Annotated in this window: 50 protein-coding genes, 1 tRNA gene and 4 pseudogenes; 29 read left to right on the forward strand and 26 right to left on the reverse strand. The window is 70.0% G+C overall.

Translation table 11 applies throughout. The features are described from left to right. Window positions 1-166: 166 nt before the first annotated feature. Together RMT89_RS31485 and RMT89_RS31490 are read right to left on the reverse strand one after the other, a co-directional pair. Window positions 167-616, reverse strand: coding sequence for a hypothetical protein (locus RMT89_RS31485; RefSeq protein ID WP_315887138.1), 450 nt, complete (start codon window positions 614-616; stop codon window positions 167-169). 160 nt (window positions 617-776) lie between these two features. Further along, window positions 777-1,559, reverse strand: a complete 783-nt coding sequence (locus RMT89_RS31490; protein WP_315887139.1) for an NAD(P)H-binding protein — start codon at window positions 1,557-1,559, stop codon at window positions 777-779. Between the two features lie 80 nt (window positions 1,560-1,639). On the opposite strand from RMT89_RS31490, the gene RMT89_RS31495 reads away from it, so the two are divergent. The 8 genes from RMT89_RS31495 to RMT89_RS31530 all read left to right on the forward strand — a co-directional run bounded on the left by RMT89_RS31495 (window position 1,640) and on the right by RMT89_RS31530 (window position 11,416). Beyond that, window positions 1,640-1,834: a hypothetical protein gene (locus RMT89_RS31495; RefSeq protein ID WP_315887140.1), complete on the forward strand. Its 195-nt coding sequence runs from the start codon at window positions 1,640-1,642 to the stop codon at window positions 1,832-1,834. A gap of 135 nt (window positions 1,835-1,969) precedes the next feature. Then, window positions 1,970-2,842, forward strand: coding sequence for a DUF2797 domain-containing protein (locus RMT89_RS31500; protein ID WP_315887141.1), 873 nt, complete (start codon window positions 1,970-1,972; stop codon window positions 2,840-2,842). A gap of 113 nt (window positions 2,843-2,955) precedes the next feature. Beyond that, window positions 2,956-3,696, forward strand: coding sequence for a response regulator transcription factor (locus tag RMT89_RS31505; protein ID WP_315887142.1), 741 nt, complete (start codon window positions 2,956-2,958; stop codon window positions 3,694-3,696). Then, window positions 3,693-5,300, forward strand: coding sequence for a HAMP domain-containing sensor histidine kinase (locus tag RMT89_RS31510; protein WP_315887143.1), 1,608 nt, complete (start codon window positions 3,693-3,695; stop codon window positions 5,298-5,300). Before RMT89_RS31505 ends, RMT89_RS31510 begins: the two co-directional genes overlap by 4 nt. Window positions 5,301-5,314: 14 nt before the next feature. Beyond that, a complete protein-coding gene (locus tag RMT89_RS31515; protein ID WP_315887144.1) occupies window positions 5,315-6,730 on the forward strand; it encodes a bifunctional glycosyltransferase family 2/GtrA family protein in 1,416 nt (471 codons plus the stop codon). Beyond that, window positions 6,727-8,835 carry a glycosyltransferase family 39 protein gene (locus RMT89_RS31520; RefSeq protein ID WP_315887145.1) on the forward strand — a complete coding sequence of 703 codons (2,109 nt, stop codon included), beginning with the start codon at window positions 6,727-6,729 and terminating at the stop codon, window positions 8,833-8,835. The genes RMT89_RS31515 and RMT89_RS31520 overlap by 4 nt, the downstream gene beginning before the upstream one ends. Window positions 8,836-9,062: 227 nt before the next feature. Further along, window positions 9,063-10,544, forward strand: a complete 1,482-nt coding sequence (locus RMT89_RS31525) for an MFS transporter (RefSeq protein ID WP_315887146.1) — start codon at window positions 9,063-9,065, stop codon at window positions 10,542-10,544. A gap of 122 nt (window positions 10,545-10,666) precedes the next feature. Beyond that, window positions 10,667-11,416 (forward strand): TetR/AcrR family transcriptional regulator, encoded by a 750-nt coding sequence (locus RMT89_RS31530; protein ID WP_315887147.1) that lies wholly within the window; start codon window positions 10,667-10,669, stop codon window positions 11,414-11,416. Here the strand turns inward: RMT89_RS31530 and RMT89_RS31535 are convergent. The 4 genes from RMT89_RS31535 to RMT89_RS31550 all read right to left on the reverse strand — a co-directional run bounded on the left by RMT89_RS31535 (window position 11,413) and on the right by RMT89_RS31550 (window position 15,735). Beyond that, entirely contained in the window at window positions 11,413-11,883 is a 471-nt protein-coding gene (locus RMT89_RS31535) for a PPOX class F420-dependent oxidoreductase (protein WP_315887148.1), read from the reverse strand. The genes RMT89_RS31530 and RMT89_RS31535 overlap by 4 nt on opposite strands. Before the next feature lie 9 nt (window positions 11,884-11,892). After that, the gene (locus tag RMT89_RS31540; protein ID WP_315887149.1) at window positions 11,893-12,717 is read right to left on the reverse strand and encodes a YceI family protein; all 825 of its coding nucleotides are present in this window, start codon (window positions 12,715-12,717) and stop codon (window positions 11,893-11,895) included. Between the two features lie 80 nt (window positions 12,718-12,797). Next, window positions 12,798-15,269 carry an MFS transporter gene (locus RMT89_RS31545; RefSeq protein ID WP_315887150.1) on the reverse strand — a complete coding sequence of 824 codons (2,472 nt, stop codon included), beginning with the start codon at window positions 15,267-15,269 and terminating at the stop codon, window positions 12,798-12,800. A 13-nt stretch (window positions 15,270-15,282) separates the two neighbouring features. After that, complete coding sequence (locus RMT89_RS31550; protein WP_315887151.1) at window positions 15,283-15,735, reverse strand: MarR family transcriptional regulator; 453 nt, start codon at window positions 15,733-15,735, stop codon at window positions 15,283-15,285. A gap of 207 nt (window positions 15,736-15,942) precedes the next feature. On the opposite strand from RMT89_RS31550, the gene RMT89_RS31555 reads away from it, so the two are divergent. Further along, window positions 15,943-16,137, forward strand: coding sequence for a hypothetical protein (locus tag RMT89_RS31555; RefSeq protein WP_315887152.1), 195 nt, complete (start codon window positions 15,943-15,945; stop codon window positions 16,135-16,137). A 9-nt stretch (window positions 16,138-16,146) separates the two neighbouring features. On the opposite strand, the gene RMT89_RS31560 is transcribed toward RMT89_RS31555, so the two are convergent. The 9 genes from RMT89_RS31560 to RMT89_RS31600 form a co-directional block, all read right to left on the reverse strand. Further along, on the reverse strand, window positions 16,147-16,875 hold the full coding sequence (locus RMT89_RS31560) for a hypothetical protein (RefSeq protein WP_315887153.1): 729 nt from the start codon (window positions 16,873-16,875) through the stop codon (window positions 16,147-16,149). Between the two features lie 89 nt (window positions 16,876-16,964). Next, window positions 16,965-17,849, reverse strand: a complete 885-nt coding sequence (locus RMT89_RS31565) for an RNA polymerase sigma factor SigF (protein WP_315887154.1) — start codon at window positions 17,847-17,849, stop codon at window positions 16,965-16,967. A 267-nt stretch (window positions 17,850-18,116) separates the two neighbouring features. Further along, window positions 18,117-18,992, reverse strand: a complete 876-nt coding sequence (locus RMT89_RS31570; RefSeq protein ID WP_315887155.1) for an RNA polymerase sigma factor SigF — start codon at window positions 18,990-18,992, stop codon at window positions 18,117-18,119. Between the two features lie 152 nt (window positions 18,993-19,144). Further along, the gene (locus RMT89_RS31575; RefSeq protein WP_315887156.1) at window positions 19,145-19,438 is read right to left on the reverse strand and encodes a Dabb family protein; all 294 of its coding nucleotides are present in this window, start codon (window positions 19,436-19,438) and stop codon (window positions 19,145-19,147) included. Beyond that, on the reverse strand, window positions 19,435-19,614 hold the full coding sequence (locus tag RMT89_RS31580; RefSeq protein WP_315887157.1) for a hypothetical protein: 180 nt from the start codon (window positions 19,612-19,614) through the stop codon (window positions 19,435-19,437). The genes RMT89_RS31575 and RMT89_RS31580 overlap by 4 nt, the downstream gene beginning before the upstream one ends. Before the next feature lie 105 nt (window positions 19,615-19,719). Beyond that, window positions 19,720-19,804: transfer RNA gene (locus tag RMT89_RS31585), tRNA-Ser, on the reverse strand. Window positions 19,805-19,849: 45 nt separating this feature from the next. Further along, the gene (tadA, locus tag RMT89_RS31590) at window positions 19,850-20,281 is read right to left on the reverse strand and encodes a tRNA adenosine(34) deaminase TadA (protein ID WP_315887158.1); all 432 of its coding nucleotides are present in this window, start codon (window positions 20,279-20,281) and stop codon (window positions 19,850-19,852) included. Between the two features lie 59 nt (window positions 20,282-20,340). Then, window positions 20,341-20,871 carry a hypothetical protein gene (locus RMT89_RS31595; protein ID WP_315887185.1) on the reverse strand — a complete coding sequence of 177 codons (531 nt, stop codon included), beginning with the start codon at window positions 20,869-20,871 and terminating at the stop codon, window positions 20,341-20,343. A gap of 231 nt (window positions 20,872-21,102) precedes the next feature. Continuing rightward, a complete protein-coding gene (locus RMT89_RS31600) occupies window positions 21,103-21,288 on the reverse strand; it encodes a hypothetical protein (protein WP_315887159.1) in 186 nt (61 codons plus the stop codon). A 93-nt stretch (window positions 21,289-21,381) separates the two neighbouring features. Here RMT89_RS31600 and upp point away from each other — a divergent pair, with 93 nt between their 5' ends. Beyond that, complete coding sequence (upp, locus tag RMT89_RS31605; RefSeq protein WP_315887160.1) at window positions 21,382-22,017, forward strand: uracil phosphoribosyltransferase; 636 nt, start codon at window positions 21,382-21,384, stop codon at window positions 22,015-22,017. A 70-nt stretch (window positions 22,018-22,087) separates the two neighbouring features. Here the strand turns inward: upp and RMT89_RS31610 are convergent, their stop codons facing one another. From RMT89_RS31610 to RMT89_RS31635, 6 genes are all read right to left on the reverse strand, one after another. Beyond that, complete coding sequence (locus RMT89_RS31610; protein WP_315887161.1) at window positions 22,088-22,732, reverse strand: LytR C-terminal domain-containing protein; 645 nt, start codon at window positions 22,730-22,732, stop codon at window positions 22,088-22,090. A 99-nt stretch (window positions 22,733-22,831) separates the two neighbouring features. Continuing rightward, window positions 22,832-23,128, reverse strand: a complete 297-nt coding sequence (locus RMT89_RS31615; RefSeq protein WP_003999914.1) for a type II toxin-antitoxin system VapB family antitoxin — start codon at window positions 23,126-23,128, stop codon at window positions 22,832-22,834. 428 nt (window positions 23,129-23,556) lie between these two features. Beyond that, complete coding sequence (locus tag RMT89_RS31620) at window positions 23,557-23,841, reverse strand: hypothetical protein (protein ID WP_315887162.1); 285 nt, start codon at window positions 23,839-23,841, stop codon at window positions 23,557-23,559. A gap of 70 nt (window positions 23,842-23,911) precedes the next feature. Then, on the reverse strand, window positions 23,912-24,574 hold the full coding sequence (locus RMT89_RS31625) for an HdeD family acid-resistance protein (RefSeq protein WP_315887163.1): 663 nt from the start codon (window positions 24,572-24,574) through the stop codon (window positions 23,912-23,914). A 55-nt stretch (window positions 24,575-24,629) separates the two neighbouring features. Continuing rightward, entirely contained in the window at window positions 24,630-25,217 is a 588-nt protein-coding gene (locus RMT89_RS31630) for an HhH-GPD-type base excision DNA repair protein (protein WP_315887164.1), read from the reverse strand. A 24-nt stretch (window positions 25,218-25,241) separates the two neighbouring features. Next, window positions 25,242-25,946, reverse strand: a complete 705-nt coding sequence (locus RMT89_RS31635; RefSeq protein ID WP_315887165.1) for a siderophore-interacting protein — start codon at window positions 25,944-25,946, stop codon at window positions 25,242-25,244. Between the two features lie 88 nt (window positions 25,947-26,034). Between RMT89_RS31635 and RMT89_RS31640 the strand changes: the two genes are divergently transcribed. The 13 genes and pseudogenes from RMT89_RS31640 to RMT89_RS31700 all read left to right on the forward strand — a co-directional run bounded on the left by RMT89_RS31640 (window position 26,035) and on the right by RMT89_RS31700 (window position 39,189). Next, the gene (locus RMT89_RS31640; RefSeq protein ID WP_315887166.1) at window positions 26,035-28,086 is read left to right on the forward strand and encodes a penicillin acylase family protein; all 2,052 of its coding nucleotides are present in this window, start codon (window positions 26,035-26,037) and stop codon (window positions 28,084-28,086) included. After that, window positions 28,079-28,663 carry a GNAT family N-acetyltransferase gene (locus tag RMT89_RS31645; RefSeq protein ID WP_315887167.1) on the forward strand — a complete coding sequence of 195 codons (585 nt, stop codon included), beginning with the start codon at window positions 28,079-28,081 and terminating at the stop codon, window positions 28,661-28,663. The genes RMT89_RS31640 and RMT89_RS31645 overlap by 8 nt, the downstream gene beginning before the upstream one ends. After that, window positions 28,660-29,139: a cupin domain-containing protein gene (locus RMT89_RS31650; protein ID WP_315887168.1), complete on the forward strand. Its 480-nt coding sequence runs from the start codon at window positions 28,660-28,662 to the stop codon at window positions 29,137-29,139. The genes RMT89_RS31645 and RMT89_RS31650 overlap by 4 nt, the downstream gene beginning before the upstream one ends. Continuing rightward, window positions 29,136-29,868: pseudogene (locus tag RMT89_RS31655) on the forward strand (SDR family NAD(P)-dependent oxidoreductase); the annotation flags it as partial. The gene RMT89_RS31650 and the pseudogene RMT89_RS31655, both read left to right, overlap by 4 nt. 307 nt (window positions 29,869-30,175) lie before the next feature. Next, window positions 30,176-31,471: an ABC transporter substrate-binding protein gene (locus RMT89_RS31660; protein ID WP_315887169.1), complete on the forward strand. Its 1,296-nt coding sequence runs from the start codon at window positions 30,176-30,178 to the stop codon at window positions 31,469-31,471. After that, window positions 31,468-32,439, forward strand: a complete 972-nt coding sequence (locus RMT89_RS31665; protein ID WP_315887170.1) for a sugar ABC transporter permease — start codon at window positions 31,468-31,470, stop codon at window positions 32,437-32,439. The genes RMT89_RS31660 and RMT89_RS31665 overlap by 4 nt, the downstream gene beginning before the upstream one ends. Beyond that, a complete protein-coding gene (locus RMT89_RS31670; RefSeq protein ID WP_315887171.1) occupies window positions 32,436-33,314 on the forward strand; it encodes a carbohydrate ABC transporter permease in 879 nt (292 codons plus the stop codon). Before RMT89_RS31665 ends, RMT89_RS31670 begins: the two co-directional genes overlap by 4 nt. A 29-nt stretch (window positions 33,315-33,343) precedes the next feature. After that, entirely contained in the window at window positions 33,344-34,648 is a 1,305-nt protein-coding gene (locus RMT89_RS31675) for an alpha-galactosidase (protein WP_315887172.1), read from the forward strand. Then, window positions 34,645-36,621, forward strand: a complete 1,977-nt coding sequence (locus tag RMT89_RS31680) for a beta-galactosidase (protein ID WP_315887173.1) — start codon at window positions 34,645-34,647, stop codon at window positions 36,619-36,621. Before RMT89_RS31675 ends, RMT89_RS31680 begins: the two co-directional genes overlap by 4 nt. Window positions 36,622-36,756: 135 nt before the next feature. Further along, window positions 36,757-37,161: pseudogene (locus RMT89_RS31685) on the forward strand (TerD family protein); the annotation flags it as partial. A 346-nt stretch (window positions 37,162-37,507) separates the two neighbouring features. Then, a pseudogene (locus tag RMT89_RS31690) lies at window positions 37,508-37,638 on the forward strand (IS256 family transposase); the annotation flags it as partial. Window positions 37,639-37,670: 32 nt separating this feature from the next. Beyond that, the gene (locus tag RMT89_RS31695) at window positions 37,671-38,471 is read left to right on the forward strand and encodes an alpha/beta hydrolase (protein WP_315887186.1); all 801 of its coding nucleotides are present in this window, start codon (window positions 37,671-37,673) and stop codon (window positions 38,469-38,471) included. Between the two features lie 277 nt (window positions 38,472-38,748). Then, the gene (locus RMT89_RS31700) at window positions 38,749-39,189 is read left to right on the forward strand and encodes a phosphotransferase (RefSeq protein ID WP_315887174.1); all 441 of its coding nucleotides are present in this window, start codon (window positions 38,749-38,751) and stop codon (window positions 39,187-39,189) included. Window positions 39,190-39,423: 234 nt separating this feature from the next. Here the strand turns inward: RMT89_RS31700 and RMT89_RS31705 are convergent, their stop codons facing one another. Then, window positions 39,424-39,771 carry a hypothetical protein gene (locus RMT89_RS31705; protein ID WP_315887175.1) on the reverse strand — a complete coding sequence of 116 codons (348 nt, stop codon included), beginning with the start codon at window positions 39,769-39,771 and terminating at the stop codon, window positions 39,424-39,426. A gap of 494 nt (window positions 39,772-40,265) precedes the next feature. On the opposite strand from RMT89_RS31705, the gene RMT89_RS31710 reads away from it, so the two are divergent. The 4 genes and pseudogenes from RMT89_RS31710 to RMT89_RS31725 all read left to right on the forward strand — a co-directional run. Then, a complete protein-coding gene (locus tag RMT89_RS31710; protein ID WP_315887176.1) occupies window positions 40,266-41,471 on the forward strand; it encodes an ice-binding family protein in 1,206 nt (401 codons plus the stop codon). Between the two features lie 324 nt (window positions 41,472-41,795). Further along, window positions 41,796-42,347 carry a DUF5819 family protein gene (locus RMT89_RS31715; RefSeq protein ID WP_315887177.1) on the forward strand — a complete coding sequence of 184 codons (552 nt, stop codon included), beginning with the start codon at window positions 41,796-41,798 and terminating at the stop codon, window positions 42,345-42,347. Further along, the gene (locus RMT89_RS31720) at window positions 42,334-43,476 is read left to right on the forward strand and encodes an HTTM domain-containing protein (RefSeq protein WP_315887178.1); all 1,143 of its coding nucleotides are present in this window, start codon (window positions 42,334-42,336) and stop codon (window positions 43,474-43,476) included. Before RMT89_RS31715 ends, RMT89_RS31720 begins: the two co-directional genes overlap by 14 nt. Before the next feature lie 220 nt (window positions 43,477-43,696). Beyond that, window positions 43,697-44,104: pseudogene (locus RMT89_RS31725) on the forward strand (tyrosine-type recombinase/integrase); the annotation flags it as partial. A 242-nt stretch (window positions 44,105-44,346) separates the two neighbouring features. Here the strand turns inward: RMT89_RS31725 and RMT89_RS31730 are convergent. The 4 genes from RMT89_RS31730 to RMT89_RS31745 all read right to left on the reverse strand — a co-directional run bounded on the left by RMT89_RS31730 (window position 44,347) and on the right by RMT89_RS31745 (window position 47,354). Further along, the gene (locus tag RMT89_RS31730) at window positions 44,347-44,769 is read right to left on the reverse strand and encodes a PIN domain nuclease (RefSeq protein WP_315887179.1); all 423 of its coding nucleotides are present in this window, start codon (window positions 44,767-44,769) and stop codon (window positions 44,347-44,349) included. Further along, window positions 44,766-44,981, reverse strand: coding sequence for a type II toxin-antitoxin system VapB family antitoxin (locus RMT89_RS31735; protein ID WP_315887180.1), 216 nt, complete (start codon window positions 44,979-44,981; stop codon window positions 44,766-44,768). Before RMT89_RS31735 ends, RMT89_RS31730 begins: the two co-directional genes overlap by 4 nt. A gap of 331 nt (window positions 44,982-45,312) precedes the next feature. After that, the gene (locus tag RMT89_RS31740; RefSeq protein ID WP_315887181.1) at window positions 45,313-46,629 is read right to left on the reverse strand and encodes a helicase-associated domain-containing protein; all 1,317 of its coding nucleotides are present in this window, start codon (window positions 46,627-46,629) and stop codon (window positions 45,313-45,315) included. Further along, complete coding sequence (locus RMT89_RS31745; protein WP_315887182.1) at window positions 46,626-47,354, reverse strand: hypothetical protein; 729 nt, start codon at window positions 47,352-47,354, stop codon at window positions 46,626-46,628. Before RMT89_RS31745 ends, RMT89_RS31740 begins: the two co-directional genes overlap by 4 nt. Window positions 47,355-47,584: 230 nt before the next feature. Between RMT89_RS31745 and RMT89_RS31750 the strand changes: the two genes are divergently transcribed. Together RMT89_RS31750 and RMT89_RS31755 are read left to right on the forward strand one after the other, a co-directional pair. Next, window positions 47,585-47,794 (forward strand): hypothetical protein, encoded by a 210-nt coding sequence (locus RMT89_RS31750; RefSeq protein ID WP_315887183.1) that lies wholly within the window; start codon window positions 47,585-47,587, stop codon window positions 47,792-47,794. Between the two features lie 323 nt (window positions 47,795-48,117). Then, entirely contained in the window at window positions 48,118-48,720 is a 603-nt protein-coding gene (locus RMT89_RS31755) for a hypothetical protein (protein WP_315887184.1), read from the forward strand. Window positions 48,721-48,764: the final 44 nt, after the last annotated feature.

Below are 48,764 nucleotides of genomic sequence, written 5' to 3' on the forward strand. Positions count from 1 at the left end.
GTGTTCAAGTTCGTCGTCACAAACGATCATGAACACCCTCTCTTCGTGCCCGCAGGCATTCGGAAAGACTCGTCTAGCTGGGGGGTGTGATGGACCTAACGGCTGGCAGTCAGGGGAAGTCAACAAGCGGTATGTGTACGCGGTCCGGGCGGACGGTTCCTAGTCCCTAGCAAGGGGACGGGACCGGGAGGGGGACGCCGGCCGGGCGGGTGCTCCGGCGGGTCCCCTCGCCCGTGAAGACGTACAGCCGCAGCACCAGGAAGCGGCCGAGACCGGCCAGGGCGGCGGCGGTGAGGTAGACCGTCTGCTCCCACAGGAGCGTGGGAGACGGCTCCAGCAGGCGCAGGACCAGGATCGCGGCGGACGTCACCGCGTAGGCCACCGCCGCAGAACCCGCCGACTGGAGGTGCTTGCACAGGCCGGGGCGGCTGCCGGTGCCGAAGGTGAACAGGGCGTGCAGCTCGGTGCAGAGCAGGGTGGAGGCCACCGTGATCAGCGCGTTGGCGAGCGCCCATGGCATCGAGTACGCCAGCAGCGGCACCGTGGCGCCGGAGACCAGCCCGACGCCGCCCCCGCAGACCACGAACCGGGCGAAGGACGCGAGGGGCGGCGTCATGGAACTTCCTTCCGGACGAGGGCTGTTGGGCGGTGAGCGGCTGTCTTGGTCAACCGTGTTCAACGATCCCGTGATCCGCCGTCCCGGACGAGGAGGCATGCTCCCGAATCGGGGGTGGTGCCAGCCCTACCAGGGGAGTTGGGCAGGCTCCCGGCCCGGCCTACTGGAACGCCTCCGCGTTCCGTGCCGCCCACCGTGCGAAGTCGTGCGGGCGGCGGCCGAGGAGACGCTCGGCGCCGGGGCTCACCCGCTTCAGCGCCTCGGGCGGACTGCCCAGCATGTCCAGCGTGGTCTCCACGACCGGCTCGGGCCTGAACCGCACCATCTGCGCCCGCGCCTCCGCCCGGGTCAGCTCCACGAACCGCACCGGCTCGCCCGAGGCGGCCTGTATGGCGGCGGTCTGCTCACGGGGCGAGACGGGGGCGGGCCCGGTCAGCTCGTACACCTTGCCGCCGTGGCCCGGCTCGCGCAGGGTCACGGCGGCGGCTCCGGCGACATCGACGGGGTCGACGGTCGGCAGGGCCATGTCGCCGAAGGGGGCGGCGACTTCACGGCGGGCCCGAATCGGCTCTGCCCACTGGAAGGCGTTGGAGTGGAAGCCGCTCGGGCGCAGCATCGTCCACTCCACGCCCGATGCCTTGACGGCGTCCTCCAGCATGGCGGGCAGGTGTCCGGTCCCCACCCCCTGCGAGGACAGCAGGACCACGCGCCCCACCCCGGCGGCCCGTACGACCTCCATGACCGCGCCGAGATCGCCGCCGGAGCCCAGGAAGTCCCCCGAGGTCAGCAGGAAGACGGCGGAAGCCCCGTCGAGGGCGGGTTTGAGCGTCGCGGGGTCGGCCAGATCGGCCTGGTGCTGACGGTCCTCCGCCACCACCTCCCGCGCCGGGGGCCGCCGCGAGACCGCTGTCACCCGCTCCCCCGCCTCGACCAGCGCCCGCACCAGCGTCCGCCCCCCGCTCCCTCACCCCCCAGGAGCTCCTCTCCGTCTGGCGCTCCAAGAACCTCGTCGTCACCGATGACGTGCACGCTGTCGCCGCCTGTCTCGCCCCGGCGCTGGTGCGCGGACCGGCCCGCTGTCGGCTGGAGGAGGTCGCCGAGCGCACGGAGCTGACGCTCGACCGCGTTCACGACTGTCTGCGCATGCTCCTCAAGCGGGGCTGCATGCGGCAAGCCGGGTGTGCCGAGGACGGGGTGCCGGTTTACGTGCTGCCGTAGCCCAGCCCCGGCAGATGAGATGAGAACAGGCCCGAAGTCGCAAGACGAAGTTGCGGCTTCGGGCCTTGTGGCACCGTACCGGACCAGAGCCTCCCGCGAAGCCATTGTCAGTACCTCCCCCTACTCTCGAAGGCGATGGGACAGGCATGGATGTGCTCGGGGCTGCGGTGGTCGGCGGACGGTCCCGTGCTGGAGTGGGTCGGTGGGCGGCGTACTGCGCTGGTCTGGGCGAAGCGGGTGGCCTTCGGGGTCGCGGAAGGGGGTGTGCGGACGTGTGCGGGAGCCAGGGGGAATGCCTGTCCGGTGCGGGCTGTGGTGTCGGGGCGCAGTACCGGCGCGCGGTGCGAGGAGTGCGCCCGGCTGGACCGTGCGCACTCCGTGGCCGCCGACACCGTCGCCGACGATCCACGGCCGTACCGCGTATACCTGGCCTGGTTCGGGCCCGGCATGGTCAAGGTCGGGATCACCGCCGAAGAACGGGGCTCCGCGCGGCTGCTTGAGCAGGGCGCCGTCTGCTGGAGCTGGCTGGGCACGGGTCCGCTGATGGCCGCCCGGCGCACCGAGGAGCTGCTGCGCGCGGCGCTCCGGGTGCCGGACCGGATCCCGTACGGCGACAAGCGGGCCGTGCGGTCCGCCCTGCCGAGCTCCCCCGAGGAGCGGGCCGCAGAAGTCGAGCGGCTGCACGCCCAGGCCCGCGCCCTCCCCGGTTGGCCCGAGTCCCTCGCCCCCGCGCCCTGCCGCCCCGTCGATCACGTCGACGCCTTCGGACTCGGGGGACTCCCGCCCGCCGTCGGAGAAGTCGCCGAGCTGGTCGCGGGCGGTGCCCTCCAGGGCCGGCTCCTCGCCGCCGCCGGCCCGGACCTGCATCTGGAGACGGACACGGGGGTCGTCGTACTCGACACCCGGCTGATGAGAGGCTGGGAGCTGGTGGCCGCCGCCGACGGGGGCCCGGCGCTTCCCATCAAGGGGTTCAAGTCCGCCGTCACCACCCAGGACGGGCTGTTCTGAGCCGGAATGCCATCCCCCACCCAGGCATTCCCTGAGAGCCTCCTGTGCGTTTCTCAGGAAAATCACAGGTTGTAGAAAGCGTGTTCTCAGAGGGTCCCGAGAGGGTGTCCAGCATGACCACGACCTCGCCCCAGGGGCGCACCGAACTGCTGAGGCCGGACGGGAGCCCCGTCCGAGTGCTTGTGGTGGACGACGAGTTGTCGATCACCGAGCTGCTGTCCATGGCTCTGCGATACGAAGGCTGGCAGATCCGCAGTGCGGGGGATGGCACCGGCGCCATCCAGACCGCGCGCGAGTTCCGGCCCGACGCCGTCGTGCTCGACATGATGCTGCCCGACATGGACGGGCTCACCGTCCTGACCCGGCTCCGCCGTGAGCTGCCCGACGTGCCCGTCCTCTTCCTCACCGCCAAGGACGCCGTCGAGGACCGTATCGCCGGGCTGACCGCCGGGGGCGACGACTACGTCACCAAGCCGTTCAGCCTGGAGGAGGTCGTCGCTCGGCTGCGCGGGCTCATCCGTCGCTCCGGTGCCGCCGACCGGCGCTCCGACTCCGTGCTGGTCGTCGGCGATCTCACGCTCGACGAGGACAGCCACGAGGTCTCCCGGGCCGGCGACAACATCCACCTCACCGCCACCGAGTTCGAGTTGCTGCGCTTCCTCATGCGCAACCCGCGGCGCGTGCTCAGCAAGGCGCAGATCCTCGACCGGGTCTGGTCCTACGACTTCGGCGGCCAGGCCAATGTCGTCGAGCTGTACATCTCCTACCTGCGCCGGAAGATAGACGCCGGGCGGGAGCCGATGATCCACACCCGGCGCGGCGCCGGGTATCTGATCAAGCCCGCGGCGTCATGAGCGGGCGACGACGGACGCGTCCGCAGAAGACGCGAGCGGGTCAGCCGCGCACCCTGCGGACGCGGCTCGTCGTCGCCTCCGTGGTGCTGATCGCCGCGGTCTGCGCGGTGATCGGCACCGTGACCACACTGGCGCTGCGCTCACATCTGTACGACCAGCTCGACGACCGGCTCACCGAGGTCGCCGGCCGGGCGGCCGGTTTCGGCGGGCCTCCCGGCAGTGATCCCGGCAAGGACAACGCGGCCGGCAAGGGCAATGCCTTCAGCCTCGACCGGCTGGTCACCAGCGGCCCCCAGCCGCAGGGCACGGTCATCGCCGAGGTGCACAACGGCTCCATCACGGCCGCCAAGGTCGGCGAGAAGGACGAGAGCACCACCAACATCAGCGGGCTGGAGGCCAAGGACCTCTCCGAGGACCAGATCCAGGCGCTCGACTCCGTCCCCCAGGACACCGAGAAGCACACCGTCGACCTCGGCAGCCTCGGCGAGTACCGGGTCGAGTACAAGACGGGCGACAACGGCAGCTACTACGTCGCCATCCCCACCAACGAGGTCAACAGCACTCTCAGCACCCTCATCCTCATCGAGGTCAGCGTCACCGCGGCCGGCCTCATCGCCGCCTCCCTCGCCGGGACGGTCATCGTCGGCGTCGCCACCCGCCCCCTGCGCAGGGTTGCCGCCACCGCCACCCGGGTCTCCGAACTCCCGCTCCACACCGGCGAGGTGAACCTCAACGAGCGGGTCCCGGAGTCCGAGTGCGACCCGCACACCGAGGTCGGCCAGGTCGGCGCCGCGCTCAACCGCATGCTGGACCACGTCCACGGCGCCCTGCACTCCCGCCAGCAGAGCGAGATGCGGGTACGGCAGTTCGTGGCCGACGCCAGCCATGAGCTCAGGACCCCGCTGGCCTCCATCCGCGGGTACGCCGAGCTGACCAGACGCGGCAGAGAACAGATCGGGCCCGACGCCCGGCACGCCCTCGGCCGTATCGAATCCGAGGCGGGCCGGATGACGCTGCTCGTCGAGGACCTCCTCCTGCTGGCCCGGCTGGACGCCGGACGGCCGCTGCAGTTCGAGCAGACCGACCTCATCCCGCTGGTCGTGGACACCGTCAGCGACTCCCGGGCGGCCGGCATGGAGCACAACTGGCGGCTCGATCTGCCCGACGAACCGGCGCTCGTGTCGGCGGACGCGGCGCGCGTCCAGCAGGTGTTGATCAATCTGCTGGGCAACGCCCGCAAGCACACCGCACCCGGCACGACCGTCACCGCGCGCGTCCAGCGGCGCGGCGCCTGGATGTGCGTGGACGTCGAGGACGACGGCCAGGGCATCCCGCCGGATCTGCTGCCGCATGTCTTCGAACGGTTCGCGCGCGGCGACTCCTCGCGCTCCCGCGCCTCCGGCTCGACAGGGCTCGGCCTCGCCATCGTGCAGGCCGTCGCGACCGCGCACGGCGGTGCCGTGACCGTCGACAGCGTGCCGGGGCGGACCGTGTTCACGGTCCATCTGCCCGCGCTCGCCGCTGAGCCGGCGCCCGAAACGAACCGGCCATCGCACTCACAGGCACAGCACAGCGCCACCACACGGGTGCAACAGGGCACTTGAGAAGAGTCGGTTCCATGCGAACCGACTCTTCTCCCGGCACCCTGCCGGCGCGGGAGCACCTCCCGGCCGGAGACGCCGGTACGCCTGTCCTGGACGTGGTGATCCCCGTCCACAACGAGGAGAAGGACCTTCAGCCGTGTGTGCTGAGACTGCACGAGCACCTCAGGCGCACCTTCCCCTACGCGTTCCGCATCACGATCGCGGACAACGCGTCGACGGACACCACCCCTCAGGTGTCCCAGCGGCTGGAGGCGAGGATTCCGGAGGTCCGGGCCTTCCGCCTGGAGCAGAAGGGCCGCGGCCGCGCCCTGCGCACCGTGTGGTCCGCCTCGGACGCCCCGGTCCTCGCCTACATGGACGCGGACCTGTCCACCGACCTCAACGCCCTGCTGCCGCTGGTGGCCCCGCTGATCTCGGGCCACTCGGACCTGGCGATCGGCTCCCGTCTGTCCCGCTCCTCCCGCGTCGTACGCGGCCCCAAGCGGGAGTTCATCAGCCGCTCGTACAACCTCATCCTGCGCGGTTCGCTGCAGGCCCGCTTCTCCGATGCCCAGTGCGGGTTCAAGGCGATCCGGCGTGAGGTGGCCCAGGTGCTGCTGCCGCTGGTGGAGGACACCGGCTGGTTCTTCGACACCGAGATGCTGGTGCTCGCCGAGCGCGCCGGGCTGCGGATCCACGAGGTGCCGGTCGACTGGGTCGACGACCCGGACTCCACCGTCCACATCGTCAGGACGGCGACCGACGACCTGAAGGGCGTGTGGCGGGTGGGCAAGGCCCTGGCCACCGGTTCGCTGCCGCTGGACCGCCTGGCCCGTCCCTTCGGGGACGACCCGCGCGACCGTGACATCAAGGACGTACCGAAGGGGCTGGCCCGCCAGCTCGTCGGGTTCTGTGTGGTCGGCGGTCTGTCCACCCTCTTCTATCTGCTGCTCTACAGCGGCTTCCGCCAGTTCACCGGTTCGCAGGTGGCCAACGCGCTGGCCCTGCTGGTCTCGGCCATCGCCAACACGGCCGCCAACCGGCGCCTCACCTTCGGGGTGCGCGGCCGTGGCGGGGCGATCCGGCACCAGGCGCAGGGACTGGTGGTCTTCGCCATCGGACTCGCCCTGACCAGCGGCTCGCTGGCCGCGCTGAACGCGGCGAGCGCGAATCCCGCGCACTCCACCGAACTGGCGGTCCTGATCGCCGCCAACCTCGCGGCGACCGTGCTGCGCTTCCTGCTCTTGCGGGTGTGGGTCTTCCCGGACCGCCGCGAGGAGCCGGCCGGCACGGCGCCGATTCCGACGTACACCCTCCAGCACCCGCCGCTCCCGCAGCGCCGTACACCTCACTTCCGCGCCGGTGACGCCGCGGACCACACCTGGAGGGACGCCACCATGCGGCTGCAGCCGGTGCGCCCCTCCGACACCGACCCGGGGGATGCCCGATGACCATCATCAGTACGGCCGTACAGGAGCCGATCACGGCTGCCCCTGACGGCGGCGAACCCAAGCAGCCGGTGCTGCGCGGACTGTGGCGCGGCCGGCCCGAGGACCCGCGCTGGGCGCGCCCGGCCTTCCTCGGGCTGCTGCTCGCCACCGCCGTCCTCTACCTCTACAACCTGAGCGCCTCCGGCTACGCCAACTCCTTCTACTCCGCGGCCGTCCAGGCCGGCAGCCAGTCCTGGAAGGCCTTCTTCTTCGGCTCGCTGGACGCGGCCAACGCGATCACCGTCGACAAGCCCCCGGCCGCGCTGTGGCCGATGGCCCTGTCGGTCCGGATCTTCGGCCTCAGTTCCTGGGCGATCCTCGTCCCCGAGGTGCTCATGGCCGTCGGCACGGTCGCCGTCGTCTACGCGGCCGTCCGCCGCCGGTTCAGCCCGGCCGCCGGTCTGATCTCGGGCGCCGTCCTCGCGCTCACGCCGGTCGCGGCGCTGATGTTCCGGTTCAACAACCCGGACGCGATGCTGGCCCTGCTGATGGCGGTGGCCTGCTACTTCGTCATCCGCGCCCTGGAGGACGGCCGGACGAAGTGGCTGGTGTGGGCCGGGGCCGCGATCGGTTTCGCCTTCCTCGCCAAGACCCTCCAGGCCTTCCTGATCCTGCCCCCGCTCGCCCTCGTCCACGGCGTCTGCGCGCCGGTGAGCGTGAAGAAGCGGATCGGACAGCTGGCGGCCGGTCTCGCCGCGATCGTCGTCTCGGGCGGCTGGTGGGTCGCGATCGTCGAGCTGTGGCCCGCGTCCTCCCGCCCGTACATCGGCGGTTCGCAGAACAACTCCTTCCTTGAACTGACCTTCGGCTACAACGGCCTCGGCCGGCTCAACGGCGAGGAGACCGGCAGCGTCGGCGGCGGCGGCGGCGGTGGTGGTGGCACCGGTGGCAATTGGGGCGAGACCGGCTGGGACCGGCTGTTCAGCGCCGGCATCGGCGGCCAGATCTCCTGGCTGATCCCGGCCGCGCTGATCCTGCTGATCGCGGGCCTGGTGGCGACGCGCAAGGCGAAGCGCGCCTCGGTGACCCGCGGCTCGTTCCTCGTCTGGGGCGGCGCGCTGCTGATCACGATGGTGGTCTTCAGCTATATGCAGGGCATCTTCCACGAGTACTACACGGTGGCCCTCGCCCCCTACCTCGCTCCCCTGATCGGCATGGGTTCGGCACTGCTGTGGGAGAAGCGGGACAAGGCGTGGGCGTCGCTGACGCTGGCGGGCGCGATGACGGCCACCGCGGCCTGGGGTTACGTCCTGCTCAACCGGTCCTCCGACTACCTGCCCTGGCTGAAGTGGCTGGTTCTGGCGGGCGGCCTGGTGGCAGCGCTCGGGCTGATCTTCGTGAGCAGGCTGGGTCGTCACCTGGCCCTGGCCGTAGTGGGGTTGGGGCTGGTGGCAGGGCTGGCCGGGCCCACGGCGTACACCCTCACGACCGTGAGCGAGGGGCACAGCGGGTCGATCGTGACCGCGGGCCCGTCGGTGTCGGACGGCCGTGGCGGCGGCCCCGGTGGCGGCGGTGGCTTCCCGGGCGGAGGCATGCCGGGCCGGCAGAACCAGCAGGGCGGCGGCATGGGCCAGCCCCCGACCGGCGGGACCGGTGGAGGCATGCCGGGCCGGCAGGGTCAGCAGAACCAGCGGGGCGGCCAGCAGAACGGCGACGGCGGTATGGCCGGTGGCGGCGGCGGTGGCGGCATGGGCGGACTGCTCAACGGCGCCGCGGTCTCCGACGAGGCCAAGGAAATCCTGACGGAGAACGCCGGCGACTACACCTGGGCCGCCGCGGCCATCGGCGCCCAGAACGCCGCGAGCTACCAGCTCTCCACCGGCGAACCCGTGATGGCGATCGGCGGCTTCAACGGCACCGACCCGTCCCCGACCCCGGCCGAGTTCAAGGAGTACGTGGCGGACGGCAAGATCCACTACTTCATCTCCAGCGGCTCCGGCGGCGGCATGGGCGGCAGCGACAGCGGTACGTCGTCCCAGATCACGGAGTGGGTCGAGGCCAACTTCAAGGAGGTCACGGCCGGTTCGGCCACCTTCTACGACCTCACGCAGGAGGCGAGCAGCTAGGGGGTGTTTGGAAAGTCCCGCACAGCACCCACGGCGCCCGGCACGCACCCTCGCCGCACCGGCCAAAGACCCAAGTACGTCCAGTACGAGGGCCTTCGTCCGGCACGCCGAGGGCACGCACCGAACACCGCGGGCACCGCACAGGACTTTCAAAACACCCCCTAGCGGCAGCGGACCGACGAGGGGCATGCTGTACACCGTATGGGAGTCATTATACGGTGTACAGCATGCCCACGTCTCAAGGTCCCCAGGGCCATCCCCAGCGCTGGTTGATCCTCGGTGTCATCTGTCTCGCCCAGCTCACCGTGCTGCTCGACAACACGATCCTGAACGTGGCGATCCCGACGCTCACCCGCGAGATGGACGCGGCGACCTCCGACATCCAGTGGATGATCAACGCGTACTCGCTCGTGCAGTCCGGTCTGCTGCTCACCGCCGGAAGCGCCGCCGACCGCTACGGCCGGAAGAAGATGCTGATCACCGGCCTGGCCCTGTTCGGCACCGGCTCCCTCGTCGCCGGACTCGCCGACAGCACGGGCCAGTTGATCGCCGCCCGGGCCGGGATGGGCGTCGGCGGGGCGCTGCTGCTGACCACGACCCTCGCGGTGGCGATGCAGATCTTCGCGCCGGAGGAGCACCCGAAGGCGATCGGCATCTGGAGCGCGGTCAACGCACTCGGGTTCGCCTGCGGCCCGCTGATCGGCGGCTTCATGCTGAACCACTTCTGGTGGGGCGCGATCTTCCTGATCAACCTGCCCGTCGCGGCGCTGGGCCTGGTGGCCGTCGTCGTCCTGGTCCCCGAGTCCAAGAACCCGCAGGGCGACCGCCCCGACCTGCTCGGCGCGCTGCTCTCCACGATCGGTATGGCCTCGCTGGTCTACGCGATCATCTCCGGCCCCGAGCACGGCTGGACCTCGGGCCGGGTGCTGACCACGGGCGCGGTGGCGGTGGTGGTGCTCGCGGTCTTCGGGTACTGGGAGAGCCGGATCCCGTATCCCATGCTCGACCTCCACTTCTTCCGGGACCGCAGGTTCACGGGCGCGGTCGCCGGAGCGGTCCTGATCACCTTCGGCATGGGCGGAGCGCTGTTCCTGCTCACCCAGCACCTCCAGTTCGTCCTCGGTTACGGCGCCCTGGAGGCGGGCCTGCGGACCGCTCCGCTGGCGTTGACCGTGGTGGCGCTGAACTTCACGGGCGTTTCGGCGAAGTGGACGGCGAGGCTGGGGACGCCGATGTCGATCCTGCTCGGGATGGTGTTGATGTCGGCGGGGCTGGTGTCCATAGCGGTCACCTCCCGTGGATATGCGGGGACGTTGCTCGGGCTGGTTCTCATCGGGGTGGGTTGTGCGGTGGCCAATCCGGCGATGGCGCACGCGATCATGAGTGCGATTCCTCGGGAGAAGGCGGGGGTCGGGGCCGGGATCAACGGCACGTTGGCGGAGTTCGGGAACGGGCTTGGTGTCGCTGTGCTCGGGGCCGTGCTGAACTCCCGGTTCGCGGCGTTGATTCCGGTGGCGGCGAGCAGTTTGCCTGCGGCTCTGGCCTCGGCGGACGGCGAGGCGGACAAGGAGCGGATCGTCGACGCGTTTGCCTCCGGCCTGGAGACCAGTCAATTGGTAGGGGCGTTGGCTGTGTTGCTCGGGGGGTTGGTCGCGGCGGCGTTGTTGCGCAGGGCGGAGCGGGCAGACTCGGAGGTGGTGAGCGCCTGAGAGCTCGGGGGACTGTGCGCTTGTGCGGCTGCGGGTTCGTCGTGGTTGATCGCGCAGTTCCCCGCGCCCCTGACGGCGCGCTTGGCATGACCGGCGTTTTTGAAAGTCGAGGAAGGTGCGCCATGGGTAAGGCAGCCGCGCGGGCCAGCGTCTGGCTGGAGGGCAAAGCGCGCCGGAGTGGGAAGGGCGGCGGGCAGCCCTCCGGGCTCGACCGGGAGCGGATCACCGAGGTGACCGTGCGGCTGCTGGACGCGGAGGGGCTCGCCAAGTTCTCCATGCGCCGGCTGGCGGCCGAGCTGAATGTGACGGCGATGTCCGTCTACTGGTACGTCGACACCAAGGACGACCTCCTGGAACTCGCCCTGGACGCGGTGTACGGCGAAGTCCGGCTCCCGGATCCCGATGCCGAGGACTGGCGCGACCAACTCCGTACGCTGGCCCGCGAGTACCGCGCGCTGCTGGTCCGCCACCCCTGGCTGTCGCCGCTGGCCGGGACGTACCTCAACATCGGGCCGAACTCGCTGGCCTTCTCCCGGGTCGTGCAGCGCGTGATCCGCAGGACGGGCCTCCCGGCCCACGGTGTGACGGGCGCGATCTCGGCCGTCTTCCAGTTCGTGTACGGCTACGGCACGATCGAGGGCCACTTCTTCGCCCGGGTCCAGGACACGGGCATGACCCCCGACGCCTACTTCCAGCACGCCATGACGACGGTGAGCGAGACCCCCTCGACCGCGGAGGTCATCGAGGAGGCCAAGGACATCATGGCGGCCCGGGGCGGAGACACGGTCGAGGAGATGCTGGAACGGGACTTCGTCTTCGCCCTGGACCTGCTGGTGGCGGGCATCGAGGCGATGGTGGAGAGGGCGGGTTAGGAGTTCTCGGCGAGCCGCGCGGGAAATCCCCCCGTCGCCACCGGCCCCCACCTCTCCGGCGTGACCCGAATGATCGACTTCCCCTGCTTCACCATCGCCGCCCGGTACTCGTCCCAGTCCGGATGCTCCCCGGCGATGTTCCGGTAGTACTCCACCAACGGCTCCACGGAATCCGGCGAGTCAAGAACCTCCGCCGTACCGTCGATCTGCACCCAGGGCCCGTCCCAGTCGTCACTCAGCACAAGCAGACTCACCCGAGAATCCCGCTTGGCGTTCCGTGTCTTGGCCCGCTCGGGGTAGGTGGAGACCACGATCCGCCCGGAGTCGTCCACCCCACACGTGAGCGGCGACCCCTGAGGGCTCCCGTCGGCCCGCCGCGTCAGCAGGACCGCGCGATGACGTGGCCGTACGAAGTCCAGCAACTCGTCCAGCGAAACAGCGGTATTGGTCGCGATGTTCGGTGCCATGGCCTCAGCCTAGGCCAGCGGCAGCGCATCACCCTGTACCGCCTGGATGTCGAGCTCCACCTTCAGCGTCGTACCGATGGCGGCGATCCCCGCCTGGACGACCTGGTTGTAGTTCATGGCGAAGTCCTCGCGGCGCAGCTCGGCGGTCGCCCGGAAGGCCGCCCGGGTCCCGCCCCACGGGTCCGCCCCGGTTCCCAGGTAGGACAGGTCCAGGTCCACCGGCCGTACGACACCGTGCAGCCCCAACTCCCCATGGACCGTCCAGCGATCCGTACCCGCGGCCACGCTCAGGCCCCTCGACCGATAGGTGACCTCCGGATACCGCTCGACGTCCAGAAAGTCCGCCGACCGAAGATGCCCGTCCCGCATGGCGTTCCCCGTGTCGATCGACGACGCCCGGATCACCGCCTCCACCCGCGACTTGGTGACATCGTCCGGTGTGATCTCGACGGTCGCGGAGAAGTCCGTGAACCGTCCGTGCACGCTGGAGATCCCCAGATGCTGGGCCACCGCGCCCACCGTGGAGTGCGCCGGGTCCACCGTCCACGGCCCCGGCGGCGGCAGCTCCGTCCCGCCCTGGCGCGCCAGCGTCACCGTGCCCACCTCGGCCCGGCCGCTCGCCGTGACGATCGCGCTGGAGGCGGCGGGCGCGTACCCGACGGCGGTGACGATGACGGTGTACGCCCCGGGAGCCAGGGGATTCGGGTCCCGTACCGCCCCTTCCGCGTCGGCCGAGGCGCGCAGCACCTGTGTACCGGTCATGTCCGTCACCGTGACGACCGCGTGCGACACGGCCCATCCGTCCCGGGTACGGATCCTCGCGGTCAGTCCCATCTCACGCAACTCCTCGAAGAAAAGCCGGCCCGTGGAACGCGCCTCCGCTCTGAGCGCGCTCCACGGGCCGGGGCTTGCGACTACTCGCCGGGGTGGGCGAGTTCGATGTCGTGGCCGTCGATGCCGTGCCCGTTCACCGTCACGGCGGAGGCCACCGGCGGGTACCCGGCCGCGATGACGGTGTAGTCGCCGCCGTCCAGGTCGGTGAAGGCGTACGCCCCGTCCGCCCCGGTGGTCGCCGTGCCGACGACGTTGCCCGCCGCGTCCACGAGCGTGACCCGCGCGTCGGACAGCGGACCGTGCGGCGCCCGTACGACGCCCTGGACCTGGGCACCGGAGTCGAGGTCGACCTCGACCCGGGTGACCCCGGTGCCGCCGATCTCGACGGGCAGGGCGCGCGGCCGGAACCCGTCGGCGTTCACCGCGACGGTCACCGTGCCCGGCACCAGCTCGCCGAAGGCGAACTCGCCCTGCTCCCCGGTGGCGGCCGTGGCCAGCAGGTCCCCGCGCACATCGGTGACGATCACCATCGCGTCCTTGACCGGCAGCGCCCCTTCGGCGGCCCGCACCACCCCGCTCAGCCCGCTCGTGCCGCTGAGCAGGATGTCGTACGCCAAAGGCTCCTCGCCGACGACGATCGTGGACGCCTGCGGCTGGAAACCGTCGGCGGAGGCGATCAGGACGTAGCTGCCGGCGCTCGGCGCGTCCACGCCGTAGGAACAGTCCGCCTGGGCCACCGAGCGGCCGAGCTGCCGGCCGGCGAGCGAGATCAGCGTGACCGCCGCTCGCGGTACGGGCGCGCTCTCGGCGCCGCGGACGTAGCCGCGCACGGGGATGCCACCAGCGGTGACCTGCACGGTGTCGGCCACGGGAACCTCCGTTTCGGTGCTCTGCGCCGCCTGCGTTTCGATGCTCTGCGCCGCCTGCGTTTCGATGCTCTGCGCCGCCTGCGTTTCGATGCTCTGCGCCGCCTGCGCCAGCGCGCCGGACGTCCGCAGCGGGACCTCCTTGATGAACAGCGTCACCAGGAAGGCGAGGAAGGCGACCGGGGTGACGTACAGGAAGATGTCGGCGATGCCGTGTCCATAGGCGCTCTCCAGCCAGGTGCGGATGTGCGGGGGGAGGGCGTCCATGTCGGGCAGTTCGCCCGAGCCCATGGCCCGCGCCGCGCCGGCCTGCTCCTGCGGGCTGAGCGTGCCGAGGGTGTCGGTGGCGTAGTGGCTGATCCGGGTCGACATGACGGAGCCGAGCGCCGAGACGCCCATCGCACCGCCCAGGGACCGGAAGAAGGTGACCACCGAGCTTGCCGCGCCGAGCTCGTGCGGGGCGACCTGGTTCTGCGTGGACAGCACCAGGTTCTGCATCATCATGCCGATGCCGAGTCCCATCACCGCCATGAAGACGGCGATGTGCCAGTACTCGGTGTCGTAGCGCATGGTGCCGAGCAGACCGAGGCCCGCCGTCACCAGCACACCGCCCGTGACCAGCCACGCCTTCCACTTGCCGGTCTTGGTGATGACCGCGCCGGAGACGGTCGAGGACACGAACAGACCGGCGATCATCGGGATGGTCATGACGCCCGACATCGTCGGGGACTTGTCACGCGCCAGCTGGAAGTACTGGCTGAAGAAGACCGTGCCCGCGAACATCGCGACACCGACGAGCAGGGAGGCGAGCGAGGCCAGCGTGATCGTGCGGTTCTTGAACAGGTGCAGCGGGATGATCGGCTCGGACGCCTTGGTCTCCACGAACAGGAAGACCAGCACCAGCGCGAGCGCGCCGCCGACCATGGAGTACGTCTGCCAGGACAGCCAGTCGTACTTGTCGTCGGCGAAGGTGACCCAGATCAGCAGCAGCGAGACGGCCGCGGTGATGAAGAAGGCACCGGCCCAGTCGACCTTGACCTTGCGCTTGGTCTCCGGCAGATGCAGCGTCTTCTGCAGCACGAACAGGGCGATCAGCGCGAAGGGGATCCCCACGTACAGGCACCAGCGCCAGCCCAGCCAGTCGGTGTCGGTGATGACACCGCCGACCAGCGGACCGCCGACGGTCGCGACGGCGAAGGTCGCGCCCAGGTAGCCGGAGTAACGGCCGCGCTCCCGCGGGGAGATCATCGCGGCCATGATGATCTGGGCGAGCGCGGTCAGACCACCGGCGCCGAGCCCCTGGATCACCCGGGCGCCGATCAGCATCCCGGAGTTCTGCGCAAGACCCGCGACCACCGAGCCGATGATGTAGACGACCAGGGCTATCTGGACCAGGGCCTTCTTGCTGACCAGGTCGGCGAGCTTGCCCCACAGCGGGGTGGACGCCGTCATCGCCAGCAGCGCGGCCGTCACGACCCAGGTGTACGCGCTCTGGCCGCCGCCGAGGTCCTGGATGATCTCGGGCAGCGCGTTGGAGACGATGGTCGAGGACAGGATGGCGGCGAACATGCCGAGCAGCAGCCCGGAGAGTGCCTCCATGATCTGCCGATGCGTCATGGGAGCCTCGCCGGAGCCTCCTGAGTGCTTGGCATGAGCCCGCACACCGGTTGGTGTGGTCGTTGCCATGGACTTCCTTTTCCTACGTGATCGCTGGTGTACGGGGGGACTGTTCGTCGAAGCAGCGCCTCAGCCGCGCCATCAGCCGGGTGAGCTGGGCGACCTCGTCGTCCGTCCACTCGCTCAGGCGCTCGGCGAGCAGCTGGGTGGTGCACCGGGAGAGCTCCTCGACCCGGGCCCGGCCCGCGGACGTGAGGTGCAGAATGCGGCTGCGCTTGTCGGCGGGGTCCGGGGAGCGGTCGATCCAGCCGCGTTCGGCGAGATGGGCGACATGGCGGCTGGTCACCGACATGTCGACGGCGAGCAGCTCGGCGAGCTTGCTCATGCGCATGTCGCCGTGCCGGTCCAGCAGCGTCAGTACGGCGGCGGAACCGCTGGGACAGTCCGACGGCAGTGTCCGCCCGATCTCCCGCTTCACGGCACCGAAGGCGCTGAACTGGCGGACGAGCTCCTCGTACTGCTCCTGTTCGGCCATCGCACCTCCCGGATTTCGTTGCTTAGGGCAACTGTAAGGGCGGTTGGTTGCTACAGGCAAATAAAACAGGGTGGGGGCGCCATAAAAACTTGGCAAAGGCAAGTATTGCGAACGTAAATGTGCAGGTAGGGCGGGTTGTGTGTGCGGCGGTGCAGGTGCCCCGCCCGCACTTGGGCGCCACCCCCGGATTCGCTAGGGTTTCGGCCCATGGCTAACACCCAGGGCCCCCAGGGCAACCACGACCCCGCAGGCAGCACTCAGATGTTCCGCGCGTTCGTCGACGAGGCCCCGCAGGGTCCTCGGCAGGCGGCCGCCTCCTCCGGTCCCCGTATCGGCCTGATCGTCGGTGTCGTCGTCGCCATCGCGGTCGTCGCGGCGGCGGCCTGGCTGGCGCTGAAGTAAGCAGCCCCGCTACTTCCACCGAACGGACACGTCCCGCGTCTCGACGTGCATGCCGAGCGGCACGCGCCACGCGTCGACGCACACCGTCCAGGTCTTCTCCTTCCGCGCGCCGGCCCCGACCGGCACCGGAAGCTCCGCCACCGACTCGACGGTCCCCCAGTCGGTCCCGAGCGCCCCGATGATGTGCGTCCCGAAGGTCACGGTGCCCGAACGGACCGGGCTGCCCCCGGAGTTGTGGAATTCGAGCGTCACCTTCTCGCACCAGCGCTTCCCGGCGTCCGCCCGCTCCGGCTCGGACCAGGTGAGAGCGGCGGGGGACGGGAGGCCGGGGGCCGGTACGGGCGAATTCCCGGGCGTACGAGGGGGGTCGGCGCCGTCCGGCGAGAAGCTCGGCACGCTGCCCGGGCTGGACGGGCCCGCCGGGGTGGACCGGTCGGCACCGGAACCGGCCGTCGCCGCAGCGGAGTTGGGTGCGGAGACGGACGGGGAGCGGTCGGCGTCGGCCTCGCTCTCGGCGCGGCCCGCCCTCCCGTCGAGCGGCACCAGCGTGACGCTTCCCGTCGGCGCTCCCGCCGTACCGGACGTACGCGGTGGTTCTCCCGGCGCTCCCACGGCGACGTAGCCGCCGGCACTCCCGCCGCCTCCGCACCCGGCCAGCACCCCGCCCAGACAGGCGACGGCCGCCGACGCGCCTGCCAAGGCGCCCCGACGGCCAGGTGTCCACGTCGCTCGAAGCATCGGGCCATGGTGGCTGACGCTCCGTCAAATAGGAAGCCTCGTGCGCCCCTTCAGGCGCGCCGGTCGAGGCCTTCCGGCGTGCGGGTACCTCAGTCGGAGATGAGCCCTTCCCGCAGCTGGGCCAGGGTCCGGGTCAGCAGCCGGGAGACGTGCATCTGGGAGATGCCGACTTCCTCGCCGATCTGGGACTGGGTCATGTTGGCGAAGAATCGCAGCATGATGATGCGGCGCTCGCGGGGCGGAAGCTTGGCCAGCAGCGGCTTCAGGGACTCGCGGTACTCGACGCCCTCCAGGGCGCTGTCCTCGTAGCCCAGGCGATCCGCCAGGGAGCCCTCGCCGCCGTCGTCCTCGGGAGCCGGGGAGTCCAGCGAGGAGGCCGTGTAGGCGTTGCCGACGGCCAGGCCGTCGACGACGTCCTCCTCGGACACGCCCAGCACCGCGGCGAGTTCGGTGACCGTCGGGGAGCGGTCCAGTTTCTGGGAGAGCTCGTCGCTGGCCTTGGTGAGGGCGAGCCTCAGCTCCTGCAGGCGCCGGGGCACCCGGACCGACCAGGACGTGTCCCGGAAGAACCGCTTGATCTCACCGACCACCGTCGGCATCGCGAACGTCGGGAACTCCACGCCCCGTTCGCAGTCGAACCGGTCGATCGCCTTGATCAGGCCGATGGTGCCGACCTGGACGATGTCCTCCATCGGCTCGTTGCGCGAGCGGAAGCGGGCGGCCGCGTAGCGCACCAGCGGGAGGTTGAGCTCGATGAGTGTGTCCCGGACGTAGGCGCGCTCGGGGCTGTTCTCGTCGAGCGCGGCGAGCCGCAGGAACAGGGAGCGGGACAGGGTGCGGGTGTCGATGGCTCCCGAGGTCGGGAGGGCCGGGGCCGGCGCGGCCTCGACAAGGGCCGTTACGTCGTCGAGCGCGGGCGCAGCCTCGCTCTTCGTGAGCGTGAGCACCTTCGAGCTGCCCTGGTCTGCGGACATGCCACCCCCTTTGGGTCGCGGGACGGTCGCGGCGGACGCTCCCACTGAGGAACGCAGCCTTCACCTGAATACCGGAGCCGAAGCCGCGGCAAACGCGCTTCCGGCAGAATGTCACATGTCGGCAACACGCTGTAGTGACATGTCGACATGTAAGACGTGAATCCGCCCTGGAAACAAGGGGTCTGACGGTTTTTCGGCGTGAAACTGTCGGGAAGCGCCCTGGTGAGCGATTCGCTCGCGCCGGTTACGGTTCGCTCGTGCTTTCGGTCAGGCGTCGATCCGGTTCGCGGACCGCAGCCGCTGGAAGCTACGCGCGAGTAGCCGCGAGACATGCATCTGGGAGACGCCGAGTTCGGCACTGATCTGCGACTGGGTGAGATTGCTGTAGTAGCGCAGCAGCAGAATTCGCTGTTCCCGTTCCGGGAGTTGGACCAGCAGATGCCGGACCAGATCGCGGTGCTCCACGCCGTCCAGGGCGGGGTCCTCGTAGCCGAGCCGGTCCAGCAGCCCGGGCAGTCCGTCGCCCTCCTGGGCCGCCTCCAGCGAGGTGGCGTGGTACGAGCGTCCGGCCTCGATGCAGGACAGCACCTCCTCCTCGCTGATGCGCAGGCGCTCGGCGATCTCGGCGGTCGTCGGGGTCCGTCCGAAGGCGGTGGTCAGGTCCTCGCTCGCGCTGTTGACCTGCACCCACAGCTCGTGGAGCCGGCGCGGTACATGGACCGTGCGGACGTTGTCGCGGAAGTACCGCTTGATCTCGCCGACGACCGTCGGCATCGCGAAGGTCGGGAACTGCACCCCCCGGTCCGGGTCGAAGCGGTCGATGGCGTTGATGAGGCCGATGGTGCCGACCTGGATCACGTCCTCCATCGGCTCGTTGCGGGAGCGGAAGCGGGCGGCCGCGTAGCGCACCAGCGGGAGGTTGGCCTCGATGAGCGCCCCGCGCACCCGGTTGTGCTCCGGCGTGCCCGGCCGACACTCCTTGAGCTGGGCGAAGAGCACCTGGGTGAGCGCGCGGGTGTCGGCGCCGCGACTGCGCGGGGCGGTCGCCGCTGCTTCCGGCGCCGCCTGTGGCGCCGCTTCCGGCGCTGCTTCTTGGGGAGGCGCAGTACTGGCCGACACGGTCAACTCCACCTCGTGATCCATCAACTCATCCGTCAAAAGCGGTCATAGCATCACAAGACATGTGCACTGTGTGCAAGCACCGCATAACACCGTGTTGAGGACGAAGTGGCGTGAAAGACGCAGAAAAGCCCCCCGCCGTTCCGGCGGAGGGCTGCGCGGAAACCCGCGGCGTCTCAGTACTCGTAGTCCGCGATCACCCAGGTGGCGAACTCTTTCCACAGCGCCACGCCCGCCTGGTGCTCGGGGTGCTCCACATACCGGCGCAGGGCGTCGACGTCGTCGAACGCCGAGTTGATCGCGTAGTCGTAGGCGATGGGGCGGTCGCTCAGGTTCCAGCCGAGCTCCCAGTGGCGGATCTCGGAGATCTTGCCCTCCAGCGACCGGAAGGCCTTCTCGCCCTCCAGAACACGGGGATCGTCGCGCTCGACGCCCTCGTTGAGCTTGAAGAGGACCAGGTGGCGGATCATTCATCTCCTCCGTTGGCGATCCACGTCATGAAGTCGCCGATGGCCTTGGCGGCGTTCGATATGCCCTCGAACCCTATCTGCACGTAGTCCGCGGCCTTGGCCGGGTCCGTGATGATCAGATAGAGCACGAAGACCACGAGCACATAGACGGCGACCTTCTTCGAATTCACCGCCACTGCGGCCTCCCTGCCCTTGTCGCCCCCGGTGGGCCCCCTGTTGACGGCGGCGAGTGTAACCGAACACATGAAGGGCCCCGTCTTTCGACGGGGCCCTTCCGAGAGCGGTAGCGGAGGGATTTGAACCCTCGGTGACTTGCGCCACACTCGCTTTCGAGGCGAGCTCCTTCGGCCGCTCGGACACGCTACCGAGGGAGACCTTACAGCACAGGTGGCCGTGGTTTGAAATCGGTATTCACCGGTTCCGGAAGAACTCCGTGAGCAGCCGGGCGCACTCCTCGGCGAGCACGCCCTCGATCACTTCGGGGCGGTGATTGAGCCTCCGGTCGCGTACGACGTCCCACAGGGAGCCCGCCGCGCCGGCCTTCTCGTCCCGGGCGCCGTAGACGACCCGCTCCACCCGCGACTGCACCATCGCGCCCGCGCACATGGTGCACGGCTCCAGCGTGACGACGAGCGTGCAGCCGGTCAGCCGCCACTCGCCGACCTCCGCGGCGGCCCTGCGGATCGCGAGGACCTCCGCGTGCGCGGTCGGATCACCGACGGCCTCGCGTTCGTTGTGCCCGACGCCGAGCACGGTCGTACCGTCCGCGGACAGCACGACGGCGCCGACGGGGACGTCCCCGCCCCGGACGGCCAGTTCGGCCTCGTCCAGGGCGAGCCGCATCGCGTCCCGCCAGCGGTCGCGTACCGGGTCCGGGGGACCCTTGGGGATGGTTGTCGGGGTCAGCGGACGGTCTCCAGGACCTCCGCGGCGCCCAGCGCCTCGGCGATGGCGCCCAGCGCGTCGTCGGCGTCCAGGGACTTCAGCTCCTTCTCACTGACGCCCAGGTCGTCGAGGATCTCGCTGTCGCCCACCGGGCTGTGCGGGACCGCGTCGGCGGAGGTGCCGTCCTCGTCGTCGTCGGAGTCGCCGTCCGGCTCCTCCGTGCCGTCGAGGTCGAGGGCGTCCAGGTCGGGGTCGTCGTCGCCGGGCTCCCTTCCGAGCAGTTCGTCGGTGAGCAGGATCTCGCCGTAGCTGCTGCGGGCAGCGGCGGCGGCGTCCGAGACGTAGATACGAGGGTCGTCCTCGCCGTCGATCCGGACGACGCCGAACCAGGCGTCCTCCTGCTCGATGAGCACGAGCACCGTGTCGTCCTCGGGCGAGGCGTCACGGGCCAGGTCGGCCAGGTCCGACAAGGTCTCCACATCGTCGAGCTCTGTGTCGCTCGCTTCCCACCCGTCTTCGGTGCGCGCGAGCAGTGCGGCGAAGTACACCGTGACTCTCCCACTGGTCATAGGCGTGCCGGTTGGGGGTCCCCCCGGCGGAGGCTGCGGGCGGGGAGAGCTCGGGCTCCGAGCCCCACCCACTCGGAATCGTGGCAGAAACGGAGCGTTCAGGGGACGTCTTCGGCTCCCTGTGTCCGCCCGTTTTGATCGTCCACCAGCGGGATCGTACGCGGCCCCCGGTGTGGCGCACGCACCAGACGGGCCAAGAACGCCCGAGGTCTACCAGCGGAAGGTGCGCATACGCATGGCGTGGCGCAGGCGTGCGGCCTTGGCGCGGCGGGGCTGTACGCGGTCGCGCAACTCGCGGGCCTCGGCCAGTTCGTGCAGGAACTGCGCTCGGCGTCGGCGTCGCTGCGCGTCGCTCTCCTGTCGCGCGACGTCCTCCCTGGACTCTCTGTCAGGCATCTGCACACCCCCAGTACGTCCCTCCCACTTTCCCTCTGATGGGCGGTTTGATGCCAGCGCGAGGGGCGCGGTGGCCCGGTTACTGTTAGGGACATGCGTCTCCACGTCGTCGACCACCCCCTGGTCGCTCACAAGCTCACCACGCTGCGCGACCAGCGCACCGACTCCGCGACCTTCCGCCGTCTCGCCGACGAGCTGGTCACCCTGCTCGCCTACGAGGCCACGCGTGATGTGCGCACCGAACAGGTCGACATCCAGACGCCGGTCGAGCGGACCACGGGCGTCAAGCTCTCCCACCCCCGCCCGCTGGTGGTGCCGATCCTGCGGGCCGGCCTCGGCATGCTGGAGGGCATGGTCCGGCTGCTGCCCACCGCCGAGGTGGGCTTCATGGGCATGATCCGCAACGAGGAGACGCTCCAGGCCTCCACGTACGCCACCCGTATGCCGGAGGACCTCTCCGGGCGCCAGGTGTACGTCCTCGACCCGATGCTGGCCACGGGCGGCACGCTGGTCGCGGCGATCCACGAGCTGATCAAGCGCGGCGCCGACGATGTGACGGCCGTGGTGCTGCTGGCCGCCCCCGAGGGCGTCGAGGTCATGGAGCGCGAGCTCGCGGGCACCCCGGTGACGGTCGTGACGGCCTCGGTGGACGAGCGCCTCAACGAGCACGGCTACATCGTCCCGGGCCTCGGTGACGCGGGCGACCGGATGTACGGCGCCGCCGAGTAGCTAGTGGCGCGGCAGGCAACGTTTGCCTGTTCAAGCGAACGTTGCCTGCCGCGGCACTAGTGTCGCGGCACTAGCAGCTCTTCTTCGACGCGGCGGGCGTCGGCTCGGACCTGGTCAGCTTGGCCAGGGCCCTGTCGGCGTCCGCCTTCGTCGTGAGGTTCTTGAAGGCCGTTCCGAGGATCAGGTCCACCTCTGTGCCCTTGCGCCCGGCGTCCGTGCGGCGTTCCGTGCCGGGGAGTTGGGCGGCCAGGACCGGCAACGACGTGTCCAGGGCCGAGGAGGGGCCGAGCAGTATCCCCGTGCCCTTGACCTTCTTGTCGTACTCCTTCGTCGCGTTGCCCACATCGCCGATCTTGAAGCCGCGCTTCTTCAGCTCGTCCGCGGTCTTCTTGGCGAGGCCGCTGACGGGCGTGGCGTTGAGCACGTTGACGGTGATCCGGCCCGGCTCGGGCAGCGCGGCGGCCTTCGCCGTGGCCGAGGGGATGGCGCGGGTGGCGCAGTCCGCCTTGGGACCGGCCGCCGAGGCCTTCTTGCCGCCGCCGGTGAAGACGTCGATGAGCTGAAGCGTGCCCCAGCCCAGTACGCCGAGCGCGGTGACGGAGGCGACGGCCAGGAGCACGAGCCTGCCGCGCCGCCGGGGTCGGCGCATCCGCGGGTACTTGTCCCCCCTGATCCGGTACTGGCCGCCCATGCCAGGGGGAGTCAGCATGCTCATGGGCGCAGCGTAGTGCGCCGGGGCGGTGATGCCTACTAGATGATCATTGGATGCCGGGCAGGAGAACCCGAAAGGGCCAACCCTTCACCGGACGGTCACTCAATCCAGTTCGAGTACACGCGCGTGCAGCACCTGGCGCTGCTGGAGCGCGGCGCGCACGGCGCGGTGCAGGCCGTCCTCCAGATACAGGTCGCCCTGCCACTTCACCACGTGCGCGAACAGGTCGCCGTAGAAGGTGGAGTCCTCGGCGAGCAGGGTCTCCAGGTCGAGTTGGCCCTTGGTCGTCACGAGCTGATCGAGGCGGACCGGGCGCGGTGCGACGTCCGCCCACTGCCGGGTGCTTTCCCGGCCGTGGTCGGGGTACGGCCGGCCGTTTCCGATGCGCTTGAAGATCACACGGAAAGCCTACCGGTCCAGACGTTCCGGGCGCAGCCTCCCGGCTGGGGCCGTGCAAGCCAAGTACGTGCAGAACTTGACCAATATCGGCCAAAGGGGGTGAGTGTGGATGGGCTGCTGACACATTCCCCCTATGTGGCCGCCGCCGACGGTTTCGGCTTGAGGACGGCACCGGCATGTGGACCGGGCGCGAGATCACCCGGTCGGTCTCCGATACGGCGCGGCGGAGGCGGTAGCCGGCACACGCCTCCGCCGTCCGCTCAGCGGTTCTTGTCCTTGGGGGCCTGCTCGCCCTGCTTCGCCTGCGGCTTCGGCGCGCTGCGCGCGGCCTCCGCCCGCACCAGGGCGCGCAGGACGGCGTACGGGTCCATGGGCATGTGGTGCTCCTTGCGTCGTGCTGACTGATGAACCGGTGGGGGCCGGTTCTCTCAGCAGCGCAGGACCACCGAGCGCCGGGCGGGCGGATCCCACGGGCGGGGTGGGGCGACGGCCCTGTCGGGGCGGGACGCGGGATGCGGGGGTACGGCGGTGGCGGGCGGCCGGGGGCGCTGCGCGCGGCGGGGGGAGACGTGGCGCAGGGCGGTGTCGACGACGTCGTGCTCGACGATCCCGCCGGCCTGGACGGCCGGTGCCACGGGGATGTCGGCGGGTGCCGCCGGCAGACACAGGGCGAGCAGCAGGACGACGGCGCGGAGCCAGGTTCTGGTGCTCATGGTTGCTGGTCTGCCCTGGTCGCGTACGGCGGGGAACGCGCCGCCCGTGGGATCCGCCCGCACGGCGTATTCACACCTCGCGCGGGACCTGCTTCGCGCGGCCCCGGATGCCGATCGCCGTGACGATCTCGACCAGGCCGACGGCGACGAGCCAGATCCCGCCGACGACGGTGAGGACGAAGACCGACTCGAAGGGGGAGTCGATCAGCACGATCCCGCCGACGAAGGTGACGATGCCGAGGAAGATCTGCCAGCCGCGGGCGGGCATCGCCGGGTCGGAGACGGCGGCCACGGTCTGGGTGATGCCGCGGATCAGCCAGCCGATGCCGATCCACAGGGCGAGCAGCAGCAGGGACTGCATGGGCCCGCGGAAGCAGAACAGGCCCAGCAGGATGGAGAGGGCACCGCTGATGAAGCCCAGTACGCGCAGCGAGGTCGTCTTGTGGGTGCCGAACGCGGCGACCAGCTGGAAGACGCCGCTGATCAGGAGGTAGAGGCCGAACAGGACGCCGGTGGCGCGCAGGGTGGAGCCCGGCCAGATCAGCACCAGCACGCCCAGGATCAGCGACGCGACGCCGGTGAGCAGTACGACCCGCCAGGCGGCCTGGGACAGGGCGTGCAGGGGGCCCTCGAAGGGCGGCTCGGGTTCATGGCCACCGCGCGGGGCGTGATGCTGCGCGTGAACCTTGCGGTCGTCGAACTCCGGGCCGGGGCCGGACGGTACCTCGGTCATGGTTCATGGTGGGAACGACCGGGCCCGCCCTGCCACCAAAGGGGGGCCGAACGGCTTACTTCTTGGCGGCCTTCGCCGCCGCCTTCATCTCCTGTTTGTGTGCACGGACCTTGGCGAGGGACTCGGGACCGGTGATGTCGGCCACCGACCGGAAGGACCTGGCCTCGCCGTACGACCCGGCCGCCTCCCGCCAGCCCTTCGGGGCCACGCCGAGCTGCTTGCCCAGCAGCGCGAGGAAGATCTGCGCCTTCTGCTGGCCGAAGCCGGGCAGGTCCTCCAGGCGCCGCAGCAGTTCCCTGCCGTCCGCGACGCCCTTCCAGACCAGCTCGGCGTTTCCGTCGTAGTGCTCGACCAGGTACTGGCACAACTGCTGGATGCGCTTGGCCATGGACCCCGGGTAGCGGTGCACGGCCGGCTTCTCCGACAGCAGGGACGTGAAGGCCTCCGGGTCCTGCGCGGCGATGTCGTGCGCGTCCAGGTCGTCCGCCCCGAGCCGGTCCGCGATCGTCCGGGGCCCCTTGAACGCCCACTCCATCGGAACCTGCTGATCCAGCAGCATCCCGACCAGCGCGGCGAGCGGACTGCGCCCGAGCAGCTCGTCGGCGTCGGGGTCCTGGGCGAGGTGAAGGGTGACGACGTCCATGGCTCGATGATGCCGCGTACGGGGTCAGGTCGCGCGCCAGTACCCCAGCGCGTGCAAACGGTCCTTGGCGACGCTCAGCTCCTTGCGGACGTACATCGACAGGGTGCGGGTCGTCGTCGTGTCGCAGGCGATCCAGATGTAGGGGTGCTCGGTGGTGTTCAGCAGGTCGGGGAGGTCCGTGCGGACGGTGTCGACGAGGGTGTGGCGTGGGACCGTGCGGACGTCGGCCGGGTTTCCGCGGAACGGCAGTCCGTCCAGTTTGCCCTCGAACCAGATCGTCGCCGGGGCCGGACCCAGTTCGTCCAGGAGGGAGTTGAGCGCGGGCAGTGAAGCCGGGTCGGCCATCGCGAAGACGTGGGAGGGCTCGGGCTGGGGCCGCTGGAAGCCCGTGCCCTGGACCGTCGCCTCGATGGTGTTCCCGGGCTTCGCCGCCCGCGCCCAGTCGCTGGCGCATCCTTCGTGGAGCGCGAATTCGAGGCTGAAGGTGCCGGCCCTCGGGTCGGGGTCGACCAGCGTGTACGCCCGCTGGTGCGGCTTGCCGCCGTTGTCGAACCACAGCCGGACCCACATCGTCGGGTGGACGCCGGCGGCCGCGAGCATGCCGCCGTCGGTGAGGTGCAGCCGCCGGTAGTCGGGGGAGACGTCCTCGGCGCCGGTGACCGTGAACTCGAAGTCCTTGGCGCCCATCAGTTTCAGGACCGTGCCCTGCCAACCGTGCCCCTGCCCCATCGCCTCTTCACCCTTCGCGTACTATTCCGCCACGAATTACTTAGGCAAGGCTAACCTAAAGCACAGTACTAGCACAGGAGGGTGACAGGTGACCGCAGCGATCTACCGCGACGCCTGGGGCATCCCGCATCTGCGGGCGGACGGCGTGGGCGAACTAGCCCGCGCCCAGGGCCGCGTCACCGCCCTCGACCGGGCCTGGCAGCTGGAGGTGGAGCGGCACCGCGCCCAGGGCACCTCGGCCGCCCTCCTCGGCCCGGACTCCCTGCCCTGGGACCGCTTCGTGCGGCGGGCCAGGCTCGACGACACCGCCCGCCGCTGCTGGGCCGAGCTGGAGCGCACGGATCCGGAGGCGGCCGCCTGGATACGGGCGTACGTCGATGGTGTCAATGAGGGTCTCGCGGAGGCGGCTCTGCCCGTCGGCACCCCCGGCCATTGGGAGCCCTGGACCCCGCTCGGCATCTGGCTCGGCATCCACATCCTCTTCGCGGGCTTCCCGGCCAAGCTCTGGCGCGAGCAGGCGGTCCGGCACCTCGGCGCGGAGGCCGTGGGCCTGTTCGCCATCGACGGGCCCGGCACCTCCGGCAGCAACGGCTGGCTGGTCAGCGGCGAGCGCACGGTCACCGGGCAGCCGATCATCGCGGGCGACCCGCACCGGTTCATCGAGGACGCCGGCGTCTACCAGCAGATCCACCTGTCCTGCCCCGAGTTCGACGTCGTCGGCCTCGCCGTCCCGGGCGTCCCCGGCATCGCCCACTTCGGGCACACCGGCACGGTCGCCTGGGCGATCACCAACGCCATGGCCGACTACCAGGACCTGTACCGGGAGCGGCTGCGGCGGACGGGTGCGGGGGTGGAGGCCCTCGGTCCGGACGGCACCTGGGCGCGGGCCGCGCGGCACACCGAGACCATCGAGGTGGCGGGCGAGGACCCGGTCGAGGTCGAGGTCATCGAGACCGAGCGGGGTCCGGTCGTCATCGGCGGTCCCGAAGGGCTCGACGACGGCACCGAGTGCGCCGTCAGCCTGCGCTACCCGCCCCGCGTCACCGGCGACCTCGGCTTCGGCGCCCTGCTCCCTCTGCTGCGCGCCCGCCAAGTCGCCGACGTGGACCGGGCCTTCGACCGCTGGACCGAGCCGGTCAACGTCGTCCAGGCCGCCGACACCGAGGGCGGCCTGCTCCACCGCGTCGCCGGGAAGGTGCCGGTCCGGGCCGAGGACAACCGCGTACGGCTCGTGCCCGCCTGGGAGCCCGGCCACGAGTGGCGGGGCTGGCACGAGATGCCGTACGGCGAACTCACCGACGGAGTCGCGGTCATGGCCAACCAGCGTGGCCCGGCCGCCCCCCTCGGCGTCGAGTTCGCCCCGCCGCACCGCGCCGACCGCATCGCCGCCCTGCTGGGGGAGTGGGAGCGCTGGTCGCCCGGCGACATGGCGGTGATCCACACCGACACCCATCTCGCCTCCGCCGCGCCTCTGATGGACCACCTGGCCGCCCTCGAAGGCCGCCTCTCCCCCGAGGCGTCCCGCCTCCGCGAGACGCTCCTGAGCTGGGACCGCCGCATGGAAGCGGACAGCGGACCCGCCGCCCTCTACGCGGCGGTGCGCTCGGCCGTCGTACGCCACCTCGCTGCGCACCCCGCCTTCGCCGCCCTGACCACCCCGCCCGCCTACCCCGAGGTCCTGCTCCCCTGGCTCGCCCTCGTCCCGCGCATCGGCTTCGCCCTCGAACACCTGCTGCGCGCCGAGGAGTTGTACGGCATCGACCGGCCCGAGGCGGTGCGCGCGGCTGTGGAGGAGGTGGCCGCCCGCCCGCCCCGGGGCGTGTGGGGCGACACCCACCGCCTCGCGCCCTGGCGGGCCCTGCCCGCCGAGTACGACGAACCCGGCCTCTCCGGCGACCACGACTGCGTGCTGTGCACCTCCGCCGTGCCCGGCATCACCGACCTCGCCGCCCGTGGCCCCGCCGCCCGGTACGTATGGGACCTGGACCGCCGCGAACACAGCCTGTGGATAGTGCCGTTCGGCGCCTCCGGGGTGCCGGGCACGCCCCACCACCGCGATCAACTGCCCCTGTGGGCCAGGGGAGATCTCGTCCCCGTCGTCACCGATTTCGCGCAACTGAAGAAGGAGTCCGATGTCTGAGTCCCGCGAGGTGGTGCACGAGGAGGCCGCCGTGCGGATCCTGCGCCTCGACCCCCAGGCCGACGCCGAGGTCCTGCACTCCTGGGTGAGCGAGGAACGCGCCTCCTTCTGGGGCATGAACGGCCTCACCCGCGACCAGGTCGCCGAGATCTACGCCCACCTGGACACCCTCGACACCCACCACGCCTTCCTCGTCCAGCGCGACGGCGTCCCGGCCGCGCTGCTCCAGACGTACGAGCCCGAGGCCGACCGGGTCAGCGAGTGCTACGACGTCCTGCCCGGCGACATCGGCGTCCATATGCTGCTCGCGCCCCCCGGACCGGAGGGCGGCCGCCCCGGCTGGACGGCCGGACTCGTGCGCGCGATCCTGTCGTACGTCCTCATCGGCCTCGACCGGCAGCGGGTCGTCGTCGACCCCGATGTGGCGAACGAGAAGGCTGTCGCCCGTTTCCTGAAGCAGGGCTTCGAGGCGGGGCCGCTCGTCACCCTCCCCGAGATCGACATCCCGGACGTGTACCTGCCGGAGAAGAAGGCCCAACTCGCCTTCCTGCGCCGGGAGGTAGCCTTCCCCGGGTGACCCCGGAAGACCTCGTCGCCCACTATGACCTGGAGCCGATACCGCGCGAGGGCGGACTGTTCCGCCGTACCTGGGAAGGCCCCGCACAGCCGGACGGCCGGCCGGCGGGCACCGCCATAGTCGCCCTGCTCACCGCCGAGCCGGGCGACTACTCCGCGCTGCACCGGCTGAGCGGCGACGAGGTCTGGCACTTCTATCTCGGCGATCCCCTGGAGATGCTGCTGCTCGCTCCCGACGGCAACTCGCGCACGGTCGCCCTGGGCCCGGACATAGTGCACGGCCAGCAACCGCAGTTGACCGTCCCCGCGGGCACCTGGATGGGGGCGCGGGTCGTGGCGGGCGGCGCGTGGGCCTTTTTCGGCTGCACGATGGCGCCCGGTTTCACCTACGAGGACTACGAGCACGGCGACGCGGAGCATCTCCTCGCCCGCTATCCGCACGAGGCCGCGCGGATCGTGGGACTGTGCCGCCCATGAAGCTGCTCCAGGGCCAGGTGGCCCTGATCACGGGAGCCGGCGGCGGCATCGGCCGGGGCATCGCCCTGCGGTTCGCGGAGGCCGGCGCGCGGGTGGCCGTGCTCCCCCAGAGGGGGAACCCCCAGTCGCACCTCGGTGGACTCGGCGCGCGAAGTGGCGTCCGCCCTCGGGGATTCGGTCGTCCTGCAAGGCGATCTGACCGTCGAGGAGGAATGCCGGCGGGTGCTGCGGGAGGCCGCCGAGTGGGGTGGCGGCCGGCTGACGGCGCTGGTCAACAACGCGGGTGTGCATCCGGTGCGGGAGCTGCCCGGGATGACGGCCGCCGAGTGGCGGGCGGTGGTGGACGCCAACCTGACCAGCGTGTTCGCCGGTACGCAGGCGGCGGCTGAGGTCATGCGGGGGCGGGGCGGCGGCTCGGTGACCCACATCGCCTCGGTGGAGGCCCGGATGCCGGCGGAGGGCCACGCGCACTACGCGGCCGCGAAGGCCGCGGTGGTGATGCACGCGCGCGCGGCGGCCCTGGAGTACGGCCGCGACGGCATCCGCGTGAACACGGTCTCGCCGGGCCTCATCGAACGGGACGGTCTGGCGGAGGCCTGGCCGCAGGGCGTACGGCGATGGAGCGAGGCAACGGCCATGGGACGGCTCGGGCGGCCGGAGGACGTGGGCGACGCCTGCGTGTTCCTGGCCTCGCCGCTCGCCTCCTGGATCACCGGCCACGATCTCGTCCGAGGCCCCGCCCCCGGCGGCACCGGCAAGGTGGAGCTCACCCTCGACCCCGGCCGGGTCGCCGACAACGCCCCGCAGGCCGTGGTGCTCGGGCACCTGGACCATGAAGATCACCAGATCCGCTGAGCGACTCAAGTCGGTCACATTTCAACAAAGCACCTCGACACCTCTTGACGTATGACAGGACATCCGGCTGTTATTACGCCACCCTCTGTTCGGTCCAGTTGATTTCTGCTTGGTTTCGATCAATTTCGGGGCGGTGTGCGCGTCATCGCCCCGGGGACCGCCCCTGCCTCAGGAGCCGCACATGCTCGAAAACCTCCCCTCCCCCTCGCGCCGCACCCTGCTGCGCGGCATCGGTGGCGCCGCCGTTCTCGGCGCCGGCATACCCCTGCTCAGCGCGTGCGGTGGCAGCGGTTCGGCCGCCGACCCGAAGACCGTGACCCTCGGCTCCAAGGCGTCCGACCCGGTGCCGAAGAAGGCGTTCGCGGACATCTACGCCGCCTACAAGAAGCAGTCCGGCATCACGGTCGACGTGAACACCAAGGACTCCAACACCTTCCAGGAGCAGATCAACTCCTACCTCCAGGGCACGCCTGACGACGTGTTCACCTGGTTCGCCGGCTACCGGATGCAGTTCTTCGCGGCCAAGGGCCTCGCCACCCCGATCGACGACGTGTGGCAGACCATCGGCGGCAACTTCCCCGAGGCGATGCACAAGCTCAGCAAGGGTGAGGACGGCAAGTACTACTTCGTGCCGCTGTACAGCTACCCCTGGGCCGTCTTCTACCGGAAGAGCGTCTTCCAGCAGTACGGCTACGAAGTCCCCACCACCTGGGACGACTTCGTCGCGCTGTGCAAGCGGATGCAGCAGGACAAGCTGGTCCCGATCGCCTTCGGCGACAAGGACGCCTGGCCCGCGCTCGGCACCTTCGACCAGATCAACTTCCGCCAGAACGGCTACGACTTCCACGTCGACCTGATGGCCGGCAAGGCCGCCTGGACCGACGCCAAGGTCCGTAAGACCTTCGACCTGTGGACCGAGATCCTCCCCTACCACCAGGAGGGTTCCACGGGCCGCACCTGGCAGGACGCCGCGCAGACCCTCGCCGCCAAGAAGGCCGGGATGTACATGCTCGGCACCTTCGTGGCCCAGCAGTTCACCAACAAGGCCGACCTGGACGACCTCGACTTCTTCGCCTTCCCGGAGATCGACCCGGCGTTCGGGCAGGACACCGTCGAGGCGCCGACCGACGGCTTCATGATGAGCAGGAGCCCGAAGAACAAGACCGAGGCCGTCAAGCTCCTTGAGTTCCTCGGCACTTCGGCCGCCGAGGACATCTACCTCACGTCCGACCCGAGCGTGGTCCACGCCATCACCGGCGCGGACACCTCCTCGTACACCACCCTTCAGAAGAAGGCGTACGAGATGATCGCGGGCGCCAAGAGCCTCACCCAGTTCATGGACCGCGACAGCCGCCCCGACTTCACCTCCACGGTGATGCAGCCCGCGCTGCAGAAGTTCATCCGGGACCCCAAGGGCGTCGACGGTCTGCTGTCCTCGATCGAGCGCCAGAAGAAGACGATCTTCGCGTCGTCATGAGCACCCGGATCACCGAGGAGATCCCGGAGGCGGCCGTCGTGCCGCCTCCGGGCGCCGCCCCCAAGGCCGTTCATGGCCACCGCCGTCTGCTCACCCGCCGCGACCGCCTCACGCTCGGTCTGATGGCGGGTCTGCCGACGATCCTGCACATCGCCCTCGTCTGGGTCACCGCCCTCGCCTCGATCGCGCTCGCCTTCACCACCTGGGACGGCATCGGCTTCGACTCGATCCAGTGGGTGGGCCTGCAGAACTTCCGTGAACTCTTCGAACAGAACCCGCAGTTCTGGCCGGCCGTCCAGCACAACGTCATCTGGTTCGTCGTGCTGATCGTGATCCCGACCCCGCTCGGCCTGTTCCTGGCCGTGCAGCTGGACAAGAAGATCCGCTTCAGCCGGGTCTACCAGACGGCCTTCTTCCTGCCCGTCGTGATGTCGATGGCCGTGATCGGCTTCGTCTGGCAGCTGATCTACAACCCCGACACCGGCCTGATCAACAGCGTCATCGGCGCCAACGAGCCCGGCAAGTACATCGACTGGATAGGCGACCCGGACCTCAACCTGTGGGCGATCCTGATCGCCGCCTCCTGGCGCCACGCCGGGTACATGATGATCCTCTACCTGGCCGGTCTGAAGGGCGTCGACCCCTCGCTGCGGGAGGCTTCCGCGCTCGACGGGGCGAGCGAGTGGCAGACGTTCAAGAACGTCATCTTCCCGACCCTGCGCCCCACCAACACGGTGGTCCTGGTCGTCACGATCATCGAGGCGCTGCGCGCCTTCGACCTCGTCTACGTCTTCAACGGCGGCGCCGAGGGCACCGAACTCCTCTCCATCCTCGTGACCAGCAACATCATCGGCGAGTCCAGCCGGATCGGATACGGCTCCGCCATCGCGGTCGTCCTGCTGCTGATCTCGCTCGTCGTGATCATCCCGTACCTGGTCGCCACCTTCCGGAAGGAGCGGCGCGCATGAGCACGATCACCGCCGGTCGAACGCCGGTCCGCCCCGCCCGGATCCTGCTGCACCTCTTCCTCGCGGGCGCCGCCCTGGCCTGGCTCGCCCCGCTGCTCTGGGCCGTCTACGCGGCGCTGCGGCCGTACGCGGAGACCAGCGAGAAGGGATACGTGTCCTGGCCGGACACGCTGAACCTCGACAACTTCACGAACGCGTTCACCGAGTCGGACATGACGCACTACTTCGTGAACACGCTGATCATCGCCGTCCCGGCGGTCCTGCTGACGCTGTTCCTGTCGTCGATGGTCGCCTTCTACGTCAGCCGCTTCGACTTCCGACTCAACCTGGCCCTGCTGCTGGTCTTCACGGCCGGCAACCTGCTTCCGCAGCAGGTCATCATCACCCCGCTGTACCGCCTCTACCTGCTGATCGACCTGCCGGGCATCACGATGAGCGGCAAGCTGTACGACTCCGCGCTCGGCCTGGTCCTGATCCATGTCGCCTTCCAGTCCGGCTTCTGCGCCTTCGTGCTCAGCAACTACATGCGCACGCTGCCGCACGAGCTGACCGAGGCCGCGCTGGTGGACGGCGCCTCGGTGTGGCGCATGTACTGGCAGATCGTGCTGCCGCTGTGCCGTCCGGCGATGGCGGCCCTGGCGACGCTGCTCTCCATCTGGATCTACAACGACTTCTTCTGGGCCCTCGTCCTGATCTCGACCGGTGAGAACATGCCGATCACCTCGGCGCTGAACAACCTCACCGGGACGTACTTCACCGACCCCAACCTGGTCGCGGCCGGTGCTCTGCTCACCGCGATCCCGACGCTGATCGTGTACTTCGTGCTCCAGCGGCAGTTCGTCAGCGGTCTGACGCTCGGCGCCAACAAGGGCTGACACGCCCCCAGTTCGGAAAGAGAACCACCGTGTCCTTCACCCCCGTAGCCTCCGTGCCCGTGGACCGGCGCACCGCCCGCGTCCATGAGGAGGGCTGGCAGTCCTGGAGCCCCAGCGGCGCCTACGCCCTGGACGCCGAGCCGCACCGTCCGACCAACTCCAACTGGGCGACGGTGTGTTACCGGCCCGGGGTCAGTGTGCCCGAGGGGGTCTTCCAGGGGGAGGGCCTGCTCGCACTCGACCCGGGCGACGGCTCACCGGTTCAGCTGTGTGCGGCGGCGGACCCGCTGCACACGGTCCCCTCCATCCGGCTGACCGTCCACGGCGACCACGCGGAGGTCAGCGCCGACGGCCCGGTCAAGCTGCTGACCGGGACGTCCGTCCAGTCGGTGCTGGCGCAGTGGGCCGAGAGCCTGGGCGTACCGGCCCCGCGTCCGGCGCCGACCGTCTGGTGTTCCTGGTACGAGTACTTCACGCAGGTCACCGAGGACGACATCCACGAGAACCTCCGTGCGATGGACACCCTCGACCTGCCCGTCGACGTCGTCCAGATCGACGACGGCTACCAGAGCAAGCTGGGCGACTGGCTCACCCTCTCCGGCCGCTTCCGCTCCCGCGCGGGCATCGCGGACGCCATCCGGACCCGGGGCCGCAGGGCGGGCATCTGGACGGCTCCCTTCCTGGTGGACCCGGCGAGCGACCTGGCCGCCGAGCACCCCGACTGGCTGGTCCGCTCCTCCGGGGGCGTCCCCCTGCACGCGGGCCGCAACTGGGGACACGACCTGAACGTCCTGGACACGACCCACCCGGAGGCGGCGGCGTACCTCACCGAGGTCTTCACGACCCTGCGCGCCGAGGGCTACGACTACTTCAAGGTGGACTTCCTGTACGCGGGCGCGCTGGACGGCGTACGCCATGCGGAGGTGGACGCGCTCACGGCGTACCGCGACGGCGTCCGGCTGATCCGGGAGGCGATCGGGGAGGAGGCCTACCTGCTGGGCTGCGGAGCACCCGTGCTCGCGTCGATCGGCCTGTTCGACGCGATGAGGGTCAGCCCCGACACGGCCCCGCACCGCCGCCCGGAAGCGGACGACTACAGCCAGCCCGGCCAGGACCCGGCCGAGTTCACGGGCGTGGGGCGCCAGTGGCAGAACGGCCGTCTGTGGGTCAACGACCCGGACTGCCTGATGGCCCGCCCGGCGGTCGAGACCCGCGAACGCTGGGCCGCGCACGTCGAGTCGACAGGCGGCCTGATGGCCTCCAGCGACCGACTGCTGTCGCTGGACGAGTGGGGAATCTCGACCACCCGCCGTCTGCTGGGCGGTGCCTCGTGAAGGGCATCGCCTACGGCGGCGACTACAACCCCGAGCAGTGGCCCGAGGAGGTCTGGGCCGAGGACATGCGCCTGATGCGCGAGGCGGGCGTGACGATGGTCAGCGTCGGCATCTTCGCGTGGGCGCTGCTGGAGCCGGCCGAGGGGTCGTACGACTTCTCCCTGCTGGACCGGGTCCTGGACATGCTGGAGGCCAACGGCATCGCGGCCGACCTCGCGACCCCCACGGCGGCACCCCCGGCCTGGTTCTTCCGCGCTCACCCGGAGGCGCTCCCCGTCGACAGGGACGGCACAAGACTGTCGTACGGCAGCCGCCAGACGTTCTGCCCGTCGAGCCCCGCCTACCGGGAGGCGGCCCTGCGGATGGCGCGGGCGCTGGCCGAGCGGTACGCGGACCACCCGGCGGTGGTGATGTGGCACGTCCACAACGAGTACGGCTGCCACAACGCGGAGTGCTACTGCGACGAGAGCGCGGCGGCGTTCCGGGTGTGGCTGCGTTCTCGGTACGAGGACCTGGGGTCCCTCAATCACGCCTGGGGAACCACGTTCTGGAGCCAGTGGTACTACGACTGGGACGAGATCCTCCCGCCCCGCGCCACGGGTGCCGTACCGAACCCCACCCACCAGCTGGACTGGCGCCGCTTCTGCAGCGACGCGCTGCTGTCGCTGTACGAGGCGGAGCGCGAGGTGCTGCGGGAGGCGGCCCCTTCGATCCCCGCCACCACCAACTTCATGGTGATGTACAACTTCGACGCGCTGGACTACTGGCGCTGGGCCCCGAAGCTGGACGTGGTCTCGAACGACCACTATCTCCAGTCGGCCGACCCCGAGTCGCAGATCGACATCGCGCTGAGCGGCGATCTGGTCCGCTCGCTGGCGGTCGGGCGCCCGTGGCTGCTGATGGAGCACTCGACGGGCGCGGTGAACTGGCAGCCCGTGAACAGGGCCAAGAACCCCGGTGAGTTGCGCCGCAACGCGCTGGCCCATGTCGCTCGGGGCGCCGACGGTATCGCCTACTTCCAGTGGCGGGCGGCGAAGGCGGGCGCCGAGCAGTGGCACTCGGCGATGCTGCCGCACGCCGGGACGGACAGTCAGATCTGGCGGGACGTGGTCCGACTGGGCGCGGATCTGCGGGCGTTGGCCGAGGTGCGCGGCAGCGTCGGCACGGCGGAGGTGGCGATCGTCTGGGACTGGAACTCCCGCTGGGCGATGGAACTCCCCTCCCAGCCGAGCGCCGAACTGCGCTTCCAGGACCTGGTCCGCGCCTGGTACGAGCCGCTGTGGCGGGCGGGCGTGGCGGTGGACTTCGTCCGCCCGGACGCGGATCTGTCGCGGTACCGGCTGGTGCTGGCGCCGAGCCTGTACCTGGTGGACGACGAGGGCGCGGCGAACCTGACGGACTTCGCCGAGGGCGGCGGCACTCTCGCGGTGGGCTTCCACAGCGGGGCGGTGGACGAGAACTGCCATGTGCGGCTCGGGGGTTACCCGGGAGCCTTCCGGGAGCTGCTGGGCATCCGCACGGACGAGCTGTTCCCGCTGCTGCCGGGGGAGTCGGTCGGGCTGAGCGAGGGGGGCACGGGGACGCTGTGGACGGAGCGGGTCCGGCTCGCGGGCGCGGAGGCGGTGACCTCGTACACGGAGGGCCCGCTGGCGGGCGTACCGGCGATCACGCGCCGCGGACCCGCCTGGTACGTGGCCACACACCCCGACCCGGCCACCCTGGCCGCCCTGCTGGAACGCCTCCGCACCGAGGCGGGCGTGACGCCGGTCCGCACGACCGACCCGGGCGTCGAGGCGGTTCTGCGCCGCGCCACGGACGCCGACTACCTGTTCCTCATCAACCACACCGACCGGGATACGGAGGTCCCGGTGGCGTCCGGCGCACGGGAACTGCTCACCGGGAAGCCGCTGGAGGGCTCGGTACGAGTGCCGGCCGGGGACGTGGCGGTGGTCCGGGAGCCGCGGCCGGAGTGAGGTGTGGCAGGGTGGCCGCCTGAAGCCGCTGACGTTCGTGGGGGTGGGCGGGGCATGACGGAGCTGCTCAAGGGCGGGAACACGGCCGTGGGGACCGGGCGCTCGGTCGCCGAACTACGGGCTGTGTGAGACCCGTTGGACCTGAGCGCGCTGCTGGTCGGGGCGGACGGCAAGGTCAGGTCGGACGACGACCTGGTCTTCTACAACCAGCCGTCCGCCGAATCCGGTGCCGTGCGTCACCTCGCGGCCGACGCGGAGGGCCCGGAGCGGATGGAGCTGCACCCGGCCGCCCTCCCACCGGACGTGGACCGGGTCGTCCTGGTGGCGAGCTGCGACCCCGACGACCCTGCACGCACCTTCCACGGGGCCAAGGAGGTGACGGTCCGCGCGAGGCAGGAGGGCACGGACCCGATCGACTTCACACCGCCACCTCTGACGGACGGCGAACGGGCCGTACTCCTGCTGGAGCTGTACCGCAGGGGCGAGGCAGGGAAGATACGGGCGATCGGCCAGGGGTACGCGAACGGTCTGGCGGGCCTGGCGACGGACTTCGGCACAGAGGTGGCGCAGGAGCCAACGGCCGAGCCCCTGCCGGAGCCCCCGCCCCCGCCCCTTCCCGCCCCCACTCCCCCCACTCCGCCCATGACCCTGCCCAAGCCGCCGCTCGGCACGGTCAGCCTCGACAAGGGCAGCCGTATCTCGATGAGTCTGGACAAGGCGGACCGCGAGCTGGTGGTGACGGCGACCCTGGAGTGGGACGGCGGCAGCGCCCAGCGCCGCAGCAGGGGCGCGGACCTGGACCTGTACGCCCTGCTCGTCCCGGCGTCGAAGGTGGTGAGGGGCGAGCGGCCGCCGGGCACGGTGGTGGAACACGGCCCCAAGCCGGGCAAGGAAGCTCGTCGAGTCCGCCCAGCAGCGGTGGCGGGCCGTGAACGCACCCCACCTCGTCGCCCTCGCGCCGGAGCCCGCTTCGAACGCGGCCAGCTCGTCGAACGCCCCGAGGCGGTCGCGGCATGACCGAGGCCAGCCGACTCCCTGGAGAATCCGACGTGGCATGGTCCGAACACGTGGTGGTGCCAGACGGCGTCCGGCTGGCCTGCCGGGACTGGGGCGGGCCGGGGCAGCCCATCATGTTGCTGCACGGCCTGGCCGGTCACGCGGGTGAATGGGACGCGCTGGCACGGCGCTTGAGCTCCGGGTACCGGGTCGTCGCGGTCGACCAGCGCGGGCACGGCGCCAGTGAGCGGCACCCGCGGGACGTCTCCCGCGCCGCCTGCGTCGCCGACGTCATCGCCGTTGCTGATCAGCTGGCGCTGCGGCGGCCTGTCCTGGTCGGCCAGTCGCTGGGTGGGCACACGGCCATGCTCACCGCCGCCGCACATCCCGGACTGGTCCGCGCGCTCGTGCTCATCGAGGCCGGCCCCGGCGGTCCAAACCCGAACGGCCCCGGGGACATCGGCGGATGGCTCGACTCGTGGCCGACACCGTTCCCCTCACGCGAAGCAGCGGCCGTGTTCCTCGGCGGCGGACCGGTCGGCGCGGGCTGGGCGGCCGGGCTGGAGGAACGCGAGGGCGGATGGTGGCCTCGCTTCGACCGGGACGTGATGGTCCGCTCACTGGCGGAGAACGCCCAGCGTTCCTTCCGGCACGAGTGGGGGCAGGTCGCGTGCCCCACCCTGGTCGTCCTGGCCCAATCCAGCTTCATCCCCGCGCAGGAAGCCGACGAGATGCTCCGGCAGCGCCCCGCCACCATGGCCATGAGCATCCCCGGCACCGGCCACGACCTGCACCTGGAACAGCCTGAGACCCTGCACGCCGCGCTCTCAGACTTCCTCGAGGGCCTCGCTTGAGAACTCCTGCGCGGTCACGACGAGACCAAAGCCAGACCTCGCAGACAGCCATCGATCCACAGATCTTGACAATGACTCTCGTCTCCTGGGTCGGCCGGAATCCCGATCGGCTCACCTCCGTGCGGAGGGAAGTGGCCGTAGCGGCATGGCTCGCGGCGCAGGGAGATCCTGCGGCGCAACTCGTCACAGCGGCCCAACAGCCGGTCGTCGTTCAGGGCCACCCGGTGACGTTCTGGGAAGGCCTCGCCGACGGAGACACGCACGCAAGTACGGGAGAATGGGCGTACTGCTGCGGCGGCCTCACGACTTGGAGCCGCCGCCTTTTTCGCTTCCGCCTCTTCAGCCTTTTGACAAGGTCGCGCAGCGTTTGAAGCGCGCCGCCATTCCGGACGCCACTCGCGCGTTTCTCCGGCCCATGGCTGACGATTTGGCGGCCGAATACCGCCGTCTCCAGTTCGCGCTTCCGGCGGGTCACCTGCACGGTGACTTCAACGTCGGCAATGTGCTGCGTGACGAGGCAGAACCATCCAAAGGTCATCGACCTGGGCGGGTTCGTTACGGGCCCCCGAGAGTGGGACCTCATGCAGACCGCCATGTCCTACGACAGCTTCGGTTGGGACACAGAGGGCCGAGTACGCCGATTTCGTTGCCGCGTACGGGTTCGACGTGCGGGAATGGTCCGGGTACACCGTTCTCCGGAGCATTCGCGAACTGCTGATGATCACGGGTTCTCGCAGAACGCCGGCACCAACCCGCGCGCGGCCGACGAAGTTGAGAAGCGAGTGGACAGCCTACGCTCCGGTGGCTCTCGCCGAGACTGGGCGCCGTTCCAAGCTGCCTGTCGGCCCAGCCGAGGGGGTGTCGCGGCGAGGGCGGCGCAGTCGGGTCGTCAGCGGGCCCGTGACGGTCTCCCTATCGCTGGTGTTCGCAGCCGTGGCTGCAACGACCAGACTCAGCCACCAGGAGTGATCGTCACTTCGGAAGTACTGGTCGAGGCAAGCAGAGCAAAGGAGAACGCAGCGCTGACAAGTAGGATCGCCAGGCAAGCCCACACGGTCAGACGGTGGACGCCACGGGCCTCAGGATCGCCCGTGCTCGCCCACCACGCGACGAGCACGGCGAGCCCGCAGAAGACCGGTGGTGTAGCTGTGGCGGCACGAGCGATGAGCTGCATGACCAACCACATGAAAGAAACATCGCCAACACAACGGCAGAAACCGTCCGCCGACGCCATAGCCTCATAGGTGGCAAGCCAGTAGGCGACATGACCTTTAGTGTCCTTCCTCAGCGCTTTCTGCATCGCCGCGTCCGAGGCGGCAGCCGGTCGAAGTACCCGGCGTGACCTGCGAGTTCCGGTCCGTTGATCGGCTACACCACCTTGCGGGACGCGAAGACTGCTTCTTGTCGATCCGGACGCCGAAACCCCAGACCGGGGCCACTTCGTGTGCCGCGCCAACGGAGAGATCATCGCGAGCCAGGTACCGGAAGGCGAAGCGCATGATCGCTTACACCACGACGCGGACACGACGCGGGACACGACCATCAGACGATAGTAATCACTCCAGCCCATTTGATACTTCTTCATATTTTCCATGATGCATACGGTGGGATCCGTCGAAATCACCCTGATGGATCGTAGCCAGGGCAAATTGCGTGCGTAATATGCCAGCCGACAAAAACGGGCGATTCCGGACATCCGGCATTCGCTGACCGCGCCACCGTCCCTCAGGAGCTGGCTTCTCGATGACGCTGAATACCTCTGCCGCGCCTCACTGGCGCAGAACATCGGCCTGGATGGCGGCGCTGCTCGCCGTGGTGATCGCCGCTGTCGTCGTGGCGGTGACGCCGACGCGGGCGAACGCCATCGCGCAGCCCGTACCTCTGGGAACCGCTGACAGCTTCGCGGTTCTGGCCGGAGAGTCGGTCACCAACACCGGGCCTTCGGTCATCACCGGCGATGTCGGGGTGCATCCGGGGACAGCCATTTCCGGTTTCCCGCCGGGGGTGGTGAACGGGACGTTCCACTCGGCGGACGCTGTGGCCGCTGGGGCCAAGAGTGACCTGGTCGCTGCCTACAACAATGCGGCCGGACAGTCCTCGGACGGCGCTCTTCCTCCGGACGCCGGCGGTCTTACGCTGGTCCCGGGCGTCTACACCGCGTCGTCCACCCTCGGTCTCACAGGCACCCTCACCCTGGATGGCCAGAACAACCCCGATGCCATCTGGGTGTTCCAGGTCGGTTCGGGCCTGACGACGGCCTCCGCCAGCAACGTGAGCCTTATCAACGGTGCCTCGCCGTGCAACGTGTTCTGGCAGATCGGCAGCTCGGCCACCCTTGGAACTAATTCCGACTTCGTCGGCACCATCATGGCCATGACGTCGATCAGCGCCACCACGGGGGCGGACATCGCCGGCCGGGCACTGGCCCGTAACGGCTCCGTGACGCTGGACACCAACACGATCACCAGACCGGCCTGCGCCGACGAGACCACGGGTGGGACCACCGGCGGGACCGCCACTGGTGGGACCGCCACGGGTGGCGTGATCGCTGGCACCACCGGCGGTACCACGGGCGGCGTGATCGCCGGCACCACCGGCGGTACCACCGGCGGCGTCGGCGGTGTGCTCGGCGGTGTGACGACGGGCGGCACCAGCATCGGCGGAGTTGTCGGCGGAGTGCTTGGTGGAGTCACGACGGGTGGCATCATCGCGGGCACCACGGGCGGCACCACGGGCGCGACGATCGGCGGCGTCCACGGCGGTACCACGGGCGGCGGCCCCAAGCCGCCGGGTAAGCCGGGCAAGCCCGGTAAGCCGGGTAAGCCTGGCAAGCCGGGGCACGGCAAGCCCGGTAAGCCCGGCCACGATCACGGTAAGCCCGGCAAGCCCGGCAAGCCCGGCCACGGTCACGACGGCAAGCCCGGTGACGGTAAGCCCGGCGGTTACGGCGACTCCGCGCACGGAAAGCCCGGCAAGCCCGGCGACTACATGAGCCGGTAGTTCCTTGCGGCGGGCCGGTCGCCCGCGTGCGCGAGTGAGACGTGTGGCGTGCGGTGGACGGTGGGACGACCCCACCGCGCGCCACGCGCGAAAGCGGAAGAAGCGGAAATGAACAGCGGGATGGGAAGTCCGGGTGAGGCCGTGCTGAGCGGTGTCGAGCAAGCGGAAGCGAAAAAATCGGAGCACTGCGGCGCCAGTCCGGCCGAAAGCGACCGCAGCGGTACTCCCGATGCTTCTCATGGCGGGTCGGGGCAACCGGGACGCTCGCTCAGGGCGGCCACAGGAGCCGCCGTAGTCCTGTGTCTCGCAGCGACGCTCATTCACGTGGTCCTGATCTTTCTCCATGTGGCGCCTGCGAATGCCATCTCGCAGCAGTACGACAAGCAGATCAACGCATGGGTCTATCCCGTGTTCGAGCAGAACTGGCGATTGTTCGCCCCGGACCCGGAGTCGGTCAACCGGCAGATCTCGGTGAGGACCATGGGGACCGCTCCGAACGGCACCGCGCAGGTGAGCAACTGGTTCGATCTGAGCGGTATGGACGACTCCGCTACCAGGCACAACCCCTTCCCGAGCCATACGACGCAGAACATGCTGCGCCGGGCCTGGAGTTCCTACCTGGAAACGCTCGGTGGCGACGACCAGCCGCGTTCGGAGCGGGCTGTGATGATCCAGCAGTACCTCCGGAACATCGCGGCGGAGCGCATCGCGGGCCAGCGCGGCGGCTCCTTCCACTCCATCCAACTGCGGGTCATCACGCTGCCCATCGGCGCCCCCGACCAGGCGGGGGGCAACCGTCCGGCCACCGCCACGCCCACATCCGTAGACACCCGTTACCTGCCCTGGTGGAAGGTGGCCCCGCATGGCACCGACTGAGCCGACCCCGATCACGGCACCCACGCCGTCGACGTGCGACCCTGAGCAAGGAGGAACGCGCACCGCGACACAGCGAACGCTCGACCGCGTCGCCGCGTTCTTCACCCTCCTGATCGAGCGGCCGATCTCCCTGTACGCGGCGGCAGTACTGCGCATCGGCTACGGCCTGCTCTACCTCGTCTTCCTGCTGCGCGAGTTCCCCAACCGTGACGAGATCTGGGGGCCTGATTCCCCCTGGACTCCCGTGTTGGCGAGGCAACTGTTCGACCAGACGGGATGGGCAAGCGTTCTCACCCTGTCCGACAGCCGCGCGTACTTCGAGCTCTGCTACGCGGTGGCCGTCGTCACGTCCGCGTTGTTCATGCTGGGCTGGCGGACCAGAGCGGTGTCCGTGCTGTTCGCCATCGTGGTGGCGTCATTCCATGCCAGGGCGATCTTCATGACGGACGGCGGGGACAATCTCATCCTCCTCATGGCCGTCTACCTAGTGTTCACCGCCTGCGGCCGACGCTGGTCTCTCGACGCCCGCAGGGCCCGGCTGCGCTCAGCCGCAGGACCAGAGGGACGCCTCCCACTGACGGCCGGGGGTGAGTTCCGGTGCCAGCTCCGCGACGCCCGCTTGAGCGTGGTCACGGTCCTGCACAACTGCGGGATGTTCGTCATCGCCGCCCAGGTCTGCTTCCTCTACGGATCGGCGGGCCTGTACAAGGTGCAGGGCGGCACTTGGGGCAACGGGACCGCTCTCCATTACGCCCTGAACCTCCAGCTGTTCCAGCCCTGGCCCGCGCTCTCTGAGATGGTCGACGACCACCAGGTCCTGATCGCCGCCGCCTGCTACCTGACAGTCCTGTTGCAGGTCGCCTTCCCCTTCGTCCTCTTCGGTAGGCTCAAATACCCCGTCCTCGTCATGTTGCTGACCATGCACGTGGGCATCGCGGTGCTCTTGGGCCTGCCGCTCTTCTCCGCCGCGATGATCGTCGCGGACGCGGTCTTCCTGCCGGACCGCTTCTACCGCTCCCTAGGACTACTCTGCCGGCGTGCAGTCCAGCGCACCGGTGCCAGCGGTCGGGGAGCATCGCCCAGGTCGGAAGCCGGCCTCCTACCAGCGCAGCCGAGACCCGTCGGATGAGGCCGGTTAAGAAGGGCGCCGAGCTTCATCACTCAAGGCGCACAGTTCATGGATCACCTGGTTGCCGCAGTCCACTGCTTGGCCGTGAAATCGTCACGATTGAGGTCGGCTGGCCTCGACCGTGACGATTTCGGCGAGACGCATCGTCGTGAACAAACCGTCCGCCAGCGGTGGCCGGCGGGTGACGATGCGTCGGCATGGGCGGGACGAGCTCCTAGTAGTCGCCCTGCTCCGTGCCCACCGCGAGATGCAAGCGCGCGAGCGTAAGGCGGCCGGCGACCTGTGCACCGAGTCCGACTACGTGTTCACCAAGCCGCTGGGTGGCCCGCTGAGCCCGAACACGGACTACCACGACTGGAAGCGTCTGCTGGAAGACGCGGGGATCCGGGACGGTCGGCTGCACGACGCCAGACACACGGCCGCCACGGTGCTCATGCTGCTCGGTGTCCCGGCCCGGGTCATCGATCAGATCATGGGGTGGGAGCCGGGCACCTCCGCGAGCATGCGGGCGAGGTACCTCCATGTGCCGGACGCCATGCTCAAGGACGTGGCCCGGAAGATCGCCGAAGCCATCTGGGGAACCCCGGAGACACCCGCTGTGGACAAAAACCAGGACAACGAGGGCTGAGAACCGCCGAAGGGCCCCACCGCGAACGGTAGGGCCCTTCGACAGCGTGCCCGGTGAGGCACTGGCGGAGGATACGAGATTCGAACTCGTGAGGGGTTGCCCCCAACACGCTTTCCAAATGTTCGTCCGGGGGTTCCGTGGCGTACGGAAACGTTCTGACCTGCGGAGCAATCGGTACCGGTGGGGTTTCTGAACGGTGCTGTACGGCGGTGAATGCAACCAGAACTGCAACCATTGCTGACCTACTTGCCGTGCTCCGGGCCATACCACTGGAGGGCTTGCCCGGTCACCGCGGCGATGCATTCGAAGTCGTGATCGCGATGGAGCAGGGTAAGCCCTTGCAGCTCAGCCGTCGCGGCGACGACCAGGTCGACAGCTCCGGCACTTCGGTGTTTCCCCTGCTTGGTGAGGGCTTCCTGGACCTGCCAGGCGCGGTCGTACGCGCGGTCGTCGACGGGAACCCAGCCGAAGATCAGCCGCATGTCCTCGATGCCGCGCGCCCGGTCGGCAGCTGACCGTGCGCTGTAGAAGAACTCGAGCTCGGTGATCGGGCAGGTCGCGATGAGTCCGGCCGCGGCGGCCTGGTCCCAGCCGTACTGCTCCGCTTCCCCGCGCATGAACCGCGCGAGCGCGCTGGTGTCGATCAGGAACTGGGCCGCGTTCACCGGCGGTAGTTCGCCTTGTTCTCGAACAGCTCCAGATCAAATGCGCCGTCGCCCGCCGCGGCCCGCAGCCGGGCGAGAGCCAGGGCGCGACGCCGGCTCTCCAACACCTCGCGAAGAGCGGTGTTGACGGTCTCCTTCTTGGTCTTCGTCCCGAGAGCTTTCGCCACGTCCGCGACCAGGTCGTCGTCCAGGTCGATAACAGTCCGACTCATATGTGCCTCCCGATATCAAATATGGGGTCGAGTATATCTCGCGAGGTGCCTTGTGGGGTGCCATCGGACGCCTCGGCCTGGCCACCGGGTCCTACCGGGCATCACGCCGTGGGTGCGGGAGAGAGCGAGGCGCGTTCCGTATCGCGCAGGTGATGCGAGGCATCAAGGTCGGGCGGGTTGAGTGCGCGGCGCACGCCTACAAGTACGGCACGGGCAGGCCCCCGATCGAGCCGGCCGACGGGCGCACCTGCAACCCCTGACCTGGATGATCTTCCTCGGCCTCAACCGGGGGACCACTGACTGTGCCGGTCCGTGCCCACGAGGGCGGGTGTCAGCCGACGGGGTAGCCCTGGCCGAGGGCGGCCTTGCGGAAGGGGGGGAGCCTGTCGAGGGGGACGGCGAGGTGGCGTTCGCCGAGGCGGGTGCAGTGGGCGCGCGTGCGGCGGTCGGTGGCGAGGAGGGCCGCGACGGCCGCGTCCGCGCACTCGATGAGGTGCACCGGCCCGGTGTCGCGGACCTGGCCCACCCGGCGGGCGGCGTCGGCCAGCAGGGTGGTGACCGTCTGCGGGAGCGGAGCGGCGATGGCCTCCAGATGGTGGCGGAGTTCGGCGAGATCGCGGCCCGTGTCGGCGGCGGCGAGCAGCGAGGCGGAGGTCAGGGCCCACACGCGGTCGCCGGTACGCACGGCGAAGGCGTCGAGGAGAAGGGTCTCGGCGGGGGCGAGTCCGTCGAGGGCCACCACGTCGTGGTTGGGGAGAACCTTCAGGCCGCCGGTGCTCTTCGGGGCGGTGCCGGCCGGTGCGGGGGAGGGGAGGTAGGTGGCGGTCTGCCCGGTGGCGTAGGCGCCGAGGGGGTTGAGGCGGAGGGCGAGGAGGCCGTCGTAGCGGCTGATGCAGTCGGTCCAGTCGGCGCCCCAGTTGTCGCGGTAGTCGTCGCGGGCGCCCACCGGCGGCCCGTAGTCCACGTCGATCAGGCCGAGGACTGCGGCGTACTCGAAGAGCACGGCGAGGGTGTAACGGCCCTGGAGGAGTTCCCAGTTGTGGAACCCGTCATAGCCGAGGCTGCCGTATTCGGGGTCCTCCAGATAGAGCTTCCACAGGGCGCGCTCACTGCGGGCGATCCTGGGATCGTGACCGGCCTTGCGCATGGTGCGGAAGAGCGCGTCGACATCGGTCCACTCACCGGGCGCACAGGCGGCCAGGGCCGCGCCGACCTGGGCCCGGCGCGGCTTGACGGCGGTGAGAACGTTCGCCACGCGCTGGCCCTTGATCGCTTCGACGCGGGAGAACTCGTCGATCACGCCGCGGCTGAGCCAGCGCTGCCACAGCAGGGCGAGCGTCTCGTGCGCCGGCTTGGTCAGCGCTGACCTGCCACGTGCGGTCAGCACGAGCTTTCCGGAGGTGAGCTCGGCGAGTCCCCCGGCCTGGAGCAGCAGCGGCCAGGCGAAGGACGCGATCGGTTCCTCGGCGTAGAAGTCGCCGCCGCTGAGCGCTTCCGCGACCGCCTTGACCGTCGCCGCGGACGGGCGGAGTGTCTTCTCGCTGCAGCGCAGTCGGCCCGCCGCGCACAGCTGAAGCACCGCCTTCAGACTGGCCTGCGCCTCGTGCTCGGTCGTGCGTACCTGACGCTCGTCGGGGTTGCTGGTCACAGCGGCCCCGTTCCCAGGACGTAGTGGTAGTTGCCTGCGCCGCAGGTGCGCTCCAGCGTCCGTACGATCTTCTGGGCGTCGTCGCGTGGGCCGTTGATGTAGAACGGCTGCCCCTGGCGGCCGAAGCCGATCCGCGGGGCGGCCGGGCCGGGCTCGCCGAGGTGTACGGAGACCTGCGCGAAGTCCGGCGCGGGCTCGAAGCCGAGGGTGCGGGCGTAGGCCACACCACCGTGCACGATGCTCTGCGCCTGCTCCAGGCCGATCCGCAGCGGCGGTTGCGCGAACGCCCGGTAGTAGTCGCGTACGAAGGCGTCCAGCGATCCCCCGCCCATCACCTGTGGGCCGACGGTGTCCTTGACGCCGAGGCAGTAGACGTCGACCAGGAACCCGCAGAGGGTGACCCGGCTGGCACGCTCCTGGCGGGCGATCAGGACCTGGGCGAAACCGGCGACCCCGGGATTCCCGGCGCCCTCGGCGTCCGCGCGCGCCCAGTCGGGGGCCGCGGACAGGTCCAGGTCGGTGCTCCAGCCGGCACTCACCCAGCAGCCCACCACCGGGCGCTCGGTCGGCGCGGCCGTGCTCTGCTGTTCGTGGGCCACCTGGCGCACCAGCGCACTCGCCCGGGCCGGTTTCAGCCCGAGGACCCGCGCGATCTGCTTCGGTCCACTGCCCTTCTCCCGCAACGACCGTACCTGGGACAGCAGTTGCGCATCGTCGTCGTTCATGGGGCCATTGTTCCGCAGCGCCGGGGCGTCAGGTGCGGGGGTCGGCTGTTCCCGTCGTCCCCGGATGGGGGGCGTACGTGGGCACGCGGGCCCGAGCCGGGTGTTTCCCGGCCGCCCGTCCGCGCCGGGGAAGGCGTTCCCGTACGGGTGAGACGGCCACCCGCGGTCCCGCTGCTTCGTAGAGTCGGGGTCGAAGTGGACACGGCCGCGGGAACAGGGAGGACGGAGCGATGGTCAAAAGCGCGAGGGAGCGGCTGGGTTTGCTGCTCGGCGGGTCGAAGGCGGCGGAGTTCAGCGCCCGGCTCGAAGCACCGGCGGACGGCGTCGGCCTTGAGGTGGCCGGGGTCGGACCGGTGCGTCTGCCGCTGCGCGCGCCGCAGGTGAAGAAGCTGATCGCGGTGGCGCGTCCGGCACTGTTCGGCCGGGGGAGGACACCCTGAGCGACAGCAGTGTGCGCGACACCTGGCACATCCCGCCGGACCAGGTCACACTGCCGACTGCCCGCACGAGGTGACACCGGTCAGGAGCGGCTACCGGGTGACCCTCACGTTCAATCTGTTGGCCGAGCGAGGGGCCCCGGAGCGGGAGTCCGGCCCGCTCGACGACATGGCGCACTGCCTGGAGCAACACTTCAACGCACCGGCCAGGCCGCGCTACGGCGGCCAGGACCTCGATCCGCCCCGTCGTCTTGTCTACCTGCTCGATCACGAGTACACCCAGCGGGGTCTCGGCTGGGACCGGCTCAAGGGCGCCGACACGGAGCGTGCCGCGCTGCGAGACGGTACTCGCCCTCGCCGAGGTGAAGGAGACCTGGGACGCCACACCGGCCGGGTACGACCCCTGGGACGACTACGGCTACGAAGAGGAGGACGAAGAGGGAGAGGGAGAGGGAGAGGGAGCAGCCGCGGTCGACGGCGCGGGTACCGACGAGGACTACGAGCTCGGCGAGCTGATCGACGACGAGATCACCCTCGGCTGGTGGACCGGTCCGGATGGCGCCGACGGCGAGCAGATCTCGCTGTACGTCCGCGACTACGAGAGCTGCGCCAGTACCCCGAGTGCGGACCTGAAGCCCTATGACTCCCAGTACGAGGGCTACATGGGCAACTACGGCAACACGCTGGACCGCTGGTACCGGCGGGCCGCGGTCGTGGTGTGGCCACGAGAGCGGGCCTTCGCGGCGCGCGGCGAGGCCGGATCGCGGTGGGCAATCGAGGAACTGCAGGCCCGTATCACCAAGGGCGACGGGGACGGCGCACGCGCCGCGGCCGAGTCCCTCGCGCCGCTCAGCGGGACATGCTCAAGGTCCCGCGCCCGGACGCCCTGCGCATTCCGGAAGATTTCAAGTCCAGTGAGACGGTCGTGACGCTATGAGGTTTGTGGTGCGGGTTCCCTGCGTTTGGCCGGGTC

The sequence above is a fragment of the Streptomyces sp. P17 genome (assembly GCF_032436805.1).
Classification (GTDB): domain Bacteria; phylum Actinomycetota; class Actinomycetes; order Streptomycetales; family Streptomycetaceae; genus Streptomyces.

Bases quoted from the DNA above. Each gene is read 5' to 3' on its own strand.
- RMT89_RS31485 (WP_315887138.1), bottom strand. From the start codon at position 616: ATGACGCCGCCCCTCGCGTCCTTCGCCCGGTTCGTGGTCTGCGGGGGC.
- RMT89_RS31500 (WP_315887141.1), top strand. From the start codon at position 1,970: ATGGGACAGGCATGGATGTGCTCGGGGCTGCGGTGGTCGGCGGACGGT.
- RMT89_RS31505 (WP_315887142.1), top strand. From the start codon at position 2,956: ATGACCACGACCTCGCCCCAGGGGCGCACCGAACTGCTGAGGCCGGAC.
- RMT89_RS31510 (WP_315887143.1), top strand. From the start codon at position 3,693: ATGAGCGGGCGACGACGGACGCGTCCGCAGAAGACGCGAGCGGGTCAG.
- RMT89_RS31515 (WP_315887144.1), top strand. From the start codon at position 5,315: ATGCGAACCGACTCTTCTCCCGGCACCCTGCCGGCGCGGGAGCACCTC.
- RMT89_RS31520 (WP_315887145.1), top strand. From the start codon at position 6,727: ATGACCATCATCAGTACGGCCGTACAGGAGCCGATCACGGCTGCCCCT.
- RMT89_RS31525 (WP_315887146.1), top strand. From the start codon at position 9,063: ATGCCCACGTCTCAAGGTCCCCAGGGCCATCCCCAGCGCTGGTTGATC.
- RMT89_RS31530 (WP_315887147.1), top strand. From the start codon at position 10,667: ATGGGTAAGGCAGCCGCGCGGGCCAGCGTCTGGCTGGAGGGCAAAGCG.
- RMT89_RS31535 (WP_315887148.1), bottom strand. From the start codon at position 11,883: ATGGCACCGAACATCGCGACCAATACCGCTGTTTCGCTGGACGAGTTG.
- RMT89_RS31540 (WP_315887149.1), bottom strand. From the start codon at position 12,717: ATGGGACTGACCGCGAGGATCCGTACCCGGGACGGATGGGCCGTGTCG.
- RMT89_RS31545 (WP_315887150.1), bottom strand. From the start codon at position 15,269: ATGGCAACGACCACACCAACCGGTGTGCGGGCTCATGCCAAGCACTCA.
- RMT89_RS31550 (WP_315887151.1), bottom strand. From the start codon at position 15,735: ATGGCCGAACAGGAGCAGTACGAGGAGCTCGTCCGCCAGTTCAGCGCC.
- RMT89_RS31555 (WP_315887152.1), top strand. From the start codon at position 15,943: ATGGCTAACACCCAGGGCCCCCAGGGCAACCACGACCCCGCAGGCAGC.
- RMT89_RS31560 (WP_315887153.1), bottom strand. From the start codon at position 16,875: ATGCTTCGAGCGACGTGGACACCTGGCCGTCGGGGCGCCTTGGCAGGC.
- RMT89_RS31565 (WP_315887154.1), bottom strand. From the start codon at position 17,849: ATGTCCGCAGACCAGGGCAGCTCGAAGGTGCTCACGCTCACGAAGAGC.
- RMT89_RS31570 (WP_315887155.1), bottom strand. From the start codon at position 18,992: ATGGATCACGAGGTGGAGTTGACCGTGTCGGCCAGTACTGCGCCTCCC.
- RMT89_RS31575 (WP_315887156.1), bottom strand. From the start codon at position 19,438: ATGATCCGCCACCTGGTCCTCTTCAAGCTCAACGAGGGCGTCGAGCGC.
- tadA (WP_315887158.1), bottom strand. From the start codon at position 20,281: ATGCGGCTCGCCCTGGACGAGGCCGAACTGGCCGTCCGGGGCGGGGAC.
- RMT89_RS31600 (WP_315887159.1), bottom strand. From the start codon at position 21,288: ATGCCTGACAGAGAGTCCAGGGAGGACGTCGCGCGACAGGAGAGCGAC.
- upp (WP_315887160.1), top strand. From the start codon at position 21,382: ATGCGTCTCCACGTCGTCGACCACCCCCTGGTCGCTCACAAGCTCACC.
- RMT89_RS31610 (WP_315887161.1), bottom strand. From the start codon at position 22,732: ATGAGCATGCTGACTCCCCCTGGCATGGGCGGCCAGTACCGGATCAGG.
- RMT89_RS31620 (WP_315887162.1), bottom strand. From the start codon at position 23,841: ATGAGCACCAGAACCTGGCTCCGCGCCGTCGTCCTGCTGCTCGCCCTG.
- RMT89_RS31625 (WP_315887163.1), bottom strand. From the start codon at position 24,574: ATGACCGAGGTACCGTCCGGCCCCGGCCCGGAGTTCGACGACCGCAAG.
- RMT89_RS31630 (WP_315887164.1), bottom strand. From the start codon at position 25,217: ATGGACGTCGTCACCCTTCACCTCGCCCAGGACCCCGACGCCGACGAG.
- RMT89_RS31635 (WP_315887165.1), bottom strand. From the start codon at position 25,946: ATGGGGCAGGGGCACGGTTGGCAGGGCACGGTCCTGAAACTGATGGGC.
- RMT89_RS31645 (WP_315887167.1), top strand. From the start codon at position 28,079: ATGTCTGAGTCCCGCGAGGTGGTGCACGAGGAGGCCGCCGTGCGGATC.
- RMT89_RS31660 (WP_315887169.1), top strand. From the start codon at position 30,176: ATGCTCGAAAACCTCCCCTCCCCCTCGCGCCGCACCCTGCTGCGCGGC.
- RMT89_RS31665 (WP_315887170.1), top strand. From the start codon at position 31,468: ATGAGCACCCGGATCACCGAGGAGATCCCGGAGGCGGCCGTCGTGCCG.
- RMT89_RS31670 (WP_315887171.1), top strand. From the start codon at position 32,436: ATGAGCACGATCACCGCCGGTCGAACGCCGGTCCGCCCCGCCCGGATC.
- RMT89_RS31700 (WP_315887174.1), top strand. From the start codon at position 38,749: ATGGGCGTACTGCTGCGGCGGCCTCACGACTTGGAGCCGCCGCCTTTT.
- RMT89_RS31705 (WP_315887175.1), bottom strand. From the start codon at position 39,771: ATGCAGAAAGCGCTGAGGAAGGACACTAAAGGTCATGTCGCCTACTGG.
- RMT89_RS31710 (WP_315887176.1), top strand. From the start codon at position 40,266: ATGGCGGCGCTGCTCGCCGTGGTGATCGCCGCTGTCGTCGTGGCGGTG.
- RMT89_RS31720 (WP_315887178.1), top strand. From the start codon at position 42,334: ATGGCACCGACTGAGCCGACCCCGATCACGGCACCCACGCCGTCGACG.
- RMT89_RS31735 (WP_315887180.1), bottom strand. From the start codon at position 44,981: ATGAGTCGGACTGTTATCGACCTGGACGACGACCTGGTCGCGGACGTG.
- RMT89_RS31745 (WP_315887182.1), bottom strand. From the start codon at position 47,354: ATGAACGACGACGATGCGCAACTGCTGTCCCAGGTACGGTCGTTGCGG.
- RMT89_RS31750 (WP_315887183.1), top strand. From the start codon at position 47,585: ATGGTCAAAAGCGCGAGGGAGCGGCTGGGTTTGCTGCTCGGCGGGTCG.